The organism is Flavobacterium nitrogenifigens (assembly GCF_003254565.1).
In the GTDB taxonomy this organism is placed as follows: domain Bacteria; phylum Bacteroidota; class Bacteroidia; order Flavobacteriales; family Flavobacteriaceae; genus Flavobacterium; species Flavobacterium nitrogenifigens.
The window spans coordinates 115343-160356 of record NZ_QJRI01000169.1; the positions used below are offsets into that span (position 1 = coordinate 115343).

The following is a 45014-nucleotide window of genomic DNA, read 5'->3' on the forward strand; positions in this document are numbered from 1 at the left end:
GGAAGTGCTAGGCGATTTTGATTATCTAATAGAACGTAAAAATGCAATTATAAAAACCAACGAACTTCCAACAGTTGATAGCATTCCCAGTCAGATGCGACAGGTTTTTCAAAATCTGATAGGGAATGCTTTAAAATTTTCTGGAAATGAAGAAAAACCGGTAATCGAAATTACTTCAGAAACCATTTTAGAAAAATCAATTGATAGTCCGACTTCTCCCGAAGGAAAATTTTGCAGAATTACAGTAAAAGACAACGGAATTGGTTTTGATGAAATTTATCTCGATCGAATTTTTATTATTTTCCAAAGCTTAAATGACCGCCAAACCTACGAAGGAACCGGAATTGGTTTAGCAATTGCTAAAAAAATAATAGAAAAACACAACGGATTGATCACAGCAAAAAGCAAATTTGGAGAAGGCGCAAGTTTTATCATTGTACTTCCTTTAAAATACGAATAAAAATAATTTAGAAATATATGAATGGTAATTTTAAAAGAAACTTATTAATCAGTTCGCTAGTTTCCCTTCTTGTACTTACGGTTAGTTCTGTTGCTTCTTTCATTAGCATCAAAAGCTTGTTAGAAAGTAACTTTTGGGTCAATCATACTCAGGACGTGATTTACAATCTAAATGAAGGTTCGGCAATTATTACAGAAGCGCAGACGAGCATGAGAGGATATCTGCTTACAGGAGACGAACAGTTTGTGGACCGATTTAATGAAGCTGAAGCCAAGTCAAACAGTTATTTTGAAAAATTGGATGAGCTTACAGTTGACAATCCTGCGCAGAGAAAGTTACTGGAAGAATTACGCGATAAACGTTCAGGTTTCTTTAAATATTTAAACAATCAGATTGTAAAAAAGCGTTTAAGCAAAGAAACGCTGATTTTTGATTTGAATGAAGGCAGAAAGATGATGAATGACATGAGAGCAATCATCAGGAAAGTAGAAAATACAGAACAGAAACTTTTAGACGAACGCAATTCAAATTCAGAACGCTACGGAAATTACAGTTTGATTTTAATCGTTATTGCCTTTTTTATTGCTTTTCTTATTTCGATCGTTTTTATGATCCGAATTCTAAAAGATTATAACGAAAGATCGTTGTTGCAGCGCGAGCTGGAGAAAAAAGATAAAGAAACTGCTGAAAGGCTGAAAGTAATAAGCGGTATTGCCACACAAATTTCTAAAGGAAATTATGATGTTCAGATAGATGATAGAAAAGCCGACACTTTAGGAGCTTTAGGAACATCAATCCATAATATGAAAGATTCATTAAAGGATTCTTTCGAATTACTATCTCAAAAAGAATGGCTTCAGTCGGGTGTTGCAACTTTGAATGATAAAATGCTTGGCGAAAAAACAATTCAGAAATTATCTAAAGATGTAATCGAATTTTTATGCCAATATACCAACAGCAGCGCTGGAGTTTTGTATGTTGTAGATGGAGAAGAATTGACTGTTACGGGAGGTTACAGCTATATACCGAGTAAAAACAGAGAACGAATTAAGAAAGGCGAGGGGTTGATTGGACAATCTATTGTTTCTGGAAAAATGTTGGAGCTAAAAACACTTTCTCCTGAAGATATTCAGATCAATTATGCATTAGGAGAAATAAAACCAACTCATATCGTGGCATTACCTTTAATGGATTTCAAGATTGAGGGAGCGGTAGAGCTGGCTAGCATATACGGATTTTCGATGTTGCAGCTTGAGTTTTTGAATATTGTAGCCAATAATATCGGAATTGCCTTAAAAGCAACTCAGAACCGTAAAAGGGTAATGGAACTTCTGGAAGAAACGAAATCGCAAGCAGAAGAACTTCAGATTCAGCATAGCGAATTGGAAGCGATAAATGCAGAATTAGAAGCGCAGACCGAAAAACTGCAGGCTTCAGAAGAAGAACTTCGCGTACAGCAAGAAGAATTGGAGCAAACCAATGAAGAATTGTCTGAAAGAAGTGTTTTATTGGAAGAAAAAAATACCGAAATCCAGAAAAAATCAGAAGCTTTAGAATTGACAACCCGTTACAAATCTGAGTTTTTGGCCAATATGTCGCACGAGTTGAGAACGCCATTGAACTCGATTTTGCTGTTGAGCCGTCTGCTGTCTGAAAATAACAATCAGACAATGAACAATGAAGAAATCGAATTTGCAAAAGTGATTCAGAGTTCGGGTAACAGTTTGCTAGGACTAATTGATGAAATTCTGGATTTATCTAAGATTGAAGCGGGTAAAATGGAACTGGAATTCTTGGATGTTTCAACTAAAGAAATCACAGATAACCTTCATAATCTGTTTTATATGGTGGCAAAGGAGAAGGGAATTGATTTTGAAATTATTGCCAAAGAAGCGCCAATTGTGATTAAAACAGATAAAATGCGCTTGGAGCAGATTCTAAAAAACCTGATTTCAAATGCCATTAAATTTACTGAAAAAGGAACCGTTTCTCTTGAAATTAAAGTCGATACAGACGATGATAAAATAATCTGCTTTATTGTAAAAGATACAGGAATCGGAATTCCGGTAGAGAAACAGCCTTTAATTTTTGAAGCTTTCCAGCAAGCAGACGGTTCTACCAAACGTAAATATGGCGGAACAGGTTTAGGATTGTCAATTAGCCGTGAATTGGCTAAATTATTGCGAGGAGAAATCATTCTGCACAGTAAAGTAAACGAAGGAAGTACATTTACTTTATGCCTGCCAGTTTTAGGATTTGCAATCAATAAAGTATCAATAAATAAAATTCCAGAAGCTGAAGAGATTGAAGTTCAATCTGAAAATGAAGAAGAAAAACCAAGATATATCAGCGATATTGTTCCAGAAGAAATTGAAGACGACAGACATTCAATTACGGAAGGTAATAAGGTAATCCTGATTGTAGAAGATGACATTAGCTTTGCTAAATCATTATTGGCTTTTACTCAGAAAAAAGGCTATAAAGGCGTCGTTGCAGTAAGAGGAGATTATGCTTTGAATTTTGCTTTAATCTACAAACCAATCGGAATTTTATTGGATATCGAACTTCCAATTAAGAGTGGCTGGGAGGTTTTAGAAGAATTAAAAAATCATTCTCAAACCAAACATATTTCGGTACACATAATGTCTTCGCACAAGTTGAAACAGGAAAGTCTGTTAAAAGGGGCTGTAGATTTCTTAGATAAACCAGTTGCTTTTGACAAGATTCCAGAGGTTTTTATGCGTATTGAGCACATTATAAACAAAGAATCTCAGAAAGTTTTAATTATTGAAGATAACCCGAAACATGCTAAAGCATTGGCTTATTTCTTAGAAACGTATAATATCAATTCTGAAATTAAAAGCGAAGTTTCAGCAGGTTTATCGGCCTTAACCAAAAAAGACATCGATTGTGTAATTTTAGATATGGGAATTCCAGACAAACAGGCTTATGAAATTCTAGATGGCGTAAAGAAAAGTCCAGGATTAGAAAATCTGCCAGTAATTGTCTTTACAGGAAAAAGCTTGTCTATAAAAGAAGAATTGAAAATTAGAAAATATGCCGATTCGATTATTGTAAAAACAGCACATTCTTACCAGAGAATGCTCGATGAGGTTTCGCTTTTCCTTCATTTGGTAGAAGAAAAAAAGAATGGAGACCATAAAAAAGAAAGTCACAAGAAACTCAATTCGCTCAATAATATTCTATTTGAGAAAAAAGTATTAATCGTAGATGATGATGTACGAAATATATATTCGCTATCAAAAGCTTTAGAAGCATTTAAAATGAATGTAATTACGGCTTTTGACGGAAAAGAGGCGATTAAAATTTTGGATGAAAACCCAGATACAGATGTAGTATTGCTAGACATGATGATGCCAAACATGGACGGCTACGAAACTGCCGAAAAGATAAGAAGTAATCCTAAATTCCTTAACTTAGCTGTAATCGCGGTAACAGCCAAAGCTATGACTGGCGACAGGGAGAAATGTATTAAGGCAGGAGCTTCAGATTATATTACAAAACCTGTAGATGTAGACCAGCTGTTATCGTTGCTGAGAGTTTGGCTGTACGATAAAATCTAATCTTTAAAATGCTGTAAATGGGAAAAAAACGAGTGTTGATTGTAGATGATGATTCTAGAAATATTTTTGCTATGGTAAATACCTTAAAAGCAAAATCGTATGACTGTATATCTTGTCTAAGTGCCGAAGAAGCCTTAAAAATATTGCGTCAAGACGCATCTATTGATGCAGTTTTACTAGATATGATGATGCCAGAAATGGATGGCTACGAAGCAATTCCGCTTATAAAGGCAATTCCGTCTCAGGAATCTACATTAATCGTTGCTGTAACGGCACAGGCAATGGCAGGAGATAAAGAAAAATGTTTGCAAGCTGGAGCAGATGCTTACATTTCAAAACCTGTAGATGTTGACAAATTACTTCAGATTTTGAGAGGAAATTAAAGTGAATTATGATTGAAGATATTGAACTAGAAACCCTTATAAATGATGTTTACGAATATTATGGTTTTGATTTTGGAAGTTATTCAAGAGCCTCACTTAAAAGACGAGTAAGCAGAGTATTTGCTTTGGAAGGATTTAAACATTTTCATGATTTTTTGTCTAAAGTCCGCACAGATCCCGAGTATTATAAAAGAATGATTGACGAAATTACGGTTAATGTAACCGAGATGTTTCGCGATCCCTCATTTTATCTTACACTTAGAAAAGAAGTTCTTCCGTTGTTAGGAACAAAACCTTTTATTCGTATTTGGCACGCAGGATGCTCTACAGGAGAAGAAGTTTATTCCATGGCCATTATGCTCAAAGAAGAAGGTTTATTGCACAAATCAATATTGTATGCAACAGACATAAACGCTTCGGTACTAGAAACGGCCAAAAGCGGTATTTTTCCGTTGCGAATGATAAAAGACTATGCTGATAATTATCGCGATGCTGGCGGACAGCAGGATTTTTCAGATTATTACATTGCCAATTACGGTTTTGCAAAGTTCAACGAAAATCTTTCTGAAAAAATGGTTTTCTCACAGCATAATTTAGTTTCAGACACTTCATTTAATGAGTTTGATCTCATATTGTGTCGCAATGTTTTAATTTATTTTGATAATAATCTGCAGAAAAGAGTCGTAAACTTATTTGACGACAGTTTGGCTGTGCTAGGTTTCTTAGCACTCGGAACAAAAGAAACGATAAAATATTCTATATCTCAAACCAAATACAAACAATTTGCTAAAGAGAAAATATGGAGGAAAATAAAAGAATAACAAATTGTAGAGTAGTTATAATTGGCGGTTCGGCAGGAAGTTTACAGGCATTATTGCAGATTTTGCCTTTTATAGAAAATCCGATTTCTTTTGCTATTGTCATCGTTGTTCATAGAAAAAACTCAGACGAACAAACTCTAGAAGACTTAATTGCTTTAAAATCAAAAATAAAAGTAAAAGAAGTAGAAGATAAAGTAAAACTCGTATCGGGATTTATTTATATCGCTCCTTCCAATTATCATTTATTATTTGAGAAAAACGAAACGCTTTCATTAGATACTTCAGAAAAAATAAACTACAGTAGACCAAGCATAGATGTCTCTTTTGAGTCTGCTGCGGAAATATATAGAGAACATTTGATCGGAATATTGCTTTCGGGTTCCAATTCGGATGGAACAGTTGGATTGAGGGCAATACAGGCAGCAGGCGGTATAAGTGTAGTCCAGAATCCGCTTTCTGCAGATATGCCTTTTATGCCAAACAACGCGATTCTGCACACAACGCCAGATTTTATTTTAAATACCGAAGAAATTCTGGAGTTTATAAAAGGAATAAATCGGGAATAGGAAGTTGATTGAAATGAAGTATCGCCCCTCTGGGGCTTTTTGGATACTTATAAAATTATTGCTATAAATATTTCGCTTCTCAGAAGCTTTTGTCAAGTAAATAGTCCCAGAGGGACGAAATATTTATAGCAAATAATAATAGACACAGACTGATAAAGAGCTCCAGCGGAGCGAAATATGCTTTTTGAATTATAAAAGACTATTTTTTCTCGTCTTCTGGAAGCACAACTTTATTCAATTCTGCTTCTTTTTCAGCTCTTCTTTGCGCTGCTTTTCCTTTCCCGATTGGAATTCCTGCCGTCACATACAAAGATCTATTATATTGATTATTTGGACCGTCGCCTTTCATTACAGTAACAAGTCCATAGTAGTATTGAACTGTAATATTTAAACCATTTCCAACATTCATATGATAGCCGGCACCAAAAGCAAGTCCCGCATCTATAACATGTATTTGGTCTCTAATATTTTTCTTGTAAACTACATCGTCATCGTTGATTTCGTTTTTAAACTCATCAAAAGCTTTAGCCAATAAACCAAATTGTGGGCCTGTTTTAAGATAGATATTATTTTTGAATTGATATTTAATTAATATAGGAACATTAAAATAACGGATTTCACGATTTACATGTCCACCTGTAAAAGTATTGTCCAGATTTTCATCATTCAAAGAATACACGGGAATATCTTTGGCTCCCATAGGCGATTTTACAATTACTCCAGTATTAATCATCCAAGCTGGATTTTTCTTAGACCTGAAGTCAAAGTAAAAACCAAGATTGAAACCTGGATTTAAAGCAGAAGACCCCATGTTTGAAATGGTAGAAAAATTTGCGCCGCCTTCAAGACCAAATTCTAAAAACTCAGAATTGAGTTTGTCTCCAAATATTAAGGAAATTAGGACTTGGGATTGGGCAGAACTAATACAAAAGAAAGTAAAAACGATTAATAAAATCTTTTTCATATAAATGGATAATTACAGTCCAAAACGGTATTGTAAACTTCCTAATACTTGGGTACGACTTCCTAAGAAACCGCACTCTGCACGAAACATAACATGTCTGCTGAATTGATATTGAGATCCAATAATAAAGTTCCACATATCTTTTGGTCTTTTTTGAAGCGAATATTGCACAGATGAATCTGAGGCTGTGCTCAATGCTCCGTCCAGAGTTGCTAAAAATGTCCCTGCTCTATCTAAAGCTCTGTCAGCAGTATTATGCTTGGCAATATTAACTGGATTTTTTTGTTCAGCTGGACTCAAACTATCCCACCAGTTATCTACTTTTGTCTGATTTTCAGATACTTTTTGAAGTCCACTATCCACTTTAGCCTGAGCACTGCTTAGATCAATAAAATCAGATAAAGGTAAATCTCCATTAGTATCTCCAGAAATATGAACTCTAAAAGCTCCAACCCAAACCGCTATATTGGTGTCTGGTTTTTTGAATTTAAATGTTTTTCCTAATCTTGGACCAAAAATATAAGAGAATGCAGGTTTATCCAGTGAACTAATGTCGGTCCAAGCCATGTTCATATCTAGTGCAAACCAGCCTCCGCCAATACCAATTGTTGGTGTCATACCTATACCAAAAGTAGTAGCGTCAAAATTTGCTTTGGTACTGAAATTTGCAATTTCAGACCAATTGTTATCAGCGTCCGGGACCCAAATGCCAGCATTAATTTTAGTTGCTGTTTTGGCTTTTCCAAAAATTCCATAAATATTTAAAAAGGGAAGTAACCAAACATCTGGTCTAATAGTAAGTGCACCAGCTTCAACTGTTGATTTATTAAATCGCACAATTTCATCTAAGTTATATTGGGGGCCATGATTAAAGCCAATATTTAAATCATTAATAACAATTTCAGATTCCTGCCAAAAATAATTAACAGATACTCCTGCAGAATAAGGAAGTTTATAGCCTTTTTGAGCTACTTTTTCTCCCCAGATTGGTAGAGCGTACGGGTATTTTTCGACTTTAAGACTGTCTTTTAATTCTTCATTTTTCTTTCCTACAATTTTGTCGGTATAAACCTGTCCGAAAATTTGCAAGCTAAATAGTAATAAAAAGGCTGATATTAGTGTATTACATTTCATTGATTAGAGTGTTTTAATGTTAATTAATTAAACTGCGAAAAATAAATATGTACTAATGCTGTTATGGGAATCTTTTTATCTTGTATGCTAAATAGGTTTTATTATAAATTAAAGCTTAATAATGTGTTAATTAGTGTTAAAGTTAACGAAATTTTCTTACCTCCGACAAAAATTAAATGAGAAAATGAGAAAAGCTTTAAAAATAATTTTAGGATAATTTTAAGTTTTTTTTCTTTTAGGAATTATTGCCATCAATTACAATTAAAAAAATAATTGTACTTTTACAACTGTGAAATGGATAACAATCATATTATCAATTTACCTGTTGGCATTGTCTAATATGCCATGTGCAGATATGGAAGTAAACAGTGCTATGCATAAAACGGCTCAGTTTGCTTCAGAAGATAATCATTCTCATGATAAAACAAATGATTTATGTTCTCCGTTTTGTGCCTGTAATTGCTGTGGCGCACAGGTTTTAAGTTACCATTCTGCTGTAAGTTTTGAGTTTCCTAAAACTTACAATCAAATTTCAATTGCTTTACCAAGTTACAATTCTGTTTTTATTTCCAATTTCTACGGAAGTATTTGGCAGCCCCCTCAGATAGCATAATGATTGTGCCTGTTCGATAAAGATCGAAAACGGGCGAGAGAGTTGTGGACTTTCCACACATTTACAGACAATTTAATTGTCTAATTTCTCACGTCATTATATATTCAAATGTTAGATAAAATTATCAAGTTTAGTATACGAAACAAATTCGTCATATTATTATTTACCCTTGCGCTCATTGCTTGGGGAAGCTATTCGCTTAAAAAATTACCGCTCGATGCCCTGCCAGATGTAACCAACAATCAGGTTCAGATTATTACAACTGCACCAACATTGGCAAGTCAGGAAATCGAACAATTAATCACGTATCCCTTAGAAAGAGCTGTTAAAACAGTTCCAAATGTGATAGAACTCCGCAGTATTTCTCGTTTCGGATTATCGGTTGTAACCGTTGTTTTTGAAGATGATGTAGATATTTATTGGGCGCGTGAACAGATATTCCAGCGCTTAAAACAAGCGGAAGAAAATATACCAGATTATGTAGATTCTCCAGAGTTAGCACCAATTTCTACAGGTTTAGGAGAAATTTACCAGTACGATGTTTATGCCAAAAAAGGCTATGAAAACAAATATAGTGCAATTGAACTGAGAACAATTCAGGATTGGATTATTATTCCGCAATTGCAAGGAATTAAAGGAGTTGCTGAAGTAAGTTCTTGGGGAGGAAAACTCAAGCAGTTTGAAATTGCCGTAAATCCAAACATGCTCAATAGTTTGGGCGTTACAATTACCGAAATTTTTGAGGCTTTAGAAAAAAACAATCAGAATACGGGTGGAGCATACATCGAAAAAGACCAATACACGTATTTTATCCGCGGTGTCGGAATGGCAAAAGGCATTAAAGACCTTGAAAATGTAGTTGTGAAAAACCGTAATGGTTCGCCCGTTCTGGTTCGCAATGTTGCACAGGTTCGTGAAGGTATAGCACTACGTTATGGAGCTTCGACCAAAGACGGAAAAGGTGAAATTGTTTCGGGACTAGTTTTGATGTTAAAGGGAGAAAACTCAAGCGCAGTTGTTAATCGTGTGCACGAAAAAATGGCTCAGATTAACAAAAGCCTTCCAGAAGGAGTTGTTGCCGAAGCTTTTATTGATAGAGGAAAACTCGTTGACAATTCCATTAAAACAATTACAAAGAATTTATTAGAAGGAGCATTAATCGTAATTTTTGTTTTGATATTATTCTTAGGAAATCTTCGTGCAGGGTTAATTGTCGCCTCAGTGATTCCGTTGGCAATGCTGTTTGCTGTTATTTTAATGAATGCCTTTGGCGTAAGCGGAAACTTAATGAGTCTCGGAGCCATAGATTTTGGAATCATTGTCGATGGTGCCGTAATCATTGTCGAAGCCACGATGCATCATCTCCAGAAATTCAAAAACAAAAAAGAATTGACTCAGGAAGAAATGGACGATGAGGTTTATAATTCGGCTTCAAAAATCAGGAATAGTGCAGCTTTTGGTGAGATTATCATTTTGATCGTATATCTGCCAATTCTAGCTTTAATTGGAACAGAAGGAAAAATGTTCAAGCCAATGGCTATGACAGTTGGTTTTGCCATTATAGGAGCATTTATTCTTTCGCTGACTTATATTCCGATGATGAGTGCTTTGTTTCTTTCGAAGAAAACGGAACACAAAGAAAATTTCAGTGACCGTATGATTGCGTGGCTAGAAAACCGTTACACGCCTTTATTGAATAAAGCTTTAGCGTTTAAAAAAGTAGTGCTTTCTGTTGCTGTAGGATTATTTGCCTTTGCTTTTATTGTTTTCCAAAATATGGGCGGTGAATTTATCCCAACAATCGAAGAAGGCGATTTAGCAATCAATGCCACCATTATGACGGGAAGTTCGCTTACTCAAATGGTTGAAACTACTACAAAGTACGAACAGATTCTGAAAGCCAAATTCCCTGAAATTAAAACCATTGTAACAAAAATAGGAAGTGGTGAAATTCCGACCGATCCTATGCCAATAGAAAGTGGGGATTTAATTATTGTTTTAAAAGACAAAAAAGAATGGAGAAGCAAATATAGTAATTGGGAAGAATTGGCTAATGCCATGAAAGAAGAAATGGAGATTATTCCAGGAGCGAATATCGAAATTTCGCAGCCAATCCAAATGCGTTTTAACGAATTAATGACGGGAAGCCGATCTGATATTGCAATCAAAATTTTTGGTGACGATTTGGAAATTCTGGATGCTAAAGCGACAGAATTGATTTCGAAAATAAAAGGAATAGAAGGAATCGGAGATCTAAAAGCTGATAAGGTAACAGGTTTACCGCAAATTACTATCAAATACGATTATGATAAAATTGCGCTTTACGGGCTGAATATTTCAGATATCAACCAGATTATCCGCTCGTCTTTTGCTGGCGAAGTCGCGGGAAAGATTTACGATGAAAGCAAAAGGTTTGATGTTGTGGTGAGAATGGATGAAAACAATCGTGGCGATATCACAGATGTAAGTAATTTGTTTATTCCGCTTCCAAACGGACAGCAAGTACCACTTTCTCAGGTGGCTTCTGTCGAATATGAACAAGGGCCTGTACAGGTTATCCGCGAAGACGGAAAACGAAGAATCACTGTTGGATTAAACGTTCGTGGAAGAGACATTAAAAGTGTTGTAGAAGAAATTCAGGCAAAATTGGATAAAAACTTCAAACTTCCTTCAGGTTATTATGTGACTTATGGCGGACAGTTCGAAAATCTGATTGAAGCTTCAAAAAGACTTTCTGTAGCCTTACCAATTGCTTTAGGACTGATTTTGGTCTTGCTATATTTTACTTTCAAAAGTGCCAAACAAGCACTGCTGATTTTTAGTGCGATTCCGTTATCAGCCATTGGAGGTGTTTTTGCGCTTTCGCTAAGAGGAATGCCGTTTAGCATTTCTGCCGGAATTGGTTTTATTGCCTTATTCGGAATTGCGGTTTTAAACGGAATTGTACTGATTTCGTATTTCAACCAGTTAAAAACAGAAGGTATTTCAGATCCGTTTCAGAGAATCCTTATTGGAACCAAAACACGTTTACGTCCTGTTTTAATGACGGCTGCTGTTGCTTCATTAGGATTTCTTCCAATGGCATTGTCGACAAGCGGCGGGGCAGAAGTGCAGAAACCTTTGGCAACCGTAGTAATTGGAGGATTAATCTCAGCCACACTATTAACTTTAATCGTTTTACCGATTTTGTATTTATTGTTGGAGAGATTTAACCGCAGAGATAATTAGTAAATGAGAAAATTTGATAATTAGATAATTATTACTGTGTGTCTAAAATAATTTCTCTCGCAGATCTGGCAGATTAATTTAAAAAGAAAAAATCTGCTTAATCTGCAAGATCTGCGGGAGACAAAAAATGATAAAAATGAAAAATTCAATATATAAAATGCAAACCAAAATCTTTGCGAACTTTGCGAAAAAAACCTTGCGAACTTTGCGGTTAAGCACATTTCTATTAGCAAGTACAGCAACATTTGCACAGCAAACTATAAGCCTTGAAAAAGCAATAGAACTCGCAAAATCAAACAACATCGATTTAAAAATTGCTGATAAAGAGATCGAAAAGCAAACCGTTCTTAAAAAAGCAGCTTTTCAGCCAGATCCACTTCAAGTGCAATATCAGGGCGGTCAGTTCAATAGTGCCGATTACGATCATAATGTTTCGGTACAGCAGTTTTTTCCGTTAGGAAATATTACCAAAGCGAACAGACAATTGCAGGAAGAATTGGCAAAATTGGCCGAAAAACAAAAAGCGCTGTCTTCTTATGAAATTGAAAAAGCGGTTACATTGGCGTATTATCAATATTTGTATGGCGTTTCTATTCAGAAACTTAATTCAGAATTGAATGATATTTATACGAAGTTTTTGAAGAACGCTGAACTTCGTTTTAAAACGGGAGAAAGCGGAAATATCGAAGTGATTAGTGCCAAAGCGAAAGTAAAGGAAATTGAAACTCAGAAAGCGCAGTTAGAGTATGATCTGGCAATCTATCAGAAACAATTGCAGTTTTTTATTCAGACAAATGAAAATATTGTTCCTGATCAAAATACGGCTTTGCAATATACTTTTATAGAAAATCAGGAAAACACAAAAGCTGAAGCTCTGATGACCGATTTTTATCAGCAACAGATTTCGGTTTATCAGAAAGAAGCTGGAACATTTAAAGCTTTACGTACGCCAAAAGTCGGTTTAGGCTATTTTGCTCAGACGATAAATAAAGAATCGCTTTTTCAGGGCTTTACAGCTGGATTGCAGATTCCGTTATTTGGAGGCGTTAATACAACAAAAGCAAAGGCGGCAGAAATTAGCATTTCGCAGTCACAATTGGCCTTAGATAAGAACAAAATGATGCTGAATCTGCAAAGGGAAGAATTGCAAAATAACTTTCAAAAACAGCAGAAAAACCTAGCGTATTTTCAAAATGAAGGGTTGTTATATGCCAATCAAATTATTGAAACTGCTCAGAAAAGCTATGCCAATGGCGATATGAGTTATTGGTCGTATATCAGCTTCCTGAATCAAGCGATCGATATAAAAAAACAATTTGCAGAAGCGACGCACAGCTACAATCAAAGCGCTATCGAACTTCAATTTCCAACCATCAAAAACAATTAAAAATGAAAAATATATCTAGTAGTTATTTAACCGCAATCCCGATAGCTATCGGGAGCAAAGGATTTACGCAAAGAGCGCAAAGTTTAATTTCCTTGCGTGCCTTGCGCTTTGTCTTTGCGTTCTTTGCGGTTATTTCTATAACAAGTTGCAATGAAAAGAAAACTGAAGAACCACAGGAAGAAGAAAAGTCAACTACAGAAGTAGCTTTAACGGAATCTCAATACAAAACTGTCGGAATTGAAACAGGTTCTGTAGAAGATAGAAACCTTAACAAAGTCATCAAGGCCAATGGCTACACGACAGTTCCTCCGCAAAATTCAGCTGAAGTTTCGACTTTAATTGGCGGAACAGTAAAGGATATTTTTGTTTTGGAAGGAACGTATGTAAATAAAGGGAAAGTTCTAGCAACGATTCAGAATTTGGAAGTTATAGGAATGCAGGAAGATTATCAGTCGGCTGTTGCCAATGTTGAGTATTTGCAGTTAGAATACAATCGTCAGAAAACATTAAGCGACGAAAATGTAAATCCGAGAAAGACTTTTCAGGAAGTAAAAGCCAAACTTGCAGCCGAAAGAGCTCGTGCACAAGCTGCAAAAAATAAACTCGATGCTTTGCATGTCAATACAAAAGGAACAACCTCTGTAGTGCCAATTGTTTCGCCAATAAATGGTTTTGTTGGAAAAATCAATATTGCGAAAGGAGCTTTTGCCAACACAGGAGTTTCGCTTTTTGAAGTGGTAGATAATAGTCAGATGCATTTGGATTTGAATGTATATGAAAAAGATTTAGGTTCCATTTCGATTGGTCAGGTAATTGACTTTGTCTTAACAAACCAGTCCAATAAATCGATTAAAGGAAAGATATTCGGAATCAATAAATCTTTTTCTAACGAAAGTAAAACTGTTGCAGTTCACGCTAAAATTGATCCTGCTGATGCTAAAGGTCTGATTCCGGGAATGTATGTTTCGGCGAATATTAATATTACGAATGCAACAGTTCCAGCGCTTCCAAAAGATGCAGTGGTCAAAAATGCAGATAAGTACTTTGTTTTTATTGAAGAAGCAGAACACGCAGAAGAAAAACACGAGCATGTAGCAGGCGAAAAGGAAGAAGCTCACGAGAAAGAAGTACACTTTAAAGCTATAGAAGTTATGCCAGGAACAACCGATTTAGGTTTTACTGAAGTGAAGTTCGTAAATGATATTCCGGCCAATGCAAAAATTGTAACGAAAGGTGCATTTTACCTGCTTTCAGCAATGAAGGGCGGAGGAGAGCATACACATTAATTCTTTTAAGATACTAAGTGACTAAGTTTTTTTGTTGGAGTAGAATTTGCTCGCAAAGTCGCTAAGGCGCAAAGTTTTTTTAAAGCAGATTTAAGAGATTAATTTGAGTTGCCTCCAGCTTTAGCTGGAGGTAACAAGAAACAATAAGAAATGGCTTTAGCCAAAATGCGAAAGTTGGGCTAAAACCTACAAATTAGAATGTACTCAACCTCCAGCTAAAGCTGGAGGCAATTGAGAAATAAATTTTGCCACAGATTAAAAGGATTAAAATGATTTTTATTTTATACAGATTAATATTTTTTTGAAATCCTTTCAATCTGCGGCAAAAAAACTTTGCGCCTTAGCGACTTTGCGAGATTAATCGCCACAGTTAAATAAAAACTTAGTGTCTTTCTCGTAATAAACTTTACCACAAAATGCTTAAATTTAGGACATTATTTAAACAAAAAACTTCAGGCATTCAAAACATGAAACCTGAAACATGAAACAAAAAAATGATACATCAAGATAAAGAAGTAAAAAGTACAAAAAATAAAGCCAAACCTTCCTGCTGCTGTTCTCATGATGAACCCGTACATTCTGAGAATGATGGGCACGATCATGAAGGCCACGATCATGAACACAATGTAGAAGGAAGCTGGTTTAAATTGTTCTTGCCATCCATTATATCGTTTGTTTTATTGCTAATCGGAATTGGTTTTGATAACTATTTTCCGCAAGATTGGTTTACAGGATATGTTAGAATTGCGTGGTATGCGATTGCGTATCTTCCAGTTGGACTTCCAGTAATAAGAGAAGCTTATGAAAGCATTGTAAAAGGAGACATTTTTTCTGAGTTTTTCCTCATGTGCATTGCTACAATTGGAGCTTTTGCGATTGGAGAATATCCAGAAGGTGTTGCTGTTATGCTGTTTTATACCATTGGAGAAACCTTTCAGGGAATGGCAGTTAACCGCGCTAAATCAAGTATTAAGAGTCTTTTGGATCAGCGTCCCGATGAGGTTCATATATTAGAAAACAATATCCCGATAAAAGTCAAAGCCAAAGACGTTCAGATTGGAGCTATTATTCAGCTTAAAGCAGGAGAAAAACTAGGTTTGGATGGCGAATTATTATCAGATTCCGCTTCATTTAATACAGCAGCTCTAACGGGAGAAAGCAAACCTGATAGCAAGAAGAAAGGCGAAACTGTTTTAGCAGGAATGATAAACGGCAATACAATCGCCGAAGTAAAAGTAACAACGGCTTACAGCGATAGTAAATTATCTAAAATTTTAGAATTGGTGCAGAACGCTACAACCAAAAAAGCGCCTGCGGAATTGTTTATCAGAAAGTTTGCGAAAATTTATACCCCAATTGTAGTGTATTTGGCAATTGCGATTTGTTTGCTTCCAATGCTTTTTGTAGACAATTATGTTTTTACCGATTGGCTTTATAGAGCTTTGGTTTTCTTAGTAATTTCATGTCCTTGTGCTTTGGTTATCAGTATTCCGTTGGGTTATTTTGGCGGAATTGGCGCCGCGAGTAGAAACGGAATCTTGTTTAAAGGCAGTAACTTCCTTGACAGTATTTCTACAATTCAGAATGTTGTGGTAGATAAAACAGGAACTATGACCGAAGGTGTTTTTAAAGTTCAAGAAGTTATTATAAAACCAGAATTTGATAAAGATGAAATCTTAAAACTGGTTAATGCTTTAGAAAATAGAAGTACGCATCCTGTTGCAACAGCCATTCATAATCATATTGGTCCAATTGATTCTTCGGTTGAATTAAAAGAAATCGAAGAAATTTCCGGCCATGGATTAAAAGCAATACACAACGGAAAAGAATTGTTTGTTGGGAATTTTAAACTCTTGGATAAATTTTCGATTTCGTATGATATTGATCCATCTTCAATCGTTTATACCACAATTGCAATTGCTTACGAAGGTAAATTTGCAGGTTATTTGACTATTGCTGATGAAATTAAAGCAGATGCGAAAGAAACCGTTTCTAAACTAAAATCTTTAGGAGTAAAACTAACCATGCTGAGTGGAGATAAGGCAAATGTTGTTCAGTTTGTAGCTGATAAATTGGGAATTACAAAAGCTTTTGGCGATTTGCTTCCAGAAGATAAAGTGGATAAAGTCAATGAAATAAAATCTAAAAACGAAACAATTGCTTTTGTGGGCGATGGTGTAAATGATGCGCCTGTAATTGCGCTAAGCACCGTAGGAATTGCGATGGGCGGTTTAGGAAGCGATGCAGCCATAGAAACTGCCGATATTGTGATTCAAGATGATAAGCCAAGCAAAATTGCAATGGCAATTAATATCGGAAAACAAACCAAAAAGATTGTCTGGCAGAATATTACATTGGCTTTTGTAGTAAAAGCTTTTGTCTTAATTCTAGGCGCTGGCGGACTTGCCACGATGTGGGAAGCTGTTTTTGCTGATGTTGGCGTAGCTTTACTAGCGATATTGAATGCGGTTAGAATTCAGAGGATGAAGTTTTAATGGATAAGGAATATTTTTCGCAGAAAAAATCCTATGATTTTTCTGCGAAAATCTTAAATCTTCATATAAAATCTTAATCTTTTTGTATTTAAATCAAGTTTGACAATTCCACTTCTAATTCCAACTAATATATTTTTGTCATTAAGAACAGCAATTGAATTGGGATACAAACCTTCCCAGAATAAATTGTCGAAAATCAGCTGTTTTTTTAAATCTTTTATGACATAAAATCCTTTGTCGGCAGCAATAAGGAGTGTGTCCTTATAAATTGTAAATGCCATTGGCGCACTTTCAAAGTCCATTACTTTTTGAACAGAAAAATTATCTCCTTCTGGTTTTAATTCAAACATTCCGCCACCATTAAAACTCATATGGAGAAGTCCGGAGATGAAATAAATTTTACCTTTAAATTGAAATAAAAAAAGAATATTTGCTTTAATAATCTTCACATCGCTTTTGGATTTGTCTTTTGGTATAAAAATTAATTTTCCGCCAAATTCGCCTCCATTCGTTCCTACTAGAGTACCTGATTCTATTTCAAGTTTGCATTCATTCAGATGTTTAGCAATTCCTATTTGGAGCTTGGAGTTTGTAATTTCAACTTTATATTCATTTTTAGAATAATTTAATTTATACCAATTTTCGCTCCATGCTTTTGGTGGAATTGTTTCTTTGAAACTTTTCGGAATTACGATATTATTTTGTCCATAACAAGTTGCTATAAAATGTGTTAAGAAAATAAAATTAAAAAAGAAACTCTTAAGGATTTTTGACATAAATACTACTAATTGTTCATTATAAAATTAGAAAATGCGAATGTAAAAATAAAGGTCTTTGATTATTAAAACGTCAATTCAATTATATTTTCATTGTTTTCCAAAGTTACTTTTACAGGATTACTTTCAGAAGGAATCTGAGTTGGATACCAATTTCTAGTCGGTTGAACCAAAATCAATAAACCATCATGATCGCCAATTGCAGCAAATTTATCAGTGTTTGTATTTTGAGAAAAGAAATGCAATCCGTGTTCTTCTATTAATTGATTTCCTAATTTTAATGGACTTTCCGTAACAATTCCGATTTCGCTTATATTTAAAATAGAAGCGGAATTAAATTCGCCAATTTGTTCATTATTAAGATCATGTCGGGCTATGAATTCAAGTAAATTTCCGTTATGATCAAAGAAATAAATAGAATGTGCATTCCAATTTTCAAAATTTGTAACTACACTTTTATCTTCTAGAACAATTAAATCCACTTTATTTTTACACCATTGAATGGCTTCTTCAAGCTGATTTTCGGGAATATTAAAAGCAAAATGATATATGGAATTAAACTCTTTGTCTTCGACAAATTTTAAAATAGAAGTTCCAGCTTGAAATGTTATCGATTTTTGGTCATTTTCAAGAATGAAAAGCCCAAAAATGTTCTGATAAAAAGCTTTCGTTTTTTGAATATCGTTTGTTTTAATTTGTATCTGATCTATTCTCATGACAATAATTTATTATAAAAGAAGAAAGTTTCTTTTGAGTGATAAACAAATTTAAAAAATGACAATATCATCAGAGATACAGTCTGATTTTATGTATTAATGAAAGAATAGTAAAAAATGATTGTTAGAAGTAAAATAAAATCTCAGAATGCTTTATTAAAATTACGAAAAAACAAACTGTTATTGTTGTGAGATTATCGAAAAAACTTTCATCTTACAATTGATTTTCAATTAAAAAACTAGCCTGTTTAAAAGTATTTCTTTTTTGTGAGCTTCAGAGAAGCGAAATATTTATAGCAAAGGATAAATCTTCACAGTATAAAGCTCCAGAGGAGCGACATTTATGTTGGGAAAAAGATGTCGCTCCTCTGGAGCTTTTTTTATTTGTTTTATTGTAACTCTATAAATATTTTGCCCCGCTGGGGCTTTACAGATAAAATAATTTTTTTAAATATTTTGTGTTTTAATATGTGGCTGGTTTTCTAACATTTTTTCCAACCTTTTGATTCAAATCATCGCCAAGATCTTCTCTTGCAGTATTAGCGATTTTCTGAATTTCGGCTACAATTTCAGGATATAATTGCTGTACATCGCGAACTTCTCCCGGATCATGTGCTAAATCATAAAGTGCCATTGGAAATTCTGCGGAAGCGCCTTCTCCGCGATAACCATCTTTTCCTTGTAATTTTTTGTTGTAGGTTGTGCCTTTGTGCGGAAAAACAAGTTTCCAGTGTTTGTATCGAATAGCTTCTAAATTATTGCTTCCAACTCCGAAATAATAATAAAAAACTTTTCTTGGGCTAGAAGCCGTTTTTCCAGTCAGAACAGGAAGAAAATTCAAACCATCAATCTGGTTTCTAGGCAAGGAGGCTCCCGTTATTGCAGCAATTGTAGGCAGTAAATCCATATTGGTCATAAGAGAACTGTTTACAGAGCCGCTTTTTATTTTACCTGGCCAACGTATTAAAAACGGAACTCTCGTACCACCTTCCCAAGTAGTTGATTTCCCTTCTCTAAAACCGCCCGATGAACCTGCATTGTCACCAAAAACAAGCCAAGGGCCATTATCACTCGTTATAATTAAGACGGTATTTTTAGCTATTCCTTCTGTATCTAACGTATTTATGATTTCGCCAATTGACCAATCCAGTTCCATTATCACATCTCCAAAAAGACCTAAATCGCTTTTGCCTTTAAATTTGTCTGAAACCGCTAAAGGCGCGTGTGGCAAAGGATGTGTGAGATATAAAAAGAAAGGATCTTTTTTGTTTTTTTTGATAAAACCAATTGCTTTTTCGGTGAAAAGCGTTGTTAGTTTTGAAGCGTCTTTGATATTTTCAATCGTATCAATAATGGTTGTATTGCTGATTAATGGAAGAGGAGGAAAGCTCGAACGCATATCTTTAGCATCCGTTACTTTTGAATAACCGTCATAATCAATTGGCCATACGTCGTGCGAATACGGAATCCCAAAGAACTCGTCAAAACCATAATTAGTTGGCCAATATGGAAGTTGATTCCCTAAATGCCATTTTCCGTAATTAGCCGTTTTGTATCCGTTTTTCTTTAAAAGTGACGCAATAGTTTCTTCATTTGGATTTAAAGCATGTTTGGCTCCAGGAAGCAATACACCCGACATTCCGATTCTGTTTGGATAACAGCCAGTTAATACAGCCGCTCTAGAGGCTGTACAAATGGCTTGTCCCGCATTGAAATTGGTAAAACGCATTCCTTCTTCGGCAACTTGATTAAAATGGGGAGTGTTGACTCCTGTCATTCCGTAGGGTTCAGTGTCGCCATACCCCATATCATCCATGTTGATGATAATAATGTTGGGCTTAGAATTTGATTTTTTACTTTGAGCAATGCCTAAAGAGGTAACTGCCGAAAGAAAGAGCAAGAAGAAACTTCTTTTCATGATTTGTGGTTTTTGGAATAATTAATAATGACATGGCGTATAAGTTTGGTTGACCACAAATATATTGAAAAGATGAAATTTAGAAATAAAAAAGCCCATTTTATGGAGAAAAGGGCTTAGAGGCTTTTGAGATTTATTACCCTTAATTAAGCCATAAAGAACGCAAAGTTTTTTAGACAAAGCTTTGCGTTCTTTGCGTATTTAAGAAACTACATAAAATGACCTTGCGTACTTTGCGGTTAAAACATCAAAGATTGCTATACAATAATTGCAGTGTATGAAAATCAGATGAACCGTCAAAGTGTTTGTGAAGCACTTCCTGAAAAATAGGTTCAGTATTTTGAACGCTAGCAAACAATGTCATACAAGATTGAAGATTTTCTAAGTCAATGCTTTCAAAAATATCAGAAACATTTTCTTCCTTTTTGATTAGTTCAGAAGTGATTTCGACAAGATGTTTTCCTAAAATTGGATGTTCCAGAAAAGCAATTGCTTCATCGGCATTTTTGATTTCGTAAAATTTGGAAGTATCATTAGAACCCATTCCTTTTATCTGCGGAAATATAAACCACATCCAGGGAGATTCTTTTTTTCCATTTTTGATTTCGTCTAGAGCTGTTAAATACAATTTATTCTGAGCATCTAAAAAACGGAGTAATCCATTGTTATTGTAAGCCATTATTTACGATATTAATTTGGGGATATCTGGCCATAAATCTAGTCAAAATATGTTTACTTGTGCATTCTCCAATTCATTTTTTAAAACCATTTTTTAACATTTTAAGCGAAATAATTTAGAAATGCGATCAGGTGTAAAATTGGATAGATTTATTTTGCATTAACAGATAAAATCGTATTAATAAATGATTTTAATGTTATAAAATGAAGTTTTAGTTGGTAATTCTGTTATGAATTCTCTATTTTTATGAACAGGCAGTTTCTAAAACGGTCTGAATTCTTTAAAATTAGAATTGATATTGACTTCTTAAATATCAATATTTTCAATCGGGCATCTTCGCCCATAAAAAATAAATGCTTATGAAAATAGGATTAATCGGATTCGGAAAAACTGGAAAATCAGTAGCTTCAATATTATTAGAAAATAACAAATTCTGCTTAGAATGGGTTTTACGTCAAAGTACGGTTTTAGAACACAGATCGGTTCCAGAATTTTTTGGAGTACAGTCAGAAGAACCCGGCTTAATCTATTCTAGTTCTAAAACTTCTATTGAAGAATTATTGGAAAAGCATCCTGTTGATGTCATTATAGATTTTTCATCGCATCAGGGAATTTATACGTATGGAGAAGTCGCGGCAAAGAAGCAGGTAAAAATTATTTCTGCTATTTCGCATTATAAAGATAAAGAACTAGAGTTTTTAAAGAAACTGGCTAAGAAAACCACAGTATTTTGGTCGCCTAATATTACGCTTGGTGTTAATTACCTTTTGTTTGCTGCAAAATTTCTAAAGAAAATTGCACCGTGGGTTGATATTGAAGTAAACGAAGAACACTTTAAAACCAAACAAGGAACATCTGGGACAGCGGTAAAAATTGCTGAAGTACTAGATGTGGATAAAGAGAATATCAATTCGGTTAGGGCAGGAGGAATTGTTGGAAAACACGAAGTTATTTTTGGTTTCCCGTTTCAAACCGTTCGTTTAATTCACGAATCGATTTCTAGAGAAGCCTTTGGAAACGGAGTTATTTTTGTGGCCGAAAATCTAAAAGAGAAAGAAAAAGGATTGTATAATTTCGAGGATATCCTGACGCCTTATTTTACAGTATAATTAAAGTATATTTAATCTCGCAAAGACGCGAAGTCGCAAAGTCTTTCTTTTTAAGTTTTTTTAATTTTAAAACTTTGCGTCTTATCGACTTTGCGAGAAATTCATTTACTTCCTAAAAGTCAAAGCCTTCATATATTCTAAATTCATTTTAGCTATTGAAAGGACCGAAATTCCCTGCGGACATTCAATTTCGCAGGCTCTTGTATCGGAACATGCTCCAAAACCTTCTTCATCCATTTGTTTTACCATCGAAACTGCACGTGTTTGGGCTTCTAATTTTCCTTGCGGTAAAAGTGCCAGATGTGTTATTTTGGCTCCAACAAACAAGGCTGCGCTGGCGTTCTTGCATGAAGCCACACAAGCTCCGCATCCAATACAGGCAGCAGCATCAAAAGCGGCTTCTGCCGTTTCATACGAAATCGGAATACTGTTTGCTTCTGGCGCCTGACCTGTCGCAGCACCAATAAAACCTCCCGACGCAATAATTGAATCAAATGCTTTGCGATCGATTTTTAAGTCACGTAGAACAGGAAAGGCTTTTGCGCGAAAAGGTTCAATATAAATAGTATCCCCATCTTTAAAACTTCTCATATGAAGCTGACAAGTTGTAGTGTTTTTTAAAGGCCCATGAGCGCGTCCGTTTATCATAACGCCGCACTGTCCGCAGATTCCTTCACGACAGTCATGATCAAATTCGATCACTCTTTCGCCATTTTGAATTAGAGATTCGTTCAAAAGATCCAACATTTCAAGAAAAGACATATGTTCTGACACTCCATCAATTTCATAATCTGTCATTTCTCCTTTTGTTGAAGAATTAAATTGGCGCCATATTTTAAGATAAAGTTTCATAGATAATTATGAGTTATGAGTTATGAATTTTGAGTTGTTAATTAATAATTTACAATTAACAATTCACAATTATTTATAGCTTCTTACTGCAAGTTCTACCGATTCAAAGGTCAAAGGTTCTTTGTGAAGTTCAGGTTCGTTATTTAAACCTTTCCATTCCCAAGCCGATACATAGCAGAATTCATCGTCGTTGCGGACAGCTTCGCCGTCGGCGGTTTGATATTCTTCTCTAAAGTGTGCGCCGCAGGATTCTTCACGTTGTAAGGCATCGTAGCACATTAATTCGGCTAACTCGATATAATCGGCAATTCGGCCTGCTTTTTCAAGTTCGCTGTTTAACGTATTATCGCCTGTAATTCTTAGATCTTTTTCAAATGAAGCTTTCAGTTCACGAATTTCGATTAAGGCTTCCTCTAGTTTTTGTCTGCTTCGCGAAAGACCGCATTTCTCATACAAAAGACGTCCGATTTTTTTATGGAAATAATCTGCTGAAAGTGTTCCGTTAGTATGTAAAAAGCGATCTAATTGTCTTCTTACTGTTTTCTCAGCTTCCTCAAATGCTGGATGTGAAATATCAGGTTTTGGTAAATTTAATTCGCCTGCCAAATAATTCGGAATCGTATAAGGGGCAATAAAATAACCGTCGACACAGGCCTGAAGTAGCGAATTTGCTCCTAATCGATTGGCACCATGATCGGCAAAATTGGCTTCGCCTAAAGCAAACAAACCAGGAATTGTAGTCATAAGCTCATAATCAACCCAAAGTCCGCCCATAGTGAAATGCGCCGATGGCGAAATTAGCATGGGTTCTTTGTAAGCGTTTATGCCAGTAATCTTTTCGTACATCGCAAAAAGATTGCTGTATTTGGCTTCGATTTTATCTTTTCCTTGCGCTTTGATGGCATCCGAGAAATCGAGATAAATGGCATTTTTCATTGGCCCAACGCCGTGACCCGCATCAATTCTTTCTTTTGCCGCTCTTGACGAAATATCTCTTGGGGCCAGATTTCCAAATGAAGGATAACGGCGTTCTAAGTAATAATCGCGTTCTTCTTCGGGAATAGCATTTGCATTTCGATCATCTTCTGCTTTTTTCGGAACCCAGATTCGTCCGTCATTTCTAAGTGATTCCGACATTAAAGTCAATTTTGACTGATTTTCACCATGCTGTGGAAGCGAAGTAGGGTGAAACTGAATCCAGCTTACGCCTGCCATATAAGCGCCTTTTTTATGCGCGCGCCAAATTGCCGAGCTGTTACAGCCCATGGCAAGTGTAGACAGGTAATATACTTTTCCGTAACCACCAGAAGCCAGAACAACGGCATCTGCAGCGTGACGTTCTAGTTTGCCTGTTTCAAGATTTCGCGCAATTATTCCTTTGGCTTTGCCATCAATAACAACGAGTTCAAGCATTTCGTGACGAGTATATAAAGCCACTTTTCCTAAAGATGACTGACGTTCCAAGGCTTGATAAGCTCCTAATAGAAGCTGCTGTCCTGTTTGGCCTCTCGCATAAAAAGTTCGAGAAACCTGAACGCCTCCAAAAGATCTATTGTTTAAATATCCCGCATATTCTCTTGCAAAAGGAACACCTTGCGCAACTGCGTGGTCTATAAGATGTGCAGAACATTCAGCTAAACGATAAACATTGGCTTCACGAGATCTAAAATCGCCACCTTTTATAGTATCATAAAACATTCTATACGTGCTGTCTCCATCATTTTTGTAGTTTTTGGCAGCGTTTACTCCGCCTTGAGCAGCAACAGAATGCGCACGTCTTGGAGAATCCTGAAAGCAGAAAGATTTTATATTATAACCTTGTTCAGCAAGAGAAGCAGCACATGAAGCACCCGCCAGACCTGTTCCGACTACTATTATATTTAGTTTTTTTCGGTTTGCGGGATTGACCAATTTGGCTTTAGACTTGTAAAGACTCCATTTATCAGCAAGAGGACCTTCGGGTATTTTTGATTCCATCATTTTTAGTGGTTTAAAATGAATTGATACAAAAGCTTTAATAGAAAACTAAATTTAGCATAAAATATTGATATTTAGCTGTTTTTGTATGAATATATTTAAACAAAAATGGACTTTAAGTAAGTTAAATAGTTGTATGTTGAAGTTAAACCCGACAGGTTTTTAAAACCTGTCGGGTTTATTTGATAGAGACAAAAAAATCTGCTAAATCTGCGAGCAAAAATTACTCCCGCAGATTTAGCAGATCTAGCAGATTTATAAAGTTAAATCGAAATGTTTTGAAAAATATAAAGAATTATTTCTCGATTATCATCGTTACTCCTTGACCGCCTGCAGCGCAAATAGAGATTAAGCCTCTTCCAGACCCTTTTTCGTTAATCAGTTTTGCCATTACACCAATAATTCTTCCTCCAGTTGCAGCAAAAGGATGCGCTGCGGCCAAACTGCTTCCTTTTACATTTAGTTTATTTCTATCAATAGCGCCTAGAGTTTTCTTTAAACCTATTTCGGCACTTAGTTCTGGGCTTTCCCAGATTTTTAAAGTGGCTAATGTCTGAGCAGCAAAAGCTTCGTGAATTTCATAAAAGTCAAAATCTTGCAGGTTTAATTCTGCTTTTTCCAACATTCTTGAAGCAGCAAATAAAGGTGCTAACAAAAGATTCTGTTGATTTTTAACGTATTCAATTGCAGCAATTTCTGCAAAAGTAATATAAGCCAAAATAGGAAGTCCTTGCTCTTTTGCCCATTCTTCACTAGCCAGAAGAACACAAGAAGCTCCATCTGTTAATGGAGTTGAATTTCCTGCGGTAAGGGTTCCGTTTACTTTATCAAAAGCAGGGCTTAGTTTGGCTAGTTTTTCAATTGTGCTGTCTCTTCTTAAATTATTATCTTTTTCTAAGCCGTTGAAAGGAGTAATCATATCATCAAAAAAGCCTTCGTCATATGCTTTTGCCATATTCAGGTGACTTTTTAAAGCAAACTCATCTTGTTCTTCGCGAGAAATTTTATAATATTTTGCAGTAATTTCAGTATGCCCGCCCATAGAAAGTCCTGTTTGTGTTTCTTCATTTCGAGGCACCAGCGGACTAAGGTCTTTTGGACGAAGTTTTAGAAAAGTTTTAATTTTCTCTCCCAATGATTTTGCTTTACGGGCTTCCAATAATATTTTTCTAAGTTTTTCGCTAACAGCAATCGGCATATCACTGATAGAATCTACGCCTCCAGCAATTCCAGAATCTATTTGTCCGAGAGCAATTTTGTTGGCAATATAAATAGCGCTTTCAATTCCCGTATCACACGCTTGTTGTAAGTCGCATGCAGGTGTTGCGGGATCAAGATTGGTCTGCATTACACATTCGCGAATTAAATTGTTGTCGTAAGTATGTTTGATTACGGCACCTCCGGCAACTTCTCCCAATAACTTTCCTTTCAGATTGTATTTATCAATAAGACCATTGAGCGATGCGGTCATCATTTCTTTATTTCCTACGTTAGAATAGGCCGTATTAGCTCTTGCAAAAGGGATTCTGTTATAGCCCACAATGACAACTTTTCTTATTGTATTTGATTTCATATCAGGAAGTTATTTGTTTTTTGGTTTTGAAATTTAGAAGTATAAAGATAGAAATAGATTTCGGTTTGAAACTTAATGTAGATTAATATTATCAGAAAATAGAAGAGAAATGAATGCTTTAAATTTTATTTTAACTGATTTACTATAATTAATTATATTTATTTAGAACGAATTAAAATAATTTGGAAATGTTAAGATTAGCATATACTTTTGTCGCTCAATTTAAAATCAAAACCAAATGAAAATAATTATGAATGCCAAAGTTTATTTTTTTATGCTGCTTTTGAGCTCATTCAATATGATGGCTCAACAGCTTGGAACTGTAAATGGGAAAGTTTCTTTGAGTGGCAATAAACCAGCAGAAAATATAGCTGTAGCTTTAAAAGGAACAAAATATTCAGATATTACAACTGTTTCAGGACATTACGAAATTAAAAATGTAAAACCGGGAACATACACTATCGTATTAAATGGAGTAGGAATTCAGTCTATTGAAGATAAAATTGTAGTAAATTCTAAACAAACCACGACTAAGAATTTTTCTCTTTCAGAAAGTCAGGAAGATCTTGACGAAGTGGTAATTAAAAAGAACAAATACAAGCAAGATAAACCTTCATTGTCATTACGTCTTCAGACTCCAGTTTTAGAAATTCCTCAAAATATACAAATTGTAAGTGGCCAAACTTTAAAAGATCAGCAGATTACAAGTATGAGCGATGGTGTAATCCGTAATGTGAGTGGTGCTGTTCGTTTGGAGCACTGGGGAGATTTGTATACCAATATTACCATGAGAGGTTCTCAAATTCAGGCTTTTAGAAATGGTTTTAATGTGGTTTCTTCTTTCTGGGGACCATTAACAGAAGACATGAGTTTTGTAGATCATATTGAGTTTGTAAAAGGACCTGCTGGTTTTATGCTTTCAAGCGGAGATCCAAGCGGATTGTACAACGTGGTGACTAAAAAACCAACGGGAGTAAGTAAAGGCGAAGTAAGTGTACTTGGCGGAAGCTATGATTTTTATAGGGTTAGTGTTGACTTTGACGGAAAGTTAGATAAAAAAGGAAAATTATTATATAGATTCAACGGAGCAGCTCAGCAAAAAGGATCGCATCGTCCATTTGAACATAATAATCGTTATGTAATTGCACCTGTAATTTCGTATCAGATTGACGATAAAACGAAAATTACTGCCGAATATAATTTTCAATATGCAAATATGACAGAAGTAGGTTCTTACTACGTTTTCGGACCTAAATCTGACGGATATGCAACTTTACCTCGCAATTTTACAATGACACAGCCAGGATTGCCTGATACAAACATTCAAGATCATAGCGGTTATCTTCAGTTTGAACATAAGTTTGACGAAAATTGGAAGCTTACAGCTCAAACGTCTTATTTTAAGTATATTCAGCAAGGATACAGCTCTTGGCCAAGTTTAGTTGGACCAGCTGAAATAGATACGGATGGAGACAAGATTCCAGATGTTTTTCTTGATAAAGGAGATATTATTAGAAATGTTGGTATTTGGGATGCAGAGAGCAATATGTATTTAGGACAAATCTTTTTGAATGGAAAATTCAGTACTGGAAATGTTTCTCATAAAGTATTGGGTGGAGTAGATTTAGGAAGCAAAGATTATATGGCAGATTGGGGACAATCGCATGATTTGGACACTTATGCTAATCCGTTTAATGTTTACAATCCAAATTATGGTACGCCTTCAAATGGTTTGCCGCAATTTGATCACGATACTCCTTTAAGCCAAAGAGCTGGCGGACTTTATGGTTCGAAGTATGCGGCTGGATATGTGCAGGATGAACTTGGTTTTCTTGAAAATAGATTGAGGTTGACTCTTGCCGCAAGATATACTTGGATTAGCCAAACTAGCAGCTATGAAGCAGAACCAATTGAGGATAGTCATATTACGCCTCGTGCTGGTTTAAGTTATTCTATTACTGATGATTTTGCAGTTTATGGGTTATATGATCAAGCTTTTACACCTCAATCTGGGGTAGTGAGAAGTGGTGATGTAAAACCTCTTACTGGAAATAATGTTGAATTTGGACTTAAAAAAGATTGGTTTGACGGTTCTTGGAATACAAGTTTATCGGTTTACAATATCTTAAAGAAAAATGAGCTAACAGCAGATCCTAAAAATCAGCCAAATGAACAGTATAAAATAGTTCTAGGTGAAAAAAGAGCGCGTGGTGTTGAATTTGATGTCAGAGGAAAAATCTTTGATGGCTTAAATCTTATTGCAAATTATGCGTTTACAGAGTCAACTGTAACTAAAGTTGATCCAGATGTTTCTGAAGCTAATGGCATTAACGTGGGGGATATTGTGCCAGGTTATGCTAAACACACCGCAAATGCTTGGTTGAATTATACGCTTCAAAATGGTAAACTAAAAGGTTTTGGTGCTTCTATTGGAGGAACTTTCCTTGACGGACGCCAGACTGATACTTGGAGTCCAGGAGTTGTGCAGCTTCCAACGTATTTTAAACTAGATGGAGGGCTATCTTATGAAAAAGGCAAAATTAAAGTTACAGCAAACGTATTCAATATTTTAGACAGATATCTTTACAGCGGTTCGTACTACAGCTGGTTAAGTGCTTACTACTGGCAGACTGAAGCACCAAGAAACTTTAGAGTTGGTGTGACATATAAATTGTAAGTAAAGGTTCTGAGATGCTAAGGCAAAGGTTTGAAAATCTATATTTTTATGAATTGCCTCCAGTTTTAACTGGTGGTGACAAATAAAGATTAAAAAAAGGCTTTAGCCAAACTAGTGATGTTTGGCTAAAGCCTTTTATTTTGTTTTATATTTCCATCCAGCTTAAGCTGGATGCTATTCAATTTTAAAAAAAAATCCTTTTAATCTGTGTATCCCGATAGCTATCGGGAGTGGCTTTAAAAAAAGGTTCTGCTCTTAGCTCCCGATAGCTATCGGGATTGCGAGATCAACAATTTATCCTTTTTTAATCAAAGGAATCAATTTTGCCCCAATCAATTCAATCGCATTCATTAATTGTTTGTGCGTCAAACCAGCATTATCCATTTGGAAAGTAAATCGATCTACGCCTCCAAGCGCTTCACTGTGACGAAGGATTTTCTCTGCCGCTCTTTCCGGACCTCCGACAATTAAAACGCCTAAATTATCAATTAAACCGTCAAATTTGCCTTTGGTTACAGGAGGCCAGCCTCTTTCGTATCCTAATTTTGTCCATAATTCGGCGTAACCAGGATAGTATTCTTCGATTGCTTTTTCTGTTGTGCTGCCCACATATCCTGGCGAATGCAAACCTACTTTTAATTCATTAGGTTTATAACCTGCAGCTTTTCCAGCTTCACGATATAAATCGACTAAAGGTTTAAAACGATGTGTTTGTCCGCCAATTACGGCAACCATTAACGGAAGTCCTAATGACCCAGCTCTTATAAAAGATTCAGGAGTTCCTCCAACGCCAAGCCATATGGGCAATTTTTCTTGTAAAGCTCTTGGGTAAACTGGTAAATTATCTAAAGCAGGACGAAATTTTCCTTCCCAAGAAACAAATTCATTATCTCTAATTTGAAGAAGCAGTTCTAGCTTTTCTTTAAAAAGAGCATCATAATCTCTCAAATCATATCCAAAAAGGGGATAAGCTTCAATGGCAGATCCTCTTCCGACAACAATTTCAGTTCTTCCTTTTGAAATTAAATCTAAAGTCGCAAAACTTTGATAAACCCTAACAGGATCTGCAGCGCTTAAAACGGTTACAGCACTTGTCAGTCGGATGTTTTTTGTCCTTGCCGCCGCCGCACTCAAAATAACAGCCGTAGCAGAATCTAAAAACTCTTTTTTATGATGTTCTCCAATTCCGAAAACATCAAGACCAGCCTGATCTGCAAATTCAATTCGCTGCAGTAGCTGTTCCATAGCATCAACACTGCTCAGAGTATTGTTATCGCCATACATTGCCGAAGCAAAACTGTCTATTCCTATTTCCATATCTTTTTAGCTTTAAGCTTTACGCTATAAGCTGTAAGCAGTTTTAGAAAGCCTAAAGCCTACAGCTTATAGCCTAGAGCGATATTATTTTTTTGCTTTAGGCAATAGGCTTTAAGCTTTAGGCATTTTGAAGCTTATAGCCTATAGCTTACAGCCAATTAATGTGAGAAACCAAATGAAATACTAATAATGATAATCATGATTACAATCAATGTAATCCCAACGTATAAGTAATCTTTTTCCAATAAAAATGAAAACAGCGAAAGCAGCACACGTAAAACGGGTGTCATGAACAGGAAAATAATTCCTGTAAATATTAATGATTCACCATTTCCTTGAATTGCACCGTTGTAAACAGCCGCAATTACTTCAAATATATTTCGGTCATTTTCTTTAAAAACAGAATAATCCTCAATCTGATTTCCGTTATGAAGCAAATAAACAATTCCGCCAATAAAAGCTACTGATAGCGAAATCCATACTCCGTAACGAAGCAAATTCCCTATGATCGTTTGAAAATCTTTTTCTCCAAATTTTTCTTCCTGTACCATATTAGATTTTTCCATTTAGTCCGTTATAAATCATGTTTATTGCCAAAACAAAAATCAGGCAGGCAAAAAATATTCTCAATTTCTTCGGATTTGTTCGTACTAAGATTTTGGCTCCAGCCATAGCTCCAAACAAAACTCCAATCACAACCGGCATACAGATTCCTGGCTCAATATATCCTTTTTGAATATAAATTACAGAACTCGCCATTGCTGTAACGCCCATCATAAAATTACTGGTTGTGGTTGAAACTTTAAACGGAACACGCATAATATTGTCCATTGCAATTACTTTAAAAGCGCCAGAACCAATTCCGAGTAATCCAGACATCATTCCGGCAACTCCCATCATACTAAAACCTCCAATTACGTTTTTAGTTCCGTATTTGACAACTTCGCCATCGTGAGTAGGATAAGTTCCGTCTAATTTTAATTTTTTAGCCAAAGGACTAGATTCTAAAACAATATGTTCTTCTTTTTTTCGAAGCGAATTGATAGCAGAGAAAATAAGCGTTAAACCGAATAAAACGGCTATAAATGAAGTAGGGGCAATAGTAGAGAGCAATGCACCGCAAACTGCTCCGATAGTGGTGGCGATTTCAAGAAAAATGCCCATTCTCATATTAGTAATCCCTTCTTTTACATAAGCGGCTGCAGAGCCTGAAGAAGTGGCGATAACAGAAACCAAAGCGGCTCCAATGGCATAATGAATATCGACACCGAGAATAATCGTAAGAAGCGGAATAATAATGATACCGCCTCCCAAGCCTGATAATGAACCGATAAATCCAGCCAAAAAGGCTCCCAGAATCATTATAAGCGTAAAGGTAAGTATTGTCATTTAAGATATGTTTTTGTATTTGCTAATTTACGAATACATATTTGTTCATGAACTTAAATATACCTTAAAAATGTTTGTGGTTGATAGTTTGTAGTTTATGGTTTTTGGTTTGTAGTTGATCGTTATTTTTTTGTTGCAATTAACTTCTGCAAAGTTTTTAGGTAGCCATCAACCATCAACCATAAACTATAAACTATAAACCATAAACTATAAACTATAAACCATAAACCATAAACTATATGCGATTATCAACCGCAAAAGATGTTTTACCAATATTCGCCAATAGTAAAGCCGCCGCACAACTTGTCCAAACCGAATAGTCTAGAGGCGCTTTTACTGAAACCGAAACCGACATGGCAAAAGCAAAAAAGAACATTAAAATAGTAGTTCCTAAAGCGGCAAGTCTCGTTTTGAAACCAAATAATAGTAGAAGACTCAGTAAAACTTCAAAGAAAGTGGCAATTCCTGCCAGAATTTCTGCTGTGGCTTTGTTGGCAAAAGAATTTAGGGTTTGTGTGTAGATGACAAAGTTTTCCCAATTTCCCCAGGCGACTTGGTGAGATCCCGGTGCGCCCCAAACTCCAAATCGGTCTGCTACGGCCGAAAGCATTGTGATTCCTAAAACTATTCTTAAAATTAAACCTGCTTCTAATATTGTGATGTTTTTCATTCTATAATTAATTTTTGATTTGAAGATGTTCCAGGTTCTTCTTAACCAAAGTTTTGTTTCCAACTACTTTAAAACCAAGCTTTAAATACAGTTTTTTTGCACTCGGATTGTCTTCTTCAACCAGTAGACCTAAAACCTCTTTATTTTTATGAACGTATTTATCAATCAAAAATTGCAATAATTGAGAACCAATTCCTTTTCCCTGATGTTTCGGATTCACACCTAAAGAGTCAATGTAATACTCTCCAGCGCGTGTTTCCAATTCTGGGTCGAATTCTGGATTATGGTGTTTTCGAACATATTCGACTATCGGAGCACGTAATTCTTCAATGTCTGCACCGTTATAAATATTTACTGCACCAATAATTTCGCTGTTTTCCTCAGCCACAAAACAGTTTTGATAAGAATATTGATTGTTCTCACTTTCAACGAAATATTGCAGGAAGTCTTTCGCGGAAGCGTAATCTTCCTTTGCTATAAACTTGTAAATGATATCTTCCATCGCTAATAATAATATGGGAGCAATATATTTTGAGTCTGATTTTTCGGCTTTTCTTATATTCATAGTGTAGTATTTTTAGCAAATTTAAGGCTTTATTTAAACACATAGAAACATAGTTTTTCTTTGTGCTGAAAGACGTTTCACTAGTTTAAAATACACATAGGGATTGATCTAAAGCTTTGCGCAAAAAAACTTAGCCTCTCAGCAACTTAGTCCCGATAGCCATCGGGATAGTATCTTTTGAAGAAAATATACAAATATACGCTCAATATATACCAATTAAGAGATTTCAACTCGCCTTATATTTGTAATATAGTTTTAATTTAAACATTAAAAAGAAATGAAAGCAATAGGATTTAAAACATCATTACCCATAGAAAACCCAGAAAGTTTTATCGAATTTGAAGCCGTAAAACCAATTCCAGGGCCACATGATTTATTAGTTAAAATTGACGCGATTTCAGTAAATCCCGTCGATTTTAAGATTCGCCAGAATAGCGCAAAAGATACTGTTTTAGAAACTCCAAAAATCATTGGCTGGGACGCTGTCGGAATTGTTCAGGCAGTCGGACAAGACGTTACTTTGTTTGAAGTGGGAGATCCTGTTTATTATGCTGGAGATATTACCAAACAGGGAAGCAATGCCGAATATCAGATTATTGATGAAAGAATTGTGGGCAGAAAGCCTAAATCATTAAGTGTGGAAGAATCAGCTGCAATTCCGTTAACGGCTTTAACTGCTTGGGAAATTCTATTTGACAGAATCAGAATTACGGCTGATAAAGATAAAGGAAAATCGATTTTGATTATTGGCGGAGCAGGAGGAGTGGGCTCGATTGCGATTCAATTGGCCAAGAAAATTGCGGGTTTAACCGTTATTGCAACAGCGTCGCGTCTTGAAACAATAGAATGGTGCAAAAAGCAGGGAGCAGATTTTGTTGTTGATCATAAAGATTTGGTTTCTTCTGTGCGAGAAGCTGGTTTTGAGTATGTTGACTTTATTTTAGATTTTGTAGATACCAATGCTTATTGGGATACAATGGTTGAATTGATTAAACCACAAGGTCATATTGCCTCAATTACAGGAAGCAGCGATCTTGTTGCATTAACCAAACTGAAAAGCAAAAGTGTTTCTTTTTCTTGGGAATTAATGTATACGCGATCTATGTACCAAACAGAAGACATGGTAGAACAGCATAACATCTTGAATATTGTAGCAGATTTGCTGGATGACAGTATCTTAAAGACAACTTTGAACACGACACTACACGGACTTACAGCCGAAAACCTAAAGAAAGCACATGAACTTTTGGAATCAGGAAAGACAATTGGAAAGATTGCCATTAAGCTGTAAAGCTTAAAATGGAGTTAGTAATGGTTGAAAAGACTATTTGGAATTGTTTTAAATAATATTGTTTTTTAAATAAGAAAATTTTGTATTTTCGTCGGCTTACAAACCCAATTGAATATAAATTTTTAACCTAAACAAAATTATTTATGATTTCAAAAAACACAGACCTTGGATTATTGCTATTGCGTTTAAGTACTGGTGGATTAATGCTTTTTCACGGTGTTTCTAAACTGATTCACGGAATTTCCTTCCTTGTCGAAAACATGGGCGCATTTGGTTATGCGGTTTACATTGGCGAAGTTTTAGCTCCAATTGCCATTTTATTGGGATTCAGAACTAGAATTGCAGCAGTTCTTTTGGCAATAACTTGTGTAGTGGCAGTTGCAACGGCGCATGCTCAGGAGGTTTTCTCAATTAGTGAGCATGGCGGTTATGCTTTAGAATTGTTAATGCTTTATCTTTTTGGCGCTCTTGCATTGTTCTTTACTGGAGCGGGTAAATATGCCGTTTCTAAAAACAGTCAGTGGGATTAATTTGCTGGCAATTATATAAAACAAAGAAAGCTCTAAATTTCGATTTAGAGCTTTTTTTATTTTATGCCTTTCATTTTGAATGTATCATCTTATCATTTTGATAAGCTTTTATAAATTGACTAAAGTTTATTTTTATTATTTGTTTTATAATGAGGGTGTTATTGTGGTCTTAGTTGCTGTGGCATGCCTTTTGTTTTTATGTTACGGATTATTAAACGAGCCTTTAATTATAAAATATTTAAAAGAATATGAAAACAAGTAACAAAAGAAATAAAGAGATCACAAAAACGTATTTTTCAAATAAATCTAGACGAAACAAAGATCGATTTGTCAACTTAATGGTGTTTACGGTAGTTCTTTTTATTACTGTAATGCTTATAGCTAAAATAGTTTAGTGCCATAGTATGAAAACCATTCAGGATAGGAGAGAAATAGCTGTTTTTTCTTCTGATGAGAAAGTTAGTGACTCGTATGATTTTATTATTGAAGAGGCAACGATTAAGCATGTTTTCTATATAAATGATATTTGTGAAGAGACATTGTTATCTGCCAAAGCCCGTGGAACTGGGATTTCAGGACGACCACCAGAATTACTCGAGAAAAAAATAAAAGAAGGAGAAGCTATTATTGCATTTACGCCAGATGGAAAATGGGCAGGTTTTGCTTTTATTTCTTCTTGGGAAAACGGAAGATATGTTTCTAATTCTGGATTAATTGTTGCCCCTGAGTTTAGACACACTGGCTTAGCCAAAAGAATAAAAAGAAAAACCTTTGAATTAAGCCGTAAAAAATACCCAGAAGCACTTGTTTTTAGCTTAACGACAGGTCTTGCCGTTATGAAAATGAATCATGATCTTGGTTTTGAACCCGTAACCTATCTAGAATTACCAAATGATGAGCTTTTTTGGGAGAACTGTAAAAGCTGCATCAATTGCCCGATTTTATTAAGCAAGGAAAGAAAAAACTGTTTGTGTACTGCTATGCTGTATGATCCAAAAAAATCTGACGCTAATAGTTAATTTGTTACATCAATTTGATATTGGTAGTAATTGACTAATTGTTCAATTGAGAGATTATCAAGATTGATTCGTATTGGAGAATTGAAATTGGTAAAAAAAACTCCTTTTGATTTTGCATTAAAACATAAAATTAGTGAAAGAATAGAAAAACAAGACGAACAGCTGAAATTCGAAAAAGGTTATGATTGCGATTATGGGCTAAATACTAATAAAGAAGATGGCTTTGTTCATACAGTAGCAATAAAAGAAAATTATTAAAGTATTTATTTAGGTGTTTTTGTGTAATTATTTGTAATATAGTTTTATATGTTAAAATTATATAGACTAAGAACACCTTTAGATCAAGTGCTAAAAATGATTGTCTTGCCGTTTTTGCTTTAGAAATTCTGCACTCTCCAGGTGCATCAAATCAGCTAAAATTTCCTCAAATAACTTTAAAAACAGGAGAGAAGTGTCATGAAGTCTCTTTGTACAAAATTTAGGTTGAAAAGTAAGTTTTTTTGAGTTGAAAAATTAAAAATTTAGAAGCATTAAAACGAAGAAAGTTTTGATCTTTTTTTAGGAAACAGAAAATTGTTTTTCACTATAAAATCGTTGTTTTTTGATATGATTTCCGCTATAGAGGTTTTCTATAGTTAATATTTAACTATTTGATTTTTAGTTTTTAAATTTAATTAATTAAACAAAAAGTTTAATAGTTGTAATAGAGAGGATATTTGAGTCTGTTAAGGCTGGTTTGTGTTTTTGTTTGTAGTTCTCGGGAGAAAGAAACGGACAAAAACCGGGTTATAAAGAGTCTCCAAATTTATTGGGAGATCCAACATTTTTTTTTCGAAAATGGAGTTTAGTATCTGTATGGAATGACAACTGGAGATTTTCTTAATGAAGAAGGTTTTCGCATACACTTTTTCAGATTTTAGATTTTAAAAAAAAATGGAAAAAATGCTTTGAAGAAAGAAGACGCTTAATGGAAAAAAAAGTTTTTTTGAACGCCAAAGATTTTTAAATAGAATAATAATTTTTGCATTATTTATACTGCTAAAGAGAATTACACTCCATGATAATTTGCTTGAGTTATTTCAGAATGATTTTAAGGCCTAAATATTTAATTTGGACATCTTGTCTGATTCTCTCTTTTTTGTTGGTTAGGATGAATAAAAATGCCTTTATTGCGTGTGTTTAGTTTGTTTCGATCTAGAAAAAAATGGCAAATAGTTTAATCATTAATAAAAAAAGATGTTGTGATCATATAGAGTAGATAGTTTTGCTAACCCAAAGTGAGTCTGCCCATTTTTTAACATTTTAACCTGCTTTTAACACAGATGTAATTTTAATATTGTCTATTTCAGTTCAGATTCGTACATTGTTAAAAATTACAGATCATGACTAAAAAAATAGAAGATTTAATTCCGCATCGTGCCCCATTCCTTTTTGTGGATGAAATTATTTCTTATACGACAGAAACAATCATTGGTTTAAAGACGTTTACAGAAAAAGATGCTTGGCTTCAGGGCAGTTTTCCCGATTTTAATTTTGTTCCAGGAACTATTTTAATTGAAGCAATGGCGCAGTGTGGTGGTGCAGGTATAAAACTTTTAGGGATTGCAGATGGCGTTTTTGGCTTGGTTAGCTTAGACAAGGTTGAGTTTTTTGGAGGTGTTGAGTTCGATAAACTCGTTAAATTTGTGGTAAAAAACATTCGCACAAGCGAAAAAATCATAAAACAGTCGGGTGAAGCTTTTGATGAAGATAGGTTGATTATGAAAGGTGAGTGGATGTGTGTTAAGCTTCAGTGAGAGAGTAGAAGTAAGACGATAGAAGCGAGAAGCTAGATAGTAGAATATTTAGTGGATGTTTAGAAAAGAGTTTTTTTAAAACTAGTTTTTTTAAGTTTCTGAGAAGCTAAATATTTATAGCTTGGAATAAAATTTTATAGTAAAAAGCTCCGGAGGAGCGACATGTCTAGCTAAGAAATATGTTGCTCCTCCGCAGCTTTTTTAATTGGCCATATTGTATTTCTATAAATATTTCACCCCGCTGGGGTTTTACAGAAGAATAAATTTTATGAATATTACATATAGCAAAAAAGCTGTCCTTTCGAGACAGCTTTTTTTTACATTTTTGTGATGATGAATTCGCTTCGGCGATTGACTTGATGCTGTGCTTCGGTACACGGCACTCCGTTGGAGCAATTATTGATTAACTGTGTCTCTCCGTAGCCAATTGCGCTTTCTATTCTTTCGGGAGCAACTCCTTGAGAAATTAAATAATCTCTTGTGGCTTTTGCTCTTCGATCTGACAATTCGAGATTGTATTGATCGTTGGCTCTTGAATCGGTATGCGATTCAATTTTGATCACAACAGTGTTATACTGATGCATTAAGAGAACTACTTTATTTAGTTCTATTGCAGCATCATAGCGGATGTCTGATTTGTCTAAATCAAAGTAAATAATTCCGATTTTTATTTTTAAAAGACCATTTTCGCGAACAATCAAAGCTGGATCTAAACCTACTAAAGCTTCGGTTTTTCCTGAACTGTTTGCTGTTACAATTGCTTTTGTATTGTTGTTGTAATTCTCTTTTGAGACTTCGATCGTATAAGGCGTATTGCAATTTACGTTGTTATTAAAATCGTATTTTCCGTCCAATTGAGAAACGGTTTCAGCCACTTTTATTCCATTAGCATTTTTTAGCGTTACCATGGCTCCAGCAATTCTGTTGTTTGAAATGGCATCAAAAACGTAACCGCTTATAGCTTGATTGCATGACCTTTCAAAAGAGTAAATATCATCATCGCCTTTTCCGGTTTTTCTATTCGAACAGACAAAACCTTTATTGGTTGTTTCGTTTACAATATAGCCAAAATCATCTCTGTTGCTGTTTAGTGGCGCTCCAAGATTGGCGGGAGCATCAAAAGCACCGTCATTTATTCTGCTTTCGAATACATCTAGACCTCCTAAGCCTAAAAATCCGTCAGAAGAAAAATATAGTGCCTGATCAGTGATGTATGGAAACATTTCGCGTCCTGTGGTATTTATTTTTTCACCTAAATTCTTTGGCTGAGAGAATTGATTGTTGCCTAAAATATCCACTACAAAAATATCTGTAGAACCAATTGTTCCTGGCATATCTGATACAAAATACAGTTTTTTCCCGTCTTTGCTTACCGACGGATGTCCAACAGAATAACCGTCGCTGTTAAAAGGCAGTTCCTGAATCTCTTTCCAAGAAACTGTGCCATTGCTGTTTTCTACGGCTGTAGCAGAAAAGATTTTAAGATTATTAATGCCTTTGCTGTCACGTTTCAGTTTTCCGTTGTAATTGTTTCGGGTAAAATAAATCGTTTTTTCATCTGGAGAAAAGGCAATGCAGGCTTCATGATATTTGGTGGTGATATCTTTGGCAAAACGCTCTTTAAAAGTAACATTTGATTGTGTTTCGCTAATTTTTCCCAATTGCATATTCAGGTAAGGCTGATCATTCCATCCGTATTTTTCAGTTTTAAAATAAGAAGAATCAATTGTGGTCGAGTACACCAAATCACCTTTGTAAAATATCGGACCAAAATCAGAGTAGGCTGAATTGATATCCAAGTTTTCGAGTACAAATGAAGGCTTTATGTTTTCGATATCTTCTAGAGTTACATTTTTAAGCGAAAAATTCTTAGCTCTTGGGTCTGTCGATTTTTGTTTTTCAGCAAAGGCTTTCATCCATTTTTTCGCAAGTTCGTAATTCTGTATTCCTTGTAAAGACTGGGCATAGCGGAATAGATATTCAGCAGAAACTTCATTGGGATAATCCGCAATCAGCTTCCCGTACCATTTTGAGGCACTTGACATTCTGGTATTAAAATAATAAGCATCTCCAAGCCGCTGAAGCGTTTCTCTAGAAGCATCTCCATTATTTATGGAAAGCTCATACGATTTTGCGGCTTCAACATAATACATCTTGTCAAAAAGCGCATCGGCAGTTTTGTTTTTGGTTTGTGAATAAATCAGCTGTATAACCAATAATGCGAGTATAGTAATTGTTCTTTTCATAGACTATCCGTATTAAAAGAATCTTGGTGATTTTAGTCCTTTTTTGCGTGAAACCAGTTCAAAGCGAAGCATGATTTCATGTGTGCCACTGTTGTAGTTCTGCAAAGCAGTTGTAGTATAATCGTAGGCATAGCCGGCCATAATCATTGGTGTGATCTGAATTCCGACCAAACCGCTAACAGAATCAGATGTACGATAGGAAACACCAAGTGTTAGAGCATTGTTGAACATAAAATTGGCAGATATATCGGCAATTATTGGAGCGCCGGCTACATATTTTAGGAAAACAGCAGGTTTGAATTTGGTATGTGCCGAAAGGTCAAAAACATAACCTCCAATAAGATAAACGTGTATTCTCTGATTGACCAAATCTTCGCTGATATCATCGTAAGTATAACGTTCTCGGGTCATGAAATTTGGAACGGAGAGCCCAATATAATCTCTTTCTCCATGCCAGTACAATCCAGCACCGATAACAGGCAGGAATTTATTGGTGATGTTTTCACGAAATTGAACATCAGGATCTTTGTAGCTTCCTTTAGACCAGTCGATATTGATGACGCGGCCACCGCCTTTTAATCCAAAGGAAAGCTTGTGCGTTTCACCAGATTTAATGGTATATGAGAAATTAGCATCTAAATATTGTTCTTCTGTTGGCCCAATTTCGTCATTTACAATTGAGATTCCGAGACCTACATTTTTTCCCACAGGTGTGTCCAATGAAAAGCTTTGTGTGTCAGGAGCGCCTTCAAGACCAACCCATTGTGTTCTGTAAATTCCAGTTATTGCGAGATGCCCTAACGAACCTGCGTAAGCTGAATTGACAGTAAGCGTATTGTACATATATTGTGTATACTGAGGGTCTTGCTGCGCGACAGCCCCGTATACTGAAAGTATACTTATTATCGTGAAAACCTTTTTAATATTTTTAATCATAGCCAATATATTTTGGTTAATCCTATTCTTAATTTGAAAGCCTTTATGGTTTTATTTTAGATAAAGCCATCCAGAGGTTTTTTTAGATCCATCTCCTAAATCAAGAATATAGAAATAGGTGCCTTCGGGAAGTGTTTTAGCAGAGTTTTCCTCTTTACCGTCCCAGGTGTTATCATACCCTTTTTTATAATAAACCAAATTACCCCAGCGGTTAAAGATCTCCAGCTGATTATCAGGATATCTTTCGATACAATCGATATAGAAGTAATCGTTTTGTCCATCATCATTTGGTGAAAATTCATTGTAAATTTTCAGACAGTTTGGCGAAACGGTTGCACTATCTTGATTGTTTGCGGAATTGGTATCTATCTGATCTAGTTTTACTAAATGTGCTGTATTTAGATAATCATTGAAATCAATCACTTTAACCGTTAATGTTAGTGTTTGGACCGCTCCAGTGTTAATCGATGGAATACTCCAAATGCCTGTTTTAGGATTATAAGCACCAGAAGTCACGGTTGAGCTTACAAATGAATATCCTTTTGGCAATGCATCCTGAACTTCTACATTAGTGGCAGTTATATTACCTCGATTTTCTGCTGTAATGGTAAAAGTCACTTGCGTATCCATCGGAACTTCTGTTTTATCTACTTCTTTATTAATGGCTACATCAGTAGAAGGAACATTGATAAATTCAGAATCTTCATCATCCTCGCTCTGATCTCCGTTATCGTTATTTGGAGTTGAATCTGGATCAAATTGATTGCTGGCAGTTACTTGCGCAATGTTAACATAATCAGTATTTTCTAGGCCAAGTGGGTTGGCTACAGTTGCCTCGTATGTTAGGGTAATACCACCTACAGGAACGGTTAAATCGACCCATTTTATAATGTCTTTGCTGAAGATACCTCCATTATTGATATTCGAAATATTCTTGAATCCAAGCGGTATCAAGTCTTCAACAGCCACACCGGTAGCAGTGCTTGGCCCGTCATTATTAAGCTGAAGTGTAAATGTTACGACTTCGTTTACATTGGCGTTTTTGTTGCTGGCTGTTTTTTCCAAACTTAAATCGGCAACTGCAATTTTAATTTGTAAACTGTCATAATCATCTTCTGTTGTAACTCCGTTATTTGGAGTCGAATCAGGATCGGGCAGGTTACTGGCAATAACCTCGGTTATATTTGTGTATTCGCCTGCTGCGCCTGTTGGTTTATTCACTGTTGTATAAATATCTAGCGACTGATCTGTTCCGGTAGGAATATTTCCGACATTCCAAATACCTGTGATATAGTTGTATAAACCACTTGTAGGGCTACTTGTCTGATACGTAAATCCAGGTGGCAGCAAGTCTTTGACTCTTACGCCAGATGCATCTCCAGGGCCATCATTAGTAACAGTAACTGTAAAAATTACCGTTGAGCCTACATCATGAATGGCATCTTGATTAAGAGCTGTTTTTTTAATAGATAAATCTGCCATTACGATAACTGGTGTAACAGAAATACTGTCGTAATCATCCTCAGTAGTAACTCCGTTGCCAGGTGTACTATCTGGATCATGCTGATCTGCGGTCATGATTTCGGCTATATTTAAATATTCGTCTGTAGTGCCTGTTGGAGCTTTTACAAAAACATTTAAAATTAAAGTATGGCTATTTCCAGGCAGTATAATTCCAGGAGTCCATTCGCCAGTTGTAGGATTATAAGGGCCTGAAGTAGAATTATAGAAAATGTAATCATACCCAGATGGCAATACATCTTTTATAGTTACACCCGTGGCATTGCTCGGACCTGAATTGGTTACTGTAATCGAGAACGATATCTGCGAACCTACTGCAGGAGTAAGTATGTTGTTAATTACTTTTTTCTCTAATGAAAGATCTGCAACGGCAGGAACAGGAGTCACTATTACAGAACTAATGTCGTCCTCGCCACTAGCATTATTATTTGGTGTCGAATCTGGATCCAGTTCATTAGATGCATAAACTTCTGCAATGTTTTGATAATCGCCTGTTAGATTTATTTTTGCACCAATTAATAAAGATTCTGAACCGCCATTTGGTATAGTTCCGACTTCCCAGATTCCGGTACTATTAAAATATTGCCCTGCTGTAGAGCTATATACAATATATTCATAACCACTTGGCAGAAGGTCTTTTACCTGAACACCAGTTGCGGTTTGTGGTCCGCTATTTGTTACGGTTATTTCAAATGTAACGGTTGCTCCAAATATTGGACTTAAATTACCGCCAACTATTGCTTTTACAAGTGATAAATCGGCCATTGGAACTACAGGAACAGTTGCTATTTCTGCATAATCATCTTCTGTAGTAATTCCGTTGTTTGGAGTTGAGTTAGGGTCAAGAAGACTGCTTGCTGTAACTTCGCTTGTATTTAAATAATTGCCTGAAGCGTTTACAATAGCTGTTAATTGAAGTGTTTGAGAATCGCCATTTATCAACGAGCCAATCGTCCATTTTCCTGTTACATTGTTATAAGTTCCTTTTGTAGCGGTAAAACTAGAGAATGTATATCCTGATGGAAGCAAATCTGTCACTTCAACTCCTGCTGTGGTTTCTGGTCCTTTATTGGTAATGATTATTTCAAAAGTAACAGGAGTGCCAATAAGGGGAGTTGGATTATTAACTGTTTTAGTCAGTGATAAATCGGCTGTCTGTTGAGTTGGCACAACTCTATTGCCAATGGTTGCATAATCATCTTCGCTTTCAATTCCATTATTTGGAGTAGAATCGGGATCAGGAAGATTGCTAGCGGTTACTTCTGCAACGTTTGCATAATTTCCAGAAGCATTTACAACTGCAGTTATTTGTAGCACTTGAGAATCACCGTTAAGAAGTGAACCAATGTTCCATTTTCCTGTAGTCTTGTTATAAGTTCCTTTGGTAGCAGAATAGCTGCTGAAAGTATAACCGCTTGAAAGTAGATCTGTTACTTCGACTCCAGTTGTATTCTGCGGACCGTCATTAGTTACAACAATTTCAAAAATTACTTGTGTGCCTATAAGAGGGCTTAGGTTATTTACTGTTTTAGTTAAAGACAAATCTGCTGCTTGCGCGTTTGGAGTAACTGTTGCCGTTGCGTAATCGTCTTCTGAGGTAACTCCATTGTTTGGAGTAGAATCTGGATCAGGAAGTGCACTTGCTGTTACTTCGGCTACGTTTACATAATTTCCTGTAGGATTTACTATAGCTAAAATTTGTAAAGTCTCTGATTTTCCATTTATCATATTGCCAACTGTCCATAATCCAGTCGTTGGATTATAGGTTCCTGTTGAAATAGTGAAATTAGAATATGTGTAACCACTTGGAAGTAAATCGGTAACTGTTACGCCCGAAGTATCTTGAGGCCCGTTATTGGTTACAATAACTTCAAAAGTAACTAAAGAACCTACTAGAGGATTGCTATTGTTTACTGTTTTTGTTAATGATAAATCTGCAGATTGTGCTGTCGGAGTAATAGTCGCTGTAGCATAATCATTTTCAGTAGGAACTCCATTGTCAGGAGTTGAATTCGGATCTGGAAGACTGCTTGCTGTTACTTCAGCCACATTTACATAATTTCCTGTAGCATTTACGACAGCTGTTATGCGAAGTGCTTGTGAATCTCCATTGATTAGCGAACCTATGATCCATTTACCTGTTGAAGCATTATAAGTTCCCTTTGTAGCACTGTAATTAGCGATAGTATAACCAGAAGGCAGTAAATCGGTAACTTCAACTCCAGTGGTATTCTGAGGTCCATTATTGGTAACAATTACTTCAAAAATAACAGGAGAACCCACTAATGGAGTTGTATTGTCTACTGTTTTAGTTAAAGATAAATCTGCAACTTGAGCATTTGGAGTGACTGTTGCCGTTGCATAATCGTCTTCTGTTGTAACCCCATTGTTTGGAGTAGAGTCTGGATCGGGCTGGCTGCTTGCGGTGACTTCAGCCACATTTACATAATTTCCTGTAGCATTCACTATAGCTGTTATCTGTAAAGTGTGAGTGGCTGCAATTGCCATATTTCCAACTGTCCATAAACCTGTTGCT

At 35.5% G+C, this 45014-nt stretch carries 34 protein-coding genes (1 of these 34 cut by a window edge); 17 read left to right on the plus strand and 17 right to left on the minus strand.

Annotation, left to right across the window (positions count from 1 at the left end; translation table 11 throughout):
• The 5 genes in view from DM397_RS07410 to DM397_RS07430 are tightly spaced (at most 17 nt apart) and all read left to right on the plus strand, a layout consistent with a single transcriptional unit that may run on beyond the window.
• A protein-coding gene (locus DM397_RS07410) for a hybrid sensor histidine kinase/response regulator (RefSeq protein ID WP_111376917.1) crosses the window boundary here: on the plus strand, positions 1-460 show its end. 755 nt of this gene lie to the left of the window's left edge; 460 of the gene's 1215 nt are visible here — the last part of the coding sequence; the start codon falls outside the window, past its left edge; its stop codon occupies positions 458-460.
• Positions 461-477: 17 nt separating this feature from the next.
• Positions 478-4044 (plus strand): response regulator, encoded by a 3567-nt coding sequence (locus DM397_RS07415; protein ID WP_111376918.1) that lies wholly within the window; start codon positions 478-480, stop codon positions 4042-4044.
• A gap of 17 nt (positions 4045-4061) precedes the next feature.
• Positions 4062-4427 carry a response regulator gene (locus tag DM397_RS07420; protein WP_111376919.1) on the plus strand — a complete coding sequence of 122 codons (366 nt, stop codon included), beginning with the start codon at positions 4062-4064 and terminating at the stop codon, positions 4425-4427.
• A gap of 8 nt (positions 4428-4435) precedes the next feature.
• On the plus strand, positions 4436-5248 hold the full coding sequence (locus DM397_RS07425; RefSeq protein WP_111376920.1) for a CheR family methyltransferase: 813 nt from the start codon (positions 4436-4438) through the stop codon (positions 5246-5248).
• The gene (locus tag DM397_RS07430; RefSeq protein WP_111376921.1) at positions 5227-5814 is read left to right on the plus strand and encodes a chemotaxis protein CheB; all 588 of its coding nucleotides are present in this window, start codon (positions 5227-5229) and stop codon (positions 5812-5814) included. Before DM397_RS07425 ends, DM397_RS07430 begins: the two co-directional genes overlap by 22 nt.
• Positions 5815-6013: 199 nt before the next feature.
• Here the strand turns inward: DM397_RS07430 and DM397_RS07435 are convergent, their stop codons facing one another.
• On the minus strand, positions 6014-6778 hold the full coding sequence (locus tag DM397_RS07435; protein ID WP_111376922.1) for a porin family protein: 765 nt from the start codon (positions 6776-6778) through the stop codon (positions 6014-6016).
• Between the two features lie 12 nt (positions 6779-6790).
• The gene (locus DM397_RS07440) at positions 6791-7912 is read right to left on the minus strand and encodes a hypothetical protein (protein WP_111376923.1); all 1122 of its coding nucleotides are present in this window, start codon (positions 7910-7912) and stop codon (positions 6791-6793) included.
• A gap of 289 nt (positions 7913-8201) precedes the next feature.
• Here DM397_RS07440 and DM397_RS07445 point away from each other — a divergent pair, with 289 nt between their 5' ends.
• The 5 genes from DM397_RS07445 to DM397_RS07465 all read left to right on the plus strand — a co-directional run bounded on the left by DM397_RS07445 (position 8202) and on the right by DM397_RS07465 (position 16921).
• Positions 8202-8525, plus strand: a complete 324-nt coding sequence (locus DM397_RS07445; RefSeq protein WP_111369621.1) for a DUF6660 family protein — start codon at positions 8202-8204, stop codon at positions 8523-8525.
• 108 nt (positions 8526-8633) lie between these two features.
• Positions 8634-11753, plus strand: coding sequence for an efflux RND transporter permease subunit (locus tag DM397_RS07450; RefSeq protein ID WP_111376924.1), 3120 nt, complete (start codon positions 8634-8636; stop codon positions 11751-11753).
• 136 nt (positions 11754-11889) lie between these two features.
• Positions 11890-13140 (plus strand): TolC family protein, encoded by a 1251-nt coding sequence (locus DM397_RS07455; protein ID WP_111376956.1) that lies wholly within the window; start codon positions 11890-11892, stop codon positions 13138-13140.
• Positions 13141-13142: 2 nt separating this feature from the next.
• Positions 13143-14426, plus strand: a complete 1284-nt coding sequence (locus DM397_RS07460) for an efflux RND transporter periplasmic adaptor subunit (RefSeq protein ID WP_111376925.1) — start codon at positions 13143-13145, stop codon at positions 14424-14426.
• A 494-nt stretch (positions 14427-14920) separates the two neighbouring features.
• Entirely contained in the window at positions 14921-16921 is a 2001-nt protein-coding gene (locus DM397_RS07465; protein WP_111376926.1) for a heavy metal translocating P-type ATPase, read from the plus strand.
• Positions 16922-16974: 53 nt separating this feature from the next.
• Here DM397_RS07465 and DM397_RS07470 read toward each other — a convergent pair whose 3' ends face one another.
• The 4 genes from DM397_RS07470 to DM397_RS07485 form a co-directional block, all read right to left on the minus strand.
• Positions 16975-17697 (minus strand): hypothetical protein, encoded by a 723-nt coding sequence (locus DM397_RS07470; RefSeq protein ID WP_111376927.1) that lies wholly within the window; start codon positions 17695-17697, stop codon positions 16975-16977.
• A gap of 65 nt (positions 17698-17762) precedes the next feature.
• The gene (locus tag DM397_RS07475) at positions 17763-18413 is read right to left on the minus strand and encodes a VOC family protein (protein WP_111376928.1); all 651 of its coding nucleotides are present in this window, start codon (positions 18411-18413) and stop codon (positions 17763-17765) included.
• 463 nt (positions 18414-18876) lie between these two features.
• Entirely contained in the window at positions 18877-20331 is a 1455-nt protein-coding gene (locus DM397_RS07480) for a sulfatase family protein (protein WP_111376929.1), read from the minus strand.
• Positions 20332-20578: 247 nt separating this feature from the next.
• Positions 20579-21010 (minus strand): DUF1810 domain-containing protein, encoded by a 432-nt coding sequence (locus tag DM397_RS07485; RefSeq protein WP_111376930.1) that lies wholly within the window; start codon positions 21008-21010, stop codon positions 20579-20581.
• Positions 21011-21369: 359 nt separating this feature from the next.
• Here DM397_RS07485 and DM397_RS07490 point away from each other — a divergent pair, with 359 nt between their 5' ends.
• Complete coding sequence (locus DM397_RS07490) at positions 21370-22119, plus strand: 4-hydroxy-tetrahydrodipicolinate reductase (protein WP_111376957.1); 750 nt, start codon at positions 21370-21372, stop codon at positions 22117-22119.
• Positions 22120-22224: 105 nt separating this feature from the next.
• Here DM397_RS07490 and DM397_RS07495 read toward each other — a convergent pair whose 3' ends face one another.
• The 3 genes from DM397_RS07495 to DM397_RS07505 all read right to left on the minus strand — a co-directional run bounded on the left by DM397_RS07495 (position 22225) and on the right by DM397_RS07505 (position 26521).
• Positions 22225-22971, minus strand: coding sequence for a succinate dehydrogenase/fumarate reductase iron-sulfur subunit (locus DM397_RS07495; RefSeq protein WP_111376931.1), 747 nt, complete (start codon positions 22969-22971; stop codon positions 22225-22227).
• 69 nt (positions 22972-23040) lie between these two features.
• On the minus strand, positions 23041-24951 hold the full coding sequence (locus tag DM397_RS07500; protein WP_111376932.1) for a fumarate reductase/succinate dehydrogenase flavoprotein subunit: 1911 nt from the start codon (positions 24949-24951) through the stop codon (positions 23041-23043).
• A 292-nt stretch (positions 24952-25243) separates the two neighbouring features.
• The gene (locus DM397_RS07505; RefSeq protein WP_111376933.1) at positions 25244-26521 is read right to left on the minus strand and encodes an acetyl-CoA C-acetyltransferase; all 1278 of its coding nucleotides are present in this window, start codon (positions 26519-26521) and stop codon (positions 25244-25246) included.
• A 238-nt stretch (positions 26522-26759) separates the two neighbouring features.
• On the opposite strand from DM397_RS07505, the gene DM397_RS07510 reads away from it, so the two are divergent.
• Entirely contained in the window at positions 26760-29198 is a 2439-nt protein-coding gene (locus tag DM397_RS07510; RefSeq protein WP_111376934.1) for a TonB-dependent receptor, read from the plus strand.
• 294 nt (positions 29199-29492) lie between these two features.
• Here DM397_RS07510 and DM397_RS07515 read toward each other — a convergent pair whose 3' ends face one another.
• The 5 genes from DM397_RS07515 to DM397_RS07535 form a co-directional block, all read right to left on the minus strand.
• Complete coding sequence (locus DM397_RS07515) at positions 29493-30515, minus strand: LLM class flavin-dependent oxidoreductase (RefSeq protein WP_111376935.1); 1023 nt, start codon at positions 30513-30515, stop codon at positions 29493-29495.
• 158 nt (positions 30516-30673) lie between these two features.
• On the minus strand, positions 30674-31081 hold the full coding sequence (locus DM397_RS07520) for a DUF1634 domain-containing protein (protein WP_111376936.1): 408 nt from the start codon (positions 31079-31081) through the stop codon (positions 30674-30676).
• On the minus strand, positions 31068-31904 hold the full coding sequence (locus DM397_RS07525; protein ID WP_111376937.1) for a sulfite exporter TauE/SafE family protein: 837 nt from the start codon (positions 31902-31904) through the stop codon (positions 31068-31070). The genes DM397_RS07520 and DM397_RS07525 overlap by 14 nt, the downstream gene beginning before the upstream one ends.
• Positions 31905-32139: 235 nt before the next feature.
• On the minus strand, positions 32140-32574 hold the full coding sequence (locus DM397_RS07530) for a DoxX family membrane protein (RefSeq protein ID WP_111376938.1): 435 nt from the start codon (positions 32572-32574) through the stop codon (positions 32140-32142).
• Positions 32575-32581: 7 nt separating this feature from the next.
• The gene (locus DM397_RS07535; protein ID WP_111376939.1) at positions 32582-33139 is read right to left on the minus strand and encodes a GNAT family N-acetyltransferase; all 558 of its coding nucleotides are present in this window, start codon (positions 33137-33139) and stop codon (positions 32582-32584) included.
• A 277-nt stretch (positions 33140-33416) separates the two neighbouring features.
• Here DM397_RS07535 and DM397_RS07540 point away from each other — a divergent pair, with 277 nt between their 5' ends.
• From DM397_RS07540 to DM397_RS07565, 5 genes are all read left to right on the plus strand, one after another.
• Entirely contained in the window at positions 33417-34430 is a 1014-nt protein-coding gene (locus DM397_RS07540; protein ID WP_111376940.1) for a zinc-binding alcohol dehydrogenase family protein, read from the plus strand.
• A gap of 143 nt (positions 34431-34573) precedes the next feature.
• Positions 34574-34960 (plus strand): DoxX family protein, encoded by a 387-nt coding sequence (locus tag DM397_RS07545; protein ID WP_111376941.1) that lies wholly within the window; start codon positions 34574-34576, stop codon positions 34958-34960.
• A 404-nt stretch (positions 34961-35364) separates the two neighbouring features.
• Positions 35365-35979 carry a GNAT family N-acetyltransferase gene (locus DM397_RS07555; protein ID WP_111376943.1) on the plus strand — a complete coding sequence of 205 codons (615 nt, stop codon included), beginning with the start codon at positions 35365-35367 and terminating at the stop codon, positions 35977-35979.
• 30 nt (positions 35980-36009) lie between these two features.
• Complete coding sequence (locus tag DM397_RS07560; RefSeq protein WP_111376944.1) at positions 36010-36237, plus strand: hypothetical protein; 228 nt, start codon at positions 36010-36012, stop codon at positions 36235-36237.
• Positions 36238-37361: 1124 nt separating this feature from the next.
• Positions 37362-37775, plus strand: a complete 414-nt coding sequence (locus DM397_RS07565; protein ID WP_111376945.1) for a 3-hydroxyacyl-ACP dehydratase FabZ family protein — start codon at positions 37362-37364, stop codon at positions 37773-37775.
• Positions 37776-38092: 317 nt separating this feature from the next.
• Here the strand turns inward: DM397_RS07565 and DM397_RS07570 are convergent, their stop codons facing one another.
• The 3 genes from DM397_RS07570 to DM397_RS07580 all read right to left on the minus strand — a co-directional run.
• Positions 38093-40021: an OmpA family protein gene (locus DM397_RS07570; protein ID WP_111376946.1), complete on the minus strand. Its 1929-nt coding sequence runs from the start codon at positions 40019-40021 to the stop codon at positions 38093-38095.
• 12 nt (positions 40022-40033) lie between these two features.
• Positions 40034-40957 (minus strand): PorP/SprF family type IX secretion system membrane protein, encoded by a 924-nt coding sequence (locus DM397_RS07575; protein ID WP_111376947.1) that lies wholly within the window; start codon positions 40955-40957, stop codon positions 40034-40036.
• A gap of 51 nt (positions 40958-41008) precedes the next feature.
• On the minus strand, positions 41009-45014 hold a 4006-nt coding region (locus DM397_RS07580), incomplete at its 5' end, for a T9SS type B sorting domain-containing protein (protein WP_162615473.1).

Bases quoted from the DNA above. Each gene is read 5' to 3' on its own strand.
- DM397_RS07415 (WP_111376918.1), top strand. From the start codon at position 478: ATGAATGGTAATTTTAAAAGAAACTTATTAATCAGTTCGCTAGTTTCC.
- DM397_RS07420 (WP_111376919.1), top strand. From the start codon at position 4,062: ATGGGAAAAAAACGAGTGTTGATTGTAGATGATGATTCTAGAAATATT.
- DM397_RS07425 (WP_111376920.1), top strand. From the start codon at position 4,436: ATGATTGAAGATATTGAACTAGAAACCCTTATAAATGATGTTTACGAA.
- DM397_RS07430 (WP_111376921.1), top strand. From the start codon at position 5,227: ATGGAGGAAAATAAAAGAATAACAAATTGTAGAGTAGTTATAATTGGC.
- DM397_RS07435 (WP_111376922.1), bottom strand. From the start codon at position 6,778: ATGAAAAAGATTTTATTAATCGTTTTTACTTTCTTTTGTATTAGTTCT.
- DM397_RS07440 (WP_111376923.1), bottom strand. From the start codon at position 7,912: ATGAAATGTAATACACTAATATCAGCCTTTTTATTACTATTTAGCTTG.
- DM397_RS07450 (WP_111376924.1), top strand. From the start codon at position 8,634: ATGTTAGATAAAATTATCAAGTTTAGTATACGAAACAAATTCGTCATA.
- DM397_RS07455 (WP_111376956.1), top strand. From the start codon at position 11,890: ATGAAAAATTCAATATATAAAATGCAAACCAAAATCTTTGCGAACTTT.
- DM397_RS07460 (WP_111376925.1), top strand. From the start codon at position 13,143: ATGAAAAATATATCTAGTAGTTATTTAACCGCAATCCCGATAGCTATC.
- DM397_RS07465 (WP_111376926.1), top strand. From the start codon at position 14,921: ATGATACATCAAGATAAAGAAGTAAAAAGTACAAAAAATAAAGCCAAA.
- DM397_RS07470 (WP_111376927.1), bottom strand. From the start codon at position 17,697: ATGTCAAAAATCCTTAAGAGTTTCTTTTTTAATTTTATTTTCTTAACA.
- DM397_RS07475 (WP_111376928.1), bottom strand. From the start codon at position 18,413: ATGAGAATAGATCAGATACAAATTAAAACAAACGATATTCAAAAAACG.
- DM397_RS07480 (WP_111376929.1), bottom strand. From the start codon at position 20,331: ATGAAAAGAAGTTTCTTCTTGCTCTTTCTTTCGGCAGTTACCTCTTTA.
- DM397_RS07485 (WP_111376930.1), bottom strand. From the start codon at position 21,010: ATGGCTTACAATAACAATGGATTACTCCGTTTTTTAGATGCTCAGAAT.
- DM397_RS07490 (WP_111376957.1), top strand. From the start codon at position 21,370: ATGAAAATAGGATTAATCGGATTCGGAAAAACTGGAAAATCAGTAGCT.
- DM397_RS07495 (WP_111376931.1), bottom strand. From the start codon at position 22,971: ATGAAACTTTATCTTAAAATATGGCGCCAATTTAATTCTTCAACAAAA.
- DM397_RS07500 (WP_111376932.1), bottom strand. From the start codon at position 24,951: ATGATGGAATCAAAAATACCCGAAGGTCCTCTTGCTGATAAATGGAGT.
- DM397_RS07505 (WP_111376933.1), bottom strand. From the start codon at position 26,521: ATGAAATCAAATACAATAAGAAAAGTTGTCATTGTGGGCTATAACAGA.
- DM397_RS07510 (WP_111376934.1), top strand. From the start codon at position 26,760: ATGAAAATAATTATGAATGCCAAAGTTTATTTTTTTATGCTGCTTTTG.
- DM397_RS07515 (WP_111376935.1), bottom strand. From the start codon at position 30,515: ATGGAAATAGGAATAGACAGTTTTGCTTCGGCAATGTATGGCGATAAC.
- DM397_RS07520 (WP_111376936.1), bottom strand. From the start codon at position 31,081: ATGGAAAAATCTAATATGGTACAGGAAGAAAAATTTGGAGAAAAAGAT.
- DM397_RS07525 (WP_111376937.1), bottom strand. From the start codon at position 31,904: ATGACAATACTTACCTTTACGCTTATAATGATTCTGGGAGCCTTTTTG.
- DM397_RS07530 (WP_111376938.1), bottom strand. From the start codon at position 32,574: ATGAAAAACATCACAATATTAGAAGCAGGTTTAATTTTAAGAATAGTT.
- DM397_RS07535 (WP_111376939.1), bottom strand. From the start codon at position 33,139: ATGAATATAAGAAAAGCCGAAAAATCAGACTCAAAATATATTGCTCCC.
- DM397_RS07540 (WP_111376940.1), top strand. From the start codon at position 33,417: ATGAAAGCAATAGGATTTAAAACATCATTACCCATAGAAAACCCAGAA.
- DM397_RS07545 (WP_111376941.1), top strand. From the start codon at position 34,574: ATGATTTCAAAAAACACAGACCTTGGATTATTGCTATTGCGTTTAAGT.
- DM397_RS07555 (WP_111376943.1), top strand. From the start codon at position 35,365: ATGAAAACCATTCAGGATAGGAGAGAAATAGCTGTTTTTTCTTCTGAT.
- DM397_RS07565 (WP_111376945.1), top strand. From the start codon at position 37,362: ATGACTAAAAAAATAGAAGATTTAATTCCGCATCGTGCCCCATTCCTT.
- DM397_RS07570 (WP_111376946.1), bottom strand. From the start codon at position 40,021: ATGAAAAGAACAATTACTATACTCGCATTATTGGTTATACAGCTGATT.
- DM397_RS07575 (WP_111376947.1), bottom strand. From the start codon at position 40,957: ATGATTAAAAATATTAAAAAGGTTTTCACGATAATAAGTATACTTTCA.